General features: G+C 53.1%; 44 protein-coding genes (2 of these 44 only partly in view). 8 read left to right on the top strand and 36 right to left on the bottom strand.

Translation table 11 applies throughout. The annotated features are described in order from the left end of the window. Positions 1–1,152: the 5' portion of a glycoside hydrolase family 2 protein gene (locus tag ACFQI7_RS15580; protein WP_230414694.1), read on the bottom strand. 1,632 nt of this gene lie to the left of the window's left edge; 1,152 of the gene's 2,784 nt are visible here — the first part of the coding sequence; it begins with the start codon at positions 1,150–1,152; the stop codon falls past the left edge of the window. Between the two features lie 144 nt (positions 1,153–1,296). Here ACFQI7_RS15580 and ACFQI7_RS15585 point away from each other — a divergent pair, with 144 nt between their 5' ends. Then, entirely contained in the window at positions 1,297–2,229 is a 933-nt protein-coding gene (locus ACFQI7_RS15585) for an ArsR/SmtB family transcription factor (protein WP_218097826.1), read from the top strand. A gap of 287 nt (positions 2,230–2,516) precedes the next feature. On the opposite strand, the gene ACFQI7_RS15590 is transcribed toward ACFQI7_RS15585, so the two are convergent. Next, complete coding sequence (locus ACFQI7_RS15590; RefSeq protein WP_218097827.1) at positions 2,517–5,114, bottom strand: LuxR C-terminal-related transcriptional regulator; 2,598 nt, start codon at positions 5,112–5,114, stop codon at positions 2,517–2,519. 134 nt (positions 5,115–5,248) lie between these two features. Here ACFQI7_RS15590 and ACFQI7_RS15595 point away from each other — a divergent pair, with 134 nt between their 5' ends. Beyond that, positions 5,249–11,710: a tandem-95 repeat protein gene (locus tag ACFQI7_RS15595; RefSeq protein WP_218097828.1), complete on the top strand. Its 6,462-nt coding sequence runs from the start codon at positions 5,249–5,251 to the stop codon at positions 11,708–11,710. A gap of 378 nt (positions 11,711–12,088) precedes the next feature. Then, on the top strand, positions 12,089–13,729 hold the full coding sequence (locus ACFQI7_RS15600; RefSeq protein ID WP_218097829.1) for an RNA polymerase sigma factor: 1,641 nt from the start codon (positions 12,089–12,091) through the stop codon (positions 13,727–13,729). 297 nt (positions 13,730–14,026) lie between these two features. Here ACFQI7_RS15600 and ACFQI7_RS15605 read toward each other — a convergent pair whose 3' ends face one another. The 11 genes from ACFQI7_RS15605 to ACFQI7_RS15655 all read right to left on the bottom strand — a co-directional run bounded on the left by ACFQI7_RS15605 (position 14,027) and on the right by ACFQI7_RS15655 (position 27,028). Continuing rightward, positions 14,027–14,437, bottom strand: a complete 411-nt coding sequence (locus ACFQI7_RS15605; RefSeq protein ID WP_218097830.1) for a DUF4395 domain-containing protein — start codon at positions 14,435–14,437, stop codon at positions 14,027–14,029. Positions 14,438–14,467: 30 nt separating this feature from the next. Then, positions 14,468–16,852, bottom strand: a complete 2,385-nt coding sequence (locus tag ACFQI7_RS15610; RefSeq protein WP_218097831.1) for a DNA topoisomerase 3 — start codon at positions 16,850–16,852, stop codon at positions 14,468–14,470. A 317-nt stretch (positions 16,853–17,169) separates the two neighbouring features. Then, complete coding sequence (locus ACFQI7_RS37920) at positions 17,170–17,772, bottom strand: hypothetical protein (RefSeq protein WP_230414696.1); 603 nt, start codon at positions 17,770–17,772, stop codon at positions 17,170–17,172. 311 nt (positions 17,773–18,083) lie between these two features. Next, a complete protein-coding gene (locus ACFQI7_RS15620) occupies positions 18,084–18,953 on the bottom strand; it encodes a carbohydrate ABC transporter permease (RefSeq protein ID WP_230414698.1) in 870 nt (289 codons plus the stop codon). A gap of 45 nt (positions 18,954–18,998) precedes the next feature. Further along, positions 18,999–19,898 (bottom strand): ABC transporter permease, encoded by a 900-nt coding sequence (locus ACFQI7_RS15625; RefSeq protein WP_218097833.1) that lies wholly within the window; start codon positions 19,896–19,898, stop codon positions 18,999–19,001. Positions 19,899–19,978: 80 nt separating this feature from the next. Continuing rightward, positions 19,979–21,553 carry an extracellular solute-binding protein gene (locus tag ACFQI7_RS15630; protein WP_218097834.1) on the bottom strand — a complete coding sequence of 525 codons (1,575 nt, stop codon included), beginning with the start codon at positions 21,551–21,553 and terminating at the stop codon, positions 19,979–19,981. Positions 21,554–21,705: 152 nt separating this feature from the next. Then, a complete protein-coding gene (locus tag ACFQI7_RS15635; RefSeq protein WP_218097835.1) occupies positions 21,706–23,991 on the bottom strand; it encodes a helix-turn-helix domain-containing protein in 2,286 nt (761 codons plus the stop codon). A 176-nt stretch (positions 23,992–24,167) separates the two neighbouring features. Beyond that, on the bottom strand, positions 24,168–24,302 hold the full coding sequence (locus ACFQI7_RS15640) for a hypothetical protein (protein ID WP_268966812.1): 135 nt from the start codon (positions 24,300–24,302) through the stop codon (positions 24,168–24,170). A gap of 15 nt (positions 24,303–24,317) precedes the next feature. Then, positions 24,318–25,685, bottom strand: coding sequence for a neutral/alkaline non-lysosomal ceramidase N-terminal domain-containing protein (locus ACFQI7_RS15645; protein WP_218097836.1), 1,368 nt, complete (start codon positions 25,683–25,685; stop codon positions 24,318–24,320). A gap of 5 nt (positions 25,686–25,690) precedes the next feature. Beyond that, on the bottom strand, positions 25,691–26,716 hold the full coding sequence (locus ACFQI7_RS15650) for a Gfo/Idh/MocA family protein (protein ID WP_218097837.1): 1,026 nt from the start codon (positions 26,714–26,716) through the stop codon (positions 25,691–25,693). A 189-nt stretch (positions 26,717–26,905) separates the two neighbouring features. Beyond that, positions 26,906–27,028 carry a hypothetical protein gene (locus ACFQI7_RS15655; RefSeq protein WP_268966813.1) on the bottom strand — a complete coding sequence of 41 codons (123 nt, stop codon included), beginning with the start codon at positions 27,026–27,028 and terminating at the stop codon, positions 26,906–26,908. Between the two features lie 179 nt (positions 27,029–27,207). On the opposite strand from ACFQI7_RS15655, the gene ACFQI7_RS15660 reads away from it, so the two are divergent. Next, positions 27,208–27,372 (top strand): hypothetical protein, encoded by a 165-nt coding sequence (locus ACFQI7_RS15660; protein ID WP_218097838.1) that lies wholly within the window; start codon positions 27,208–27,210, stop codon positions 27,370–27,372. 112 nt (positions 27,373–27,484) lie between these two features. Here the strand turns inward: ACFQI7_RS15660 and ACFQI7_RS15665 are convergent, their stop codons facing one another. After that, the gene (locus tag ACFQI7_RS15665) at positions 27,485–28,267 is read right to left on the bottom strand and encodes a GNAT family N-acetyltransferase (RefSeq protein WP_218097839.1); all 783 of its coding nucleotides are present in this window, start codon (positions 28,265–28,267) and stop codon (positions 27,485–27,487) included. A gap of 200 nt (positions 28,268–28,467) precedes the next feature. On the opposite strand from ACFQI7_RS15665, the gene ACFQI7_RS15670 reads away from it, so the two are divergent. Both ACFQI7_RS15670 and ACFQI7_RS15675 read left to right on the top strand, forming a co-directional pair. Then, entirely contained in the window at positions 28,468–28,881 is a 414-nt protein-coding gene (locus tag ACFQI7_RS15670) for a MerR family transcriptional regulator (RefSeq protein WP_218097840.1), read from the top strand. 4 nt (positions 28,882–28,885) lie between these two features. Next, positions 28,886–30,289: an MFS transporter gene (locus ACFQI7_RS15675; RefSeq protein WP_218097841.1), complete on the top strand. Its 1,404-nt coding sequence runs from the start codon at positions 28,886–28,888 to the stop codon at positions 30,287–30,289. Between the two features lie 73 nt (positions 30,290–30,362). Here the strand turns inward: ACFQI7_RS15675 and ACFQI7_RS15680 are convergent, their stop codons facing one another. From ACFQI7_RS15680 to ACFQI7_RS15705, 6 genes are all read right to left on the bottom strand, one after another. After that, the gene (locus tag ACFQI7_RS15680; protein WP_218097842.1) at positions 30,363–31,640 is read right to left on the bottom strand and encodes an FAD-binding protein; all 1,278 of its coding nucleotides are present in this window, start codon (positions 31,638–31,640) and stop codon (positions 30,363–30,365) included. A 313-nt stretch (positions 31,641–31,953) separates the two neighbouring features. Continuing rightward, positions 31,954–35,811, bottom strand: a complete 3,858-nt coding sequence (locus ACFQI7_RS15685) for a heparinase II/III domain-containing protein (protein WP_218097843.1) — start codon at positions 35,809–35,811, stop codon at positions 31,954–31,956. A 248-nt stretch (positions 35,812–36,059) separates the two neighbouring features. Then, on the bottom strand, positions 36,060–37,391 hold the full coding sequence (locus ACFQI7_RS15690) for an FAD-binding oxidoreductase (protein WP_218097844.1): 1,332 nt from the start codon (positions 37,389–37,391) through the stop codon (positions 36,060–36,062). A gap of 240 nt (positions 37,392–37,631) precedes the next feature. After that, positions 37,632–38,306, bottom strand: a complete 675-nt coding sequence (locus tag ACFQI7_RS15695; protein ID WP_218097845.1) for a 3-keto-disaccharide hydrolase — start codon at positions 38,304–38,306, stop codon at positions 37,632–37,634. A 91-nt stretch (positions 38,307–38,397) separates the two neighbouring features. Then, positions 38,398–38,628, bottom strand: coding sequence for a hypothetical protein (locus ACFQI7_RS15700; RefSeq protein WP_218097846.1), 231 nt, complete (start codon positions 38,626–38,628; stop codon positions 38,398–38,400). 230 nt (positions 38,629–38,858) lie between these two features. Continuing rightward, positions 38,859–39,206, bottom strand: coding sequence for a YmaF family protein (locus ACFQI7_RS15705; protein ID WP_218097847.1), 348 nt, complete (start codon positions 39,204–39,206; stop codon positions 38,859–38,861). 255 nt (positions 39,207–39,461) lie between these two features. Here ACFQI7_RS15705 and ACFQI7_RS15710 point away from each other — a divergent pair, with 255 nt between their 5' ends. Beyond that, positions 39,462–39,827, top strand: a complete 366-nt coding sequence (locus tag ACFQI7_RS15710; protein WP_218097848.1) for a hypothetical protein — start codon at positions 39,462–39,464, stop codon at positions 39,825–39,827. A gap of 34 nt (positions 39,828–39,861) precedes the next feature. Here the strand turns inward: ACFQI7_RS15710 and ACFQI7_RS15715 are convergent, their stop codons facing one another. The 11 genes from ACFQI7_RS15715 to ACFQI7_RS15765 all read right to left on the bottom strand — a co-directional run bounded on the left by ACFQI7_RS15715 (position 39,862) and on the right by ACFQI7_RS15765 (position 51,520). Beyond that, complete coding sequence (locus tag ACFQI7_RS15715; protein ID WP_218097849.1) at positions 39,862–40,677, bottom strand: HAD family hydrolase; 816 nt, start codon at positions 40,675–40,677, stop codon at positions 39,862–39,864. A 30-nt stretch (positions 40,678–40,707) separates the two neighbouring features. Next, positions 40,708–41,169 (bottom strand): GNAT family N-acetyltransferase, encoded by a 462-nt coding sequence (locus tag ACFQI7_RS15720; RefSeq protein WP_230414733.1) that lies wholly within the window; start codon positions 41,167–41,169, stop codon positions 40,708–40,710. Positions 41,170–41,174: 5 nt separating this feature from the next. Continuing rightward, positions 41,175–41,393, bottom strand: coding sequence for a hypothetical protein (locus tag ACFQI7_RS15725; protein WP_218097850.1), 219 nt, complete (start codon positions 41,391–41,393; stop codon positions 41,175–41,177). Between the two features lie 180 nt (positions 41,394–41,573). Continuing rightward, a complete protein-coding gene (locus ACFQI7_RS15730; protein ID WP_230414701.1) occupies positions 41,574–42,347 on the bottom strand; it encodes a MerR family transcriptional regulator in 774 nt (257 codons plus the stop codon). A gap of 349 nt (positions 42,348–42,696) precedes the next feature. Next, positions 42,697–43,896 (bottom strand): DHH family phosphoesterase, encoded by a 1,200-nt coding sequence (locus ACFQI7_RS15735; protein ID WP_218097852.1) that lies wholly within the window; start codon positions 43,894–43,896, stop codon positions 42,697–42,699. 171 nt (positions 43,897–44,067) lie between these two features. Continuing rightward, positions 44,068–45,030, bottom strand: a complete 963-nt coding sequence (locus ACFQI7_RS15740; RefSeq protein WP_218097853.1) for an ABC transporter permease — start codon at positions 45,028–45,030, stop codon at positions 44,068–44,070. 3 nt (positions 45,031–45,033) lie between these two features. After that, positions 45,034–46,110, bottom strand: a complete 1,077-nt coding sequence (locus ACFQI7_RS15745) for an ABC transporter permease (protein WP_218097854.1) — start codon at positions 46,108–46,110, stop codon at positions 45,034–45,036. Beyond that, positions 46,103–47,656, bottom strand: coding sequence for an ABC transporter ATP-binding protein (locus ACFQI7_RS15750; protein WP_218097855.1), 1,554 nt, complete (start codon positions 47,654–47,656; stop codon positions 46,103–46,105). Before ACFQI7_RS15750 ends, ACFQI7_RS15745 begins: the two co-directional genes overlap by 8 nt. Continuing rightward, positions 47,653–48,720: a BMP family lipoprotein gene (locus ACFQI7_RS15755; RefSeq protein WP_218097856.1), complete on the bottom strand. Its 1,068-nt coding sequence runs from the start codon at positions 48,718–48,720 to the stop codon at positions 47,653–47,655. Before ACFQI7_RS15755 ends, ACFQI7_RS15750 begins: the two co-directional genes overlap by 4 nt. A 161-nt stretch (positions 48,721–48,881) precedes the next feature. Continuing rightward, positions 48,882–50,270 (bottom strand): class II fumarate hydratase, encoded by a 1,389-nt coding sequence (fumC, locus tag ACFQI7_RS15760; RefSeq protein ID WP_218097857.1) that lies wholly within the window; start codon positions 50,268–50,270, stop codon positions 48,882–48,884. A 179-nt stretch (positions 50,271–50,449) separates the two neighbouring features. Continuing rightward, complete coding sequence (locus ACFQI7_RS15765; RefSeq protein ID WP_218097858.1) at positions 50,450–51,520, bottom strand: YncE family protein; 1,071 nt, start codon at positions 51,518–51,520, stop codon at positions 50,450–50,452. Positions 51,521–51,752: 232 nt separating this feature from the next. Between ACFQI7_RS15765 and ACFQI7_RS15770 the strand changes: the two genes are divergently transcribed. Continuing rightward, positions 51,753–53,912, top strand: coding sequence for a HelD family protein (locus ACFQI7_RS15770; protein WP_218097859.1), 2,160 nt, complete (start codon positions 51,753–51,755; stop codon positions 53,910–53,912). A gap of 111 nt (positions 53,913–54,023) precedes the next feature. On the opposite strand, the gene ACFQI7_RS15775 is transcribed toward ACFQI7_RS15770, so the two are convergent. From ACFQI7_RS15775 to ACFQI7_RS15795, 5 genes are all read right to left on the bottom strand, one after another. After that, on the bottom strand, positions 54,024–54,572 hold the full coding sequence (locus ACFQI7_RS15775) for a DUF3231 family protein (protein WP_218097860.1): 549 nt from the start codon (positions 54,570–54,572) through the stop codon (positions 54,024–54,026). A gap of 81 nt (positions 54,573–54,653) precedes the next feature. Then, positions 54,654–55,130 carry a hypothetical protein gene (locus ACFQI7_RS15780; RefSeq protein WP_218097861.1) on the bottom strand — a complete coding sequence of 159 codons (477 nt, stop codon included), beginning with the start codon at positions 55,128–55,130 and terminating at the stop codon, positions 54,654–54,656. A 71-nt stretch (positions 55,131–55,201) separates the two neighbouring features. After that, the gene (locus ACFQI7_RS15785) at positions 55,202–56,593 is read right to left on the bottom strand and encodes a HAMP domain-containing sensor histidine kinase (protein ID WP_230414735.1); all 1,392 of its coding nucleotides are present in this window, start codon (positions 56,591–56,593) and stop codon (positions 55,202–55,204) included. Positions 56,594–56,630: 37 nt separating this feature from the next. Then, positions 56,631–57,329: a response regulator transcription factor gene (locus tag ACFQI7_RS15790; RefSeq protein ID WP_218097862.1), complete on the bottom strand. Its 699-nt coding sequence runs from the start codon at positions 57,327–57,329 to the stop codon at positions 56,631–56,633. Continuing rightward, on the bottom strand, positions 57,326–57,671 hold the 3' portion of the coding sequence (locus tag ACFQI7_RS15795; RefSeq protein ID WP_218097863.1) for a class I SAM-dependent methyltransferase. The gene runs 248 nt beyond the window's last position; 346 of the gene's 594 nt are visible here — the last part of the coding sequence; its start codon lies off the right edge, out of view; it ends in the stop codon at positions 57,326–57,328. Before ACFQI7_RS15795 ends, ACFQI7_RS15790 begins: the two co-directional genes overlap by 4 nt.

A 57,671-nucleotide genomic window follows, 5' to 3' on the forward strand; every position in this document is an offset into this window, starting at 1 on the left:
AGGATTGCCCCAGAAGCACGGCATATCTTCCATTACCAGAATGCCGAGTTTATCGGCCCAATACAGCTTGCGGGGCTCTTCCGGCTTGATATGGATGCGGACAAAATTCAGTCCGAGCCGTTTCATCAAGTAAATCTCATCCCGCATCTCCTGATCAGTCGGATACGTGAAGTAACCGGCAGGATGGTATGATTGATCGAGCGTGCCGTTCAAGTAAACAGGCTTGCCGTTCAGCGTAATCCAGCGGTACTTCCGCTCATCGAACAGCGCCGTGCCGATCTCGCGGATGCCGAAGTACGTCGAAACCGCATCCTCGCCTGTATCGCTGACAAGCCGCACTTCCCCTTCGTACAAGAAAGGCGTCTCCGGACTCCAAAGGCGGGGATCCGCAACGGCAAAGGAAACGTTCACCTCGTTCAAACCTTCGCTAAGCTCCAGTTCCTCGCTGCAATGCACCGCACCGCCGTCAAAATCAAAGGTCAGGACCGCTTTGCCGGCTTGCTTCGCCTCAATCTTGGCCGATACGTCCACGCGTCCGTCAATGCGGGTGGCAAAAGCGGCTGCCTTTACATAGTTGTTCCGGCGGGCTTCCAGCCATACCGGCTGCCAAATGCCGCGCAGCTCGCCATAGCCCTGCTTGCCGCGAGCCTGGTAGCTATAGTCGTTGTCCTCGGCTCGAACGACGATGACGTTATCCGAATCCGTGCGCCATAGCCCGGTCGCCTCGAATTCGAACGAGCCGTATCCTCCGGCGTGCGAACCGGCGTGCGTACCGTTGATCCAGACATCGCAGCTGTAGTCGACCGCGCCGAAGCAAAGAAACAGCCTCGATTCGGTTTGAGCGGGAGACCACCGGACAACGCGCCGGTACCATCCTACGCCCTTCTCGTTGCGGCCGACGCCCGAGAGCGGGCTGACCCATGAAAACGGCACAACGATACGCGTATCGAACTCGCCTTCCTGTTGATCTTGCCACAGCTCATCTTGACCGGTCTCGCCGGGGACAAGCCGAAACGACCACGTACCGTTAAGCGAGAGCCAATCCGCTCTTTCCCATTCGGGTCGCGGATATTCAGGGCGCGGTATGCCCGTCTGGGGCAGCGCTTGGATGGGGGTTAACATGGATTGAACACGACCTTTCCGTATTTTCAATCCCATTCTACTCCATACATTGAATACTTTCAATGTATATTTTTATTTTTCTATATTTGTTTTTGTTTATGTGCATAGTTTTTTTACAATGACCACTTTTTGGTGTACACTTGAACTACATATACTCGACAAGGAAGGAATATCATGAGCGAGTTCAAACAAGAAATGATCCGATTCCCCGCTTCCCGTATTACCGAAATCGGCAAAGCGCTGTCCGGCGATCTGCGCGTACGCATCCTGGAAGCGCTCGGGGACAGGCCGATGAGCGTCTCTCAGCTTGCGGAAGCGCTCGGGGTTACCCAGCCTACGATGACGGTCAATGTACAAATGCTGGAGCTCGCCGGACTGGTCGTCTCCGCACCGGGAGCCAACCGGGAAAAAATATGCTCGGTCACCTGCAAGTCGATTTTGCTTGAGCTTCCCGTCAAGCCCGGAGACGGTCTTCACCGAATGGAAGAAATCCATATGCCGATCGGCATGTACTCGCGCTGCTCCATCCAACCGACGTGCGGAATGGCCGGCAAAGACGGCACCATTATCGGTTCGATCGACGATCCGCGCGTCTTCTACATGCCTGAGCGCATCGAAGCCTCCCTCCTTTGGTTTTCGGGGACAGGCAGCATTGAGTATTATTTTGCCAACTCGCTTCCGCCCGGCGTCCCCCTGGACGAACTGCGGCTTCGAGCCGAGATATGCTCCGAAGCGCCGAGTTTCAATATGTCGTGGCCTTCGGATATTTCGCTCTATGTTAACGATTTGTTGGTCGGGACGTGGAGAAGCCCCGGCGATTTCGGTGACCGTAAAGGGAAACTGACGCCGGATCGCTGGTTCCACGGTACCGAGTACGGCGCTTTGACGGAGTGGAAAGTAACCGCAGACGGCGGTTATGTTAACGGTTTGCACGCAGCGGCGACGACGGTTGCCGATCTGAATCTGCAGTATCTTGAACCGATCCGTGTCCGATTTGAGGTCAGCAAAGAAGCGGAGCATCGAGGCGGACTCAATTTGTTCGGCTCCGGATTCGGTGACTATCCGCAAGATATCGTGCTGTCCTTCGTACGCAGTATAGACCGGTAACCGTTGCTGCAACGCAGACACGCATCACAAGTACAAGCACGGATTCGACACGACCTGCCGATACGTTCGATTTCATAACCGGACGAAACTCCCGTGCTGTACTCTCCGGTACTATGGACGGTTTATTAAGACCAAATACAAACTCAAAAAATGTTCGGCTTTTTGATAGTCTATACGCTGGCGGCGGAATGCGCCCATCCATGACAAACAAGCCTGCACCGTCACAGACGAGGCAGGCTTGTTTTATAATCCATTTGTGGAGACTGCCCGAAAGAGGCGTCTGCACCTTATTCGAACAGCTCCAGCTCCTGTGCTTTCAGTATCGCTTGCGTACGCGAAGAAACGCCGAGCTTGCCGTATATTCGGGAAAGGTACACTTTCACCGTGCCCTCCGTTAAATACAATTCCTTTGCAGCCTGCTTATTCGAATCGCCTTGCCGCAGCCGCTCAAGCAAATTCATCTCGCTTCGCGTTAACGGCTCCACTAACGAAGCTGCCGATGATACGGGAAGAACGTCTGGGAATTGTTCGATGAGCCGGCGAACATAGTCCGCCGTAACGCTTGCACTCCATACCTTGCCGCTGGAAGCGTAGCCGCCAAAGCGCTGCCGGACATAATGCTGCAGCAGCTCGGCCAACTTCTCCCCTTCATCCAGAAACAATCGAAGAAAGCCGTTCGCTTCCCCAATCGCTAATGCTTCGTCCAGATGCTGAAGCGCACCGGCCCGATTGCCCAGCTGCTGTTCCAGCAGCGCCTGCAGCACGGCGATTTCCGCAACGTCGGACACGCAACGCTCCCGCACGCTTAGCGGTCGGAGCAGCTCCAGCAGCCGCTGCGCCTCTGCCTCCCGCCCCGTTTGCAAAAGCAGCCGGGCAAGCACCGTATATTCAAAAGCCCGGTCAAATGTCGGCTTATCGCCTGGGTGCAGATGGAGCAGCCTCAGCCGTTCCTCTGCATGGCCCACAGCCCCTTCCATCGCATCGATGCGAGCCAGAAACGCTTGCAGCGGAACAGACCATGCATATTCGCCCCATGATCGCACGGTCTCGGCCGCCTCTTCGATCAATTCCCTGGCAAGCTTCGCGTCGCTTGCGACCAAACGAACTTTCGCATAAATGATGCGGCACGGAACAAACAGGCCTGGAATCCGCCGGCTTCGCCCCACTTTCTCGGTGCGGGACAAAAGCGTTTCGCATTCCGCGAGCCGACTCCATTCGTAATACCCTTCGGCAAGCGACTGCAGCACATACTGGGTAATGAGCGAGTCATGCCACCCCCGCGATTCGAGCATAGCGGTAAACCGAAAAGCGATGGCTTCCACCCCAGGGGGGAGTGCGCCCTTAAATGCAAAATCCGTTCGACGCACGAGAGGCTCTGTGCGGTTGTAATTGAAATTGTAAAAAACCGGGCTTTCCGGGAGCATCTCCGGAATGCGGTCGGCATACTCGTACCAATCCTCGTATCTCCCGCTCGTAAACGCCAAATTGGCGCGAACGAAAAACAGACCGCTGCGAATTTGTCCCTTTTCGCCTTCCGTTGCGCTTTCCGCAAGCCGCTCCAGAAAGTTGAGCTTCGCTTCGGCTTGATCGAATTGTCCCGTAACGGCAAGCAGGAACGCGTGGAGCAGCTGCAGCTGTGGCGAAAGACGTTCCGGTTCGGGAAGCGCGCCGAACCAGCGCAGCAATGTCGTAAATTCTCCGCGCTGCAGCACCGAAACGATATTCAACTCCAGCAAATGTTCGGCCAACCGATAATTTTCCGCGGCAATCGCATGATCGGTCGCTTCATCCAGCAGTTCCCTCTCCGCAAACCTGCGGGCCGCCGCTTCGTGCAGCTGCAGCCACCGAGCTTTACCGCCGCGCTTCAATTCATTTTGCAAAAATTCGGTGAACAGATGGTGATACCGGTACCACTGGCCGAAATCGTCGAGCGGAATAACGAACAGGTTGAGACGTTTCACTCGCACAAGCAGTTCCGCACTGTCCGAACGCCCCGTAAACGCGTCGCATAACTCCGCATCCATCCGTTGAAGAACAGACGTCTCCAGCAAAAAATCGCGCAGCTCGGAATCTAGCCCCCCGAACACTTCCTGAAACAAGTAATCCGACAGCATCGGATGATGTCCCGCAAAACGTTCCAGAAACGCATCAATGTTCCGATGATGCTGAAGCACGATCCCGAGCAGCTGCAGACCGGCTACCCAGCCTTCCGTGCTTTTCATCAGCTTCCCTACTTGATCTCCGGTTAATGGAATAAGCGCTACCTCCCGATAAAACCGAACCGCTTCCTCCTTGTTGAACCGAAGCTGCAATGCCGTTACTTCCGCTCGCTCTCCTCTTGCGTTCCATTTTGTAGCAGGGAAAGGAAGCTCCGTGCGGCTCGTGATCGCTATACATACGTGATCAGGCAAGTAATCGATAAAATAAGAGAGCGTGTCGTGAATGACAGGATCATGAATAACATGATAATCGTCCAACAGGACAATCGTCGGCTCGGCTGCAGCAGCAAGCTCGTTGATCAGTGCGTCGATCACGGTATGCAAGGATACGTTCGGGAACGATTGAACGAGTGATACAACGTTGCTCGTCTCCATTGGCGGCACACCCATGCCAAGAGCTTGAATCACATAACGCCAAAAACGGGAAGGATCATTATCCTTCGCGTCAAGCGACACCCAAGCCAGATGCGCCGACTCCCTACGCGCCCATTGATTCAGCAGCGTCGTCTTGCCGGAGCCTGCCGGCGCGCAGACAGATACAAGCCGTGTACGGTCTGTGACCGTGGGCAAAACATGAAGTATATGGCTTCGCTCCACCTCGTTGCCCGGCGGAGCAGGAGGTTTTGTTTTGGTCTGCAGCATAACGGCATCAAACGGTTGCAGCATCCTGATTCTCCTCATCGTCCGTTATTGTATGTATTTTATTATACATGAATTAACGAAAGTAAGTATCGGTTTGATTAACGGTTCGCTATAATTGTCAATCGAGCTATATTTTATAATTAGAAAGGAGGTAACCTATGAAGTCGAAACAAGCGATTACGATCATGTTCGCTGCCTTTACGGCTGCGTCGCTCTTCACCGGGCTGCCCGCGAATAAAGCAGAATCCGCAGCGCTGCAAAAAGTAACCAGCGTCACGAACAGCAACGTTCTCCGAATCGACGGCGACAAACTCGTTTATGACGATTCCAGAACGCAAGGCAATTCGCATATTTACATGTACGACATGACGCGTTCCGAAGCGCGCCAAATTTCGACAACGGGAACAAATAATCAGTATCCGGACATATCCGGGAACCGAATTGTTTGGGGAAGCGGCTATAACCTGTGGATCTACGATATGAACGAGCCGAGCCCGGTTGCGCGGCGCTTGACCGACGTCGTCAATGCAATCGAATATTATGCCGATATCGATGGGGACAAAATCGTATACCAAGATTTTACGGATATGCGCTGGGAGGTGCGGCTCTACGACTTGTCCACAGGCGCAATACAGATTATCGCCGATGGAGCTTTTCCCCGTATAAGCGGCAACCGGATCGTATGGATCGATAAGCGCAATGGCAACGACGATATTTACATGTACGACCTCGCGACGCATACGGAGAAGCCCATTGCTACAAACCCTTCCACCCAGCAGAACGTGGTTATTTCGGGAAATTTGATCGTTTGGGAAGATGACCGGAACGGCCAATGGGACATTTATATGTACGACTTGACGACCGGGACCGAGACGAGAGTCACTACCGGCGCTTGGTACCATCTACGGCCGTCCGTGTACGGGAACAAGATCGTCTGGCAGGACGGACGTAACGCGAGTGACGAGATTTATATGTACGACACATTGACAGGCAAAGAGATTAGGGTGACGAACTCCTCCACGGATGACTACAAACCCGCTTTGTACGGCAATACGATCGTCTGGTTGGAATACAAATATACAAATAGCGATATTAACGCCTATTCGTATAACCCTCCTGTTGCCGATAACGGCTCATTCACAACGGCCGAAGACACAGCCTACGGCGGTACGCTTGTTGCAAGCGACGCGAACGGGGACAACCTGAAATACAGCATAGTCGCAAACGGTACGAAAGGAACCGTCAGTATCACGAATTCTGCGACGGGCCAGTATATCTACACCCCCCAACCGAACGCCAACGGAACGGACCAGTTTACATTTAAATCCAGTGATGGCGTCGGCGATTCGAACGTTGCCACGGTGGATGTGACCGTTACTCCGGTCAATGACGCACCTATCGTTTCCTCCATACCGGATCAAACGATTCCTGAGGACAGCTCAACATCGGTTCTGCCCGTAACAATCGGCGACATTGATAGCCCAATTGAAAATTTGACGCTGACGGCGGTGTCGGGCAATACGGCGTTAATTCCAAACGCCAATATTCAATTAGGCGGCACCGGCGCGAACAGAACCGTCAAAGTAACGCCGGCGGCAAACGCTTCCGGTATTGCGATAGTAACGTTGACCGTAAGCGACGGAGTACTGACAGCCACTGATACGTTTGTCGTAACGGTCACTTCAGCTAACGACGCACCGACGATTTCCAGCATTCCCGATCAGTCCATCGACGAGGACGGTTCGACCTCTGTGCTGCCGGTAACGGTTGGCGATATCGATAACGCTGCCGGAAGCTTGACGCTGACCGCTTCGTCCAGCAACACGACGCTTGTGCCGAATGCCAACATCGTAATCGGTGGCAGCGGCGCCAATAGAACCGTCAAAGTGACGCCGGCGGCTAACGCCTTTGGCACGGCTACGATAATGTTGACGGTAAGCGACGGCTCATTAACTGCCGCAAATACGTTCGTTTTTACGGTTCGTAACGTAAACGACGCGCCAACGGTTTCCAACGTTACCGATCAAACCATCGACGAGGATAGCTCTACCGCTGTCTTGCCGGTAACGGTCGGCGATATCGATACCCCCGTCGAAAGCTTGACAATGACCGCTTCGTCCAGCAACTCGACGCTTGTACCGAATGCCAATATCGTATTCGGCGGCAGCGGCGCGAACAGAACCGTCAAAGTGACGCCGGCGGCTGGCGCTTCCGGGACGGCGACCATTACGCTGACTGTCAGCGATGGATCACTGACGGCAACGGATACGTTCGTTATTTCGGTTCGTGCGGTTAACGATGCGCCGACCATCTCTACCGTAGCCGATCAAAACATCGACGAGGACAGTTCAACCGCTGTGTTGCCGGTAACGGTCGGCGATATCGATAACGCTGCCGGAAGCTTGACGCTGACCGCTTCGTCCAGCAACACAACGCTTGTGCCGAATGCCAACATCGTAATCGGCGGCAGCGGCGCCATTAGAACCGTCGAAGTGACGCCGGCGGCTAACGCCTTTGGCACGGCTACGATAACGTTGACGGTAAGCGACGGATCGTTAACTGCCGCAAATACGTTCGTTATTACGGTTCGTAACGTAAACGATGCGCCAACGGTTTCCAACGTTACCGATCAAACCATCGACGAGGATAGCTCTACCGCTGTCTTGCCGGTAACGGTCGGCGATATCGATGACCCCGCTGACAGCTTGACGCTGACCGCTACGTCCGACAACACGGCGCTTGTGCCGAACGCCAACATTGTTTTGGCCGGCAGCGGCGCAAACCGAACTGTCAAAGTGACACCCGCGGCTAACACCATTGGCACGGCAACCATTACGCTAAACGTCAATGATGGATCATTAACGACAACGGATAGCTTTGTAGTTACCGTGAGCGCTATTAACGACGGGCCGACCATTTTGAACGTTCCCGATCAGACGATTGACGAAGACAGCTCCACCGCTGTCTTGCCGGTAACGATCGGCGATATCGATACTCTCGCCGATAGCTTGACACTGACCGCTACGTCCAGCAACACGACGCTTGTTCCGAACGCCAACATTGTTCTGACGGGCACCGGCGCGAACAGAACCGTCAAAGTCACGCCGGCGGCTAACGCCTTTGGCACGGCTGCGATAACGTTGACGGTAAGCGACGGATCGTTAACAAGTGCAGAGACGTTCGTTATTACGGTTCGTAACGTAAACGATGCGCCAACCATTTCGAACGTTCCCGATCAGACCATCGACGAAGACAGCTCGACCGCTGCATTGCTTGTTACGATCGGCGATATCGATGACCCCGCCGACAGCTTGACGCTGACCGCTACGTCCGACAACATGGCGCTTGTGCCGAATGCCACCATTGTTTTGGCTGGCAGCGGCACGAACAGAACCGTCAAAGTCACGCCGACGGCCAATGCGTCCGGGACGGCTACGATTACGTTGACCTTGAGCGACGGGGCGATGACGGCGACGGATAGCTTTGTGGTTACCGTGAGCGCCATTAACGATGCGCCGACCATCTCGAACGTTCCCGATCAGACGATTGACGAGGATAGCTCAACCGCTGTCTTACCGGTAACGATCGGCGATATCGATACCATTGCCGATAACTTGACGCTGACCGCTTCGTCCAGCAACACGGCGCTAGTGCCGAATGCCAATATTGTTTTGGCCGGCAGCGGCGCAAATAGAACGATCAAAGTAACTCCGACCGCCAATGCATTCGGCACGGCTACGATTTCGCTCGCTTTGAGTGACGGAACGCTAACCGCGACGGACAGCTTTGTGGTTACCGTGAGCGCCGTTAACGACGTCCCGTCGATTTCCGACGTCTCGGACTTGACCATTGACGAGGACAGCTCGACTTCCGTTCTGCCGGTAACGGTCGGCGATATCGACAGTCCTGTCGGAAGCTTGACGCTAACCGCTTCGTCCAGCAACACGGCGCTCGTGCCGAATGCCAACATTGATTTGACCGGCAGCGGTGCAAATAGAACCGTCAAAATCACACCGGTACCGGATGCCTCCGGTACGTCGACAATCACGCTCACCGTGAGTGACGGAACGCTAACCGCGACGGACAGCTTCATCGTCACCGTGAACGCCGTTAACGACGCGCCCATCGTTTCGTCCATAGCCGATGTTACGATCAACGAAGATAATACATCCGGACCGATCCCGTATACAGTCAGCGACCCGGACGACGCGCCCGAGCTGCTAACCGTATCCGTGCAATCCGATAATACCGACCTGCTGCCGGTCACGGCAGCCGTATACGGAGGAAGCGGCACGCAGCGTACGATCACCTTGACGCCGAACGCCGGAAAATCAGGAAACGCAAAGGTGACTGTTCTAGTGAGCGACGGTAAAACCGCAACGCCCGCCTCTTTCATGTTGAATGTGTCCGCGGCGCCACGGCCCATATCGGTAACGTCTTCCGTCTACGGCGATGATTTCCCGGCCGGTCGGTCGATTCCGGTTGACGTCGTGTTCAGCGAAGCCGTCAATGTGTCGGGGCAGCCTCGGCTGAAGCTGGAAACCGGCCCCGTCGATCGATATGCGATCTATCGGCACGGCAGCGGAACTTCCACGCTCACTTTCGAATACGAAACGGCTCCTGGCGATGGAACCTCGAAACTCGATTATGCCGGAGCCGATGCCCTGGAACGAAACGGCAGCACGATGGCCGGAGCCGCAAGAAACGATACGGCGAAGCTGACGCTTCCAATGCCCGGGACTACCGGTTCGCTATCGGGGAGCCGTTCCATTGCCGTCGACACGACGCCGCCGGAGCCGCCGACATTTCGGTTCAGCGCCGCGCCGACCAATCAAAGCGTAACGGTTAGCGTCTACTATCCGTCGGATGCGGATTTAAGACAATACCGCCTTGAGACCGACCCTAGCGGGGTGTACACGGCTGTATACGGACCTTTTGTGCATGTTACGTTGGCAAGCAATCTGACGATTTTCGCACGCGCTCAAGATAAAGCGGGCAACTGGAGTAGCGTAGCCGAATACCGGGTCGGCAATATCGACCATGACGCTCCGGACATGCCGTTACTGACGCCTTTCCCTACGGCGCTGACCGGCGGCACGGTGACGATGGCGGTTTATTATCCGCCGGATATGAACGTGCGGCAATACAAAGTCGGCTTGAACGGCATTTACGCCGACTATACCAGTCCGGTCGTAATGACGGTAAACGATGTATTCTTTGCGCGGGGCCAGGACGATGCCGGCAATTGGAGTCAGGAAGCCCGATACGTCGTCGGCAATATAGACCAAACCCCGCCGCACGGAACGGTTGCGGTCAATGGAGGCGCGACGGTAACATTCGATCCGCGAGTGACGGCCCGCATCGCGGCAACCGACGAAGGCGTCGCGGGACTCGATGCGATGCGATTCTCTTTTGACGGCACCCTATGGACCGATTGGGAAACTTATGCCGCGCAAAAACCATTGACGCTTCCGCCCGGAGACGGACGTAAAACCGTATATGTACAATCCCGCGACAAGGTCGGTAACGTTAGCGAGTCCAGTACCGCTGAAGTTCGACTTGACGGAAGGATGCTTACCGCATTGTCCGGTCTTCGCGTAACCGGCGCCGCGATTCAGCCGCAATTCCAAAGCGGCATCATGAGTTATACGGCGGAAACGGCTTATGAGGTTTCGTCCGTTACGGTGGCCGCGAACGCTTCGGATGGTGTTGCCCATCTTACGATTCAGGGGCAATCCGCAGCAAGCGGTGAAGCCAGAACGATCCCGCTTGCGGAAGGCGCGAATGAGATTCGCATCGTTGTGACCAGCGATTATGCTGCTTCAAAGACTTATATCGTCACCGTAAAACGCAGCGCGCCCTCGTCTGCGGATAATTCCGATCATCCGGAAAGTCCGGAAAACTCGGAAACGCCGGAGCTGCCAGGCGGTACTTCGAACCCGCCCTTAGTTAACCCACCCGACCCTGGCGGCAGCAATATGACCCCGCCAGACACGGAAAAGGAAACACCGGCGAAGCCTGCACCACAACCGAACCAATCGGAACAAGCAGGAGAACCTCCATATATTCAAGGCTACGAGGACGGTACGATTCGGCCGGATCAACCGCTGACCCGCGCTGAGGGGGCCGCCATGCTGATGCGTATCATGAAGGCAAGTGAGGATTCCCCAAGCGGCGACAGTTCCTTTGCGGATACGCAAGGTCATTGGGCGCAGCGTTACATCGAGCAGTTGAATCGACTGCAATTGATTCAAGGCGTTGATAACGGAAGGTTTGACCCGGATCGCGCCATGACAAGAGCCGAACTCGTGACGATCATCGTCCGGTACAAACATTTGAATCTTTCCGGAGAAAGCGATCCGTCTTTCGCCGACTTGAATCTTCACTGGGCTGCACCTTATGCGGCCGCAGCCAAACAAGCCGGTCTCATTGAAGGATACCCGGACGGAACATTCCGGCCAGACCAAAGCATAACCCGTGCCGAAATGATCGTATTGCTGAACCGGTTGCTTGGCAGAACGTCGATGCAGGTCGACCGTTCTCCATGGACCGACGTATCTACGGAACATTGGGCGTTCGGCGAGATCATGGCCGCCGCAAACCCATATCCTAATCCATAACTATGAACCCCGTTCGGAAAGCCGGACGGGGTTCTATTTATGCGTAATCTTGCCTGAACCCGGCGTTTGTACATGCTGGAGCTCTTTCCAAAGTGCAAACCGGTCACTGCTGCATGTCGGAAAACGCTTCAAGACGTTGGATCGAATTCCAAGCTACGGACGATGCGGGACCATTCCCCTTCTCGCCGATCCGGTTCCGATTAGCAACCGGATAAACCAGCGAGCAATTAAGCAGGATATCGGTATAAATTTGGCCAATAACAATAAATGCGTCCCATTTTACCAAAAATTTTTTGCCATAAATACTTTTAATAACGCTCCAACCTTCATCATCTTTTCGCCACTATATTATTGACCGGTCACGCAAGGAGGTTTCGAATGAGCGCTCATTCTACCATCGATTTTACGGAAACGATCAAACAATACGCGAAGTCTATCTTCGGTTTTGCTTTAAACCGGCTTGGAAACCGCCAGGAAGCGGAGGATCTCGCACAAGACATTTTGCTGCAGCTGTTGAAATCCTTGAACGCCGGTGTGGAAATTCGCCAGATGGACGCTTATGTGTGGACCGTCGCTCGCTACACCTGGGTTCATTGGATAAAGAAACATTCGGGACTGCCTCAGTATGTCGAAATCAACGGCATGACCGAAATGCTTTCGGAGGAAGGCCCGGGGCCGCTGCAGCAGCTACTTAACAGCGAAACTTACCGTACGGTACGCCGAGAGCTCACTTTTTTGTCCGGCTTGCAGCGGCGTATTATGGTCATGCATTATTACGACGGCATGAAGCAGCTGGACATCGCGCACAAGCTCAACATCCCGCTTGGCACCGTGAAATGGCATCTTCATGATGCGAGAAACGAAATTAAGAAAGGAATGGAACGCATGCTTTCAAGCGAAAATTTAAGCGTTAGCCCGATTCAACTGACCCATATGGGACACAGCGGCCGACCGGGAAAGCTCGGGGATACATGGCATTTCCTCAAACGCAGCTTGACTCAAAATATCGTGTACGCCATGTACTATAAGCCGATGACCGTTAACGAACTGGCTGTAGAGCTCGGCACGCCCGCTCATTTTATCGAAGACGAGGTTTCGTATCTCGCGGAGTACGGGTTCATTACCGAAGCGGGAGCCAAAAAATACAGGACGGACTTCATCATCCGTGATCATACCCGCGAGCAGCTGCAAAGCACGCACGAGCTGTATAAGGAATGCGCCGCTCAAATTGCCGACCTGCACTTTGACGCGATGATGGATGTTCAGAAACAGATCGAGCAATCCGGTATTTTTTACCCGGAGAACGACTATAACTTCCTGCTCTGGACGCTGCTTCCCAAAAATATCGAGGAGCAAGGAAATCGATTCGGCCGATTGGGGCCGCACGCCGATAAAGTCGTGCCGCTAAGGAAAGACGGAGGCAAATACATTGCATTTGCCGAGCTGCAAAAGGAGCCGTTCACCGATCTTGGTTTCAATCCTGAGCATTACCGCAGAAACGGGCCTATGGACCGCAGCGCCGGAGGAAACTTGTCTATATGGAGGTTCGATACGTTCTGGAGCGACCGGGATGGGGGCTGGCAAAACTTCACTTACAAAGAAGTAGAGTTATGTTACCGCTTCTGGAAAGGTGATCTGCCGGAAAATGAAGCTCATGCGGAGGATTACGCGCTGCTGCTTTCCAAGCAATATCTTCTTAAAACTGCCGACGGGTATCGGTTTAACGCCGTTATGGTCGACAATCCCGAAACGATGCGGCACATCCATACCGTCATTCCCGACTTGTCCCAAGCCTACGCCTCTGCGATTACAACACTGTACGAGCAAGTGCTTCGAATTGCCACACAAGGCCAGCCGAAGCATCTGGAACCGCAAATCGCCTACACGACGTGGCTCAACACCGCAGGCGGGTCGCTCATTCCTTATGTATTAAAGTATCTGCTGGACAAACGGAAACTGCACGAACCGCTGCCGGAACAAAGGAAAACGGTTACGATGCTGATGGGATTACTTAAATAGTCGGTCTGGTTCAAATGATACGTTACAATAGTATAATGCTCGTAAAAAAGTGACGCAGCGTCCGTCCATAGCGGGCGACTGCGTTTTCTCAACTTCAAGGCCGTACAGGTTCGCCCGCCGAACCTGACGTCAATGCGAATTTCAGCGCACGCGAATCCCGGGATTGAGCCGCGGAATTACCATGTGCAGTCCCACGAAACGATATGATTTCCGACTGCACTCCGCTCATAATGACAATAAAAAAATCCTGAGCAGCCGCAAGACCGTCAGGATTGATTTCCGTTCCGCACTTTGCGACTAGCGACGGCGCAACCGTTTGAACTGGTAATACAGGAAGCAGCCGACGCAAAAGCCGCAAATCGCCACGAACGCCGCAAGCGCGACCATCCCGGCGAACACATAGCCGAGCCAACCGTCCGGATTCGCCCAAAAGCACAAAATCGATATCGTCAGCAGGATGACCGCGATCGCGTTATTAAACCGCTGGAGCTCGCTGGATTCGGTCTGCGCTCCCGCAATGCGGCTCTGCAGCAGCGGGGCGGCTAGCTGGACAATCAGATTGCCGCGGATCCCCTGCCAAAGCCCAAGCACTTGAATCGCCCACAGCACAACAAGGATAACCGGCTGCTGCAAAATGATCGCCAGCAGGATCAAAAGCACCATGCCGGCCTGATTGGCGCGAACATATGGAATCGGAATTTCTTTCATTGCAAATCCCCCTCGTTTCCCATCGGTAATTTAGGAATTTGTTGGCTCCAGCACCAGTTGCCCGGTGCTGCGGTCATGCAGCAATAGCCGGCCTTCCACGGCACGGCCCTGGTCGTCTTGGAGCTGCATCTGCATCGTACGGCCGTGCTTGAGCAGGAAGCTCACGTCCGCATCGTTCAACGACGCGCCGAAGCTGTCCTTCCAGACGACAAAGCCGCACCCGGCTTTGTACTCGCTGCAGCCGTAGCCACGCCGGCCGCGAATAATATGCCCGCGGCAGCCCGCGCGCGGACACGGCCCGATCGGCGCGAGCGCTATCGCCGCGCCGGTCGTCTCACCCGCGCGCGCCGCTGGCGCCGGGTTTGCTGCCACGGCCGCCGGCTCCGCTTGGCGGCCTTTTGCCGCTGCGCTGCTGCCGGAGGCGCCGCGCTTCGTCTTGGCGGCGCCCGGCGCAGCCGCTTCACGGCCGGCTGCGCCCCCGCCGCTGTCCGGCGCGGATTTCGCGGCCGCGCCGGCGCGTTTGCGGCGAGGCGCGGGGGCCGTCTCGCCCTCGAACGCCTGCTTCGCTACGCGTGCCTGCCCCCGCACCTTTTCAACGATCAAGGCGGCGAACTTCTTGACGTTTTGCATGAACGTCTCGTCCGAGGCCGAACCGCGCGCAATTTCGTTGAGCCGCCGCTCCCAGTGCCCAGTCATCTCAGGCGAGGTGAGCAGCTCAACCCCGGCGCCGCGGATCAGTTCGACCGCGGTGCGGCCCTTCTGCGTAATCGCGATCCGCTTGCCCTGCATGATGACGTAGCCGACCTGCTTCAGCCGCTCGATGACGGAAGCGCGGGTCGCCGGCGTGCCAAGCCCCGAATCTTTCATCGCATCGCGAAGCTCCTCATCCTCGATCTGCTTGCCGGCGCTTTCCATGGCTTTCAGCAGCGTACCTTCGGTATACGCCTTCGGAGGCTGCGTTTCCTTCTCCTTCGCGGCGCTTTCCTTACAGAGTACCTGCTGCTGCGGGTCAAGCGAGAAAGGCGTGCTGATTTCCTCCTCCGCCGCCTCCTCGCCGTCGTCCGCATCCTTGTCCGTCTTCGCGCCGCGGCTTTTCGCCGGCTTCTCCTTCTTCTGGTCGGTATAGATGACCTTCCATCCGGGAGCGAGCAGCTGCTTCACCGTGCTTTTGAACCGCTCTCCCTCCGCCTCCGTCAACACCGTGTGCACTTTGTAGGAAGCCGCCGGGTAAAAATGCGATAAAAACCGACGCACAATCAAGTCATACAGCTTTTGTTCGTCGGGAGGCAACGTACCGGGCATTTTATGCGTCGGCAAAATCGCATGGTGATCTTCCACTTTCCCCGGGTTGCAAACCGCTTTGTTATTTTTATGCACAAGCTTCCGGTCCGCATCCTGCACGAGCGGGGCATAGCTTGTTCGGGCCAGTTGATCGAGCGTCCGGTGCATCTCGGGAATATTTTGTTCCGTTACGTAATTCGAGTTAGTCCGCGGATAGCTGATCGCCTTGTGCTTCTCATATAGCGCCTGGGCGAGATCCAGCGTCTTTTTGGCGGAAAACCCGAACTTCGCATTCGCCTCCCGCTGCAGCAGCGTCAGGTCGTACAACTTGAACGGATATTCTTTCGTATCCTTCACCTCATACGATTCGATCCGTCCTGTTTTACCCCGTACCTTATCCGCAAGCGCGGCAGCCTTCTCGCCGTCGGTCAACTTGTCTCCTTGCCACAAACCGCGGTAAGCGGTCTCCCCCTGCTCGAACCAAGCCTCCACCTCATAAAACTTATTTGAAGTAAAGGCTTCGATCTCTTTTTGCCGGTCATACAGCAGCGCCAGCACCGGCGTTTGCACACGGCCGACCGACAGCAGCTCGTTATGTTTGGTAGTAAACGCGCGCGAGCCGTTCATGCCGATAAGCCAGTCCGCTTCGCTGCGGGCTTTGGCCGCCCGGGTCAAATTATCGAACTCCGAGCCTTCCTTCAGCTCCGCAAATCCTTTGCGAATCGTTTCCGGCGTCAAGTCGGAAATCCACAGCCGTTTCACGGGATGCTTCAGCCTCAAATGCCGCTGAATCAGCGAAAAAATATGCTGCCCCTCCCGCCCGGCATCGCAAGCATTGACGAGTGCCGCGCTGCGTTTGGACAGCTCGGCGATCACTTTCAGTTGATCCTTCGTCTTCGGGTTCGGCACGAGCTTGAACTGCTCGGGTACGATCGGCAGATCGTTGAAATTCCATCGCTTATACCGATCATCGTAAGCATCCGGCTCGGCGAGTCCGATCAAATGCCCGATCGCCCAAGTAATGATGTACGATTCGCCTTCGATATAAGTGCGATGATTTTTGGCTTTCGGGTCGATCGCCGCGGCTATGTTGCGGCCCATGTCCGGTTTTTCCGCGATAATCAATGTCTTCATCGTATCAATCTCTCTCCTGTTTCAAAACGCGATATTCCGTCCGCAACGTATAAGCGTTACTGATATTATAACATATCGCCGTTTTCGTCCACACGAAATTTCCCGAAGGCGTGCAAACGGAGATCCCTTCAATGATATGACTTTATACCGGCGAACTCTGTTGATGGAGATAGAAAGCATCGTTTTTCGGACAATGAGCATGCTTTGTTTGCTAAGGAAGTTCCTCGTATTCAATAACTTTGGCATACGCCATCCCGCAGCAAAGCCGATGTATATACAGTGACCATAGGTCATCTCGTCTCATAGAAAGCTCGACCCTACGGCATCAGCAGCTTATCGACCGAAGCGGAAAAATCTTCCCATGACGATGAATAGCTTATATTCATCCCCCAGCCGGCTTTTCTGAGCTTTTCGGCGAGCTGCAACAGCTTTTCCTGCTCACGCGCATTCAGCGGCTGCGCAGGATACAAATCCCCATTACCGCGGTACCGGTCCAGGAAGTTTTGCAAATCGTACATTTTATTTGTGACGTCTTGGGGAAAAGCAATAATTTGCTTCGACAGCTTGAGCACTTGATCAATTCCTTCAAGTGCATCATCTAATTTTTCATAAGCATACGTGCCGTCTTCCCAGTTATGCGTGCCGGCTAAGCTGATATACCCCTCCAACTGAACGAGGTTGCCTTGAATGGAAACGAATGCAATTCGGGACGCCGTATCGGTCAATTTCCGATTTTGCGCAACAATCCATGACACTAATACAATGATTAGAACGCAAAAGATCGGCAATAGGAATTTCATAACTCGGCTCATTTCATCAATTCCAATCGGTTTAAATCTCAAACCTTTCCGCATCCAAAATGCTTCCACTTGCTTGATATGATGCTCGTCATGATGAATGAACACATCTACGAACGTCATGAATGTAAATGGCTCGTCGTCGATCGTAAATTGAACAATTCGTCATATTTCTCCTGCAACTGAATCAGCAGTTCTTGACGAGTTGCAATAACATCATCGATCAAACATACCACAAAAAACCACTAGATATAAACATACGTTCCATTATGACTGTGAGGAACACAGAAAACCTTCCCCATCTGGAAGTAATCTCGATGGGGAAGGTTTTTCGATAAACAATCTTGTCGAACGCCTTTGACGCGACAGGCCGGCTTTCCACGTTATATTGAAATCTAGGCTGCCTAAGCACCGTAGAAGGTTGACCGCTCTCCCTACTCCTTTAAAGATCCAACCATGGCGCCCTTGACGAAATACTTTTGAAGGAACGGGTACACGATCAAAATCGGCGCGGTAGCGAAAAGCGTAATGCCAGCCTTCAGCATTTCCGGAGTCAGTAGGCCGGCCAATTCAGTCGTGTTGGCCACATTACTGGCTTGTTCCTCGACGATCAGGTTGCGCAGAAGCACCTGCAACGGAAGCAGGTCTTTGCTGCGGATGAAGATCAGCGCGCTGAAATACGAATTCCACTGGCCAACCGCATGAAATAGCGCGACCGTGGCGACAACCGGCGCCGACAGCGGGAGCGCGATTCGTGAGAATACGCCGAGCTCGCTGCAACCGTCGATTTTCCCGGCGTCGAACATTTCGCTCGAGATCCCTTGGAAGAACGTCTTCATAATAATGACGTTGAAGGCATTTAAGGCTCCGGGAATCATGAGCGCCCATAGCGTGTTTTCCATGCCGAGCCCGCGTACGACCAGGTAGTTCGGGATGAGCGGGGCTGAGAAAACGAAGGTGACGATGATGCCTCGCAGCACCCACCTCCGACCTCTCATTTTCGGACGCGATAACGAATACGCCAGCGTCGAGGTGAAAGCGAGACAAATGAGCGTACCCAAAACCGTAATGTAGACGCTCACGCCCAAAGACTTCCATATGTTGCCCATCGCAAAAATCGTACGGTAAACTTCGACGTTAAAGCCTTTCGGCCAAAATGCAACGAGCTTCGCGTTTGCATAAACCGGAGCGCTGAGCGACACGGCGGCCAGATGCACGATCGGGGCAATCATCGTCAAACAGAGCACCACGAACATCGCGCCGTTCACCAGCGGAAACAAACGGAGTTTTTTTTGTACCGGCAAAGGCAATGCCTCCTTCCCGTAGTTCGGCTGCCGAGACGGCGCCGGTCAGTATATGCTCTCCCCTGTTGTTTTTCGGCTCAGCGTGTTCAGTCCGACCACAAGCAGCAGGCCTACCAGCGACTTGAAGATGCCGATCGCCGTCGTCAGGCTGAACTGAGCTCCCAGCAAACCGACGCGATATACATACGTGTCGATGACTTCCCCGACATCGCGGACGAGCGGATTCAGTAAGATCAGCACCTGCTCGACGTTGGAGTCGAGCACATGGCCAACCCGCAGCAGGAATAGGACGACGATTGCCGGCAGCAGCGACGGAAGTGTAATCGACCACATTTGACGGAACCGTCCGGCTCCGTCCACCATGGCTGCCTCGTACAGATTCGGGTTGATGCCCGACAGCGCAGCCAAATAGATGATCATGCCCCAGCCCATCTCCTTCCAGATCCCGATCGAAACGAGAATGCTGCGGAAATATTCCGGTTGCGTCAAATAATCTTTCGCCGGCAGCCCAAACCAACCGGATATCGTGTTCAGAAAGCCGTCAATCGTCAGCAGATTGATGAAAAGGCTTCCGACGATAACCCAGGACAAAAAGTGCGGAAGATAAAGCAGCGTCTGCACCGACCGCTTGAACCATATCCTGCGTATTTCGTTCAGGAGCAAAGCCAGCACTAGCGGTGCCGGGAAGCCGAACAGGATCGAATACAGGCTGATGAGCAGCGTATTGATCAAAATGTGATAAAACTCCGCATACGTAAACATGCTGGCGAAATGCCGGAATCCGACCCAGGGACTATCGGCAATCCCGGAAAATATGCTGTAATCCTGAAAAGCGATTACGTTTCCGAGCATCGGAACGTATTTGAATACGACAAAATGCAGGATGCCCGGAAGCGCAATTAGCCATAGCAGAAGCGAATCATCAGATGTAAGTCTCTTAAGCATATTCACACCCTCCGTGATTAGCCCTCAGACTCGAATGCGTCAACTGAACAACCGCTCGGTCGGCGCGTCCGATTCCGAAATTATTTTTTGTGGAAATTGTTATACCAGTCGGTTGCTTCCTTGATGGCGGCGTCGCCACCCCGGCGCTTCCATTCGGCCACAAATTTGTCGAATGCGGAATCGACATCCTCTTTGCCGAGAATCGTTTTCGCGAACATGTCGAGGAACAGCGTCCCTGCAGTACCGGTTCCGGGCGCCAGTTCAGGATGGGTTTTCAAGCTTTCCAGTGTCGGCATGTGAAGCGCATCGTTTTTGATCACATTTCCCGCCGCTGTCTTGATGCCCTCCTTGATTGCCCCCGAATTTGGAATGACATCCAGAAGCTTCGGCAGCATCCTTCCGTCTCCGCGCGGATTGATCGACAGCTGATAGAATACGGAAGCGTCGTTATCCTTGTTGGCAGGGTCGGTCAAATTCCATATCGGTTTGTTGTTTTCCATCTTGTAATTGTAATCCTTGATTCCGAGCGCGAAGAATTGCTCCGCTTCGTCCGACCAAGCCCAGTTGAGAAACTTGATGACGTCCTCGGCATTTTTATTTTTCGCCGGTACCACCCAAACAAAGTAGATCTGATCCGATTGTGGTGAAATCCCTTTGCCCTTCGGCCCTTCCGCCGCGCTGACCATCGACACCTTGGCGTTTTTTTCATTGACGTAATACTCGGGGAGCCCCCAGTTGGAATTGTAGTTCGTTACATCATGGACCCACATGCCTCCCTTCCCCTGCTTGATGCCGGCTTCCCAATCCGCCGCTTTGTTCGTGAACAGGTTTGGGTTGATGTAGCCCTTATCGTATAAGCTTTTCCAAAACTTAAGGGCATCTTTGATTTCAGGCTGTATCATGCCCGGCTCCAGTTTGCCGTTCTTGAAATACCACGTCCCCGGCTCCGCACCGAATTCGGTGAAGAACAAATTGGAATAAATCAGATTCTCGCGGACATAAAATCCGTACTCGTCGTTCGGGTCGCCGTTGCCGTTCATGTCCTCTTTTTTGACGGCCTCAAAGAACTTCAAGAAATCGTCAACCGTTTTCGGCGCCTTCATGCCCAGCTTGTCCAGCCAATCCTGCCGGATGTACACGACGCGGGAAGCCGGAAGCGCTGACAGTGCCGGAATGCCGTAAATTTTGCCGTCCTTGCTTACCCTCGGGCTTTTCCACGCTTCTTCGGGAATTTTTTTCTTCAGGTTTTGTCCGTATTTTTCAATAAGAGGGGTTAAATCCTGAAAAACGCCTTTGTCGACCGCACCTGGATGCATCGTCGAATTGATGCTGTCGGTCCGAACCAGGTCGGGAAGATCACCGGACGCGAAGCGCACCGTCATCTGTTGGGTAAAATCGTTTCCGTGGCCCAAAAATTCAAATTTCAAGTTGTAACCGGACAGCTTGGACAGTTCCTTAATGTAGCGGTCGTCGTCCTTTACCTGCATCGCGTACTTGGCGTTGGAGTGCGAGAGCAGGATGTTCAAGTTTTTCGGCGCCCCGCTGCTTCCGGCAGCAGTCCCGCTCTCCTGCGGGCCTCCACAGCCAGCTACGACGACCGTTGTGAACAGCGATACGGCGAACAGGGAAGCAAAAGTCTTTTTCGTTCGGATCATCTTACATGCTCCTTCCGAATTTCGTCTAGGGAAGCACCCTTGCTAAGTATTATGGGAACGGTTAGACTTCCGCGCAATTGTCATTTCTTTGGATCGATAAGGATGAATAATGATAATCAAAATGACAAGTAAAGATAAATCCGCTTTTCTCCTTATGCCTGCCGTTTCTCCCTGCGATATTCGCCCGGAGGCAGGTTGTATCGCCGCTTGAACACCCGGTTGAAATTTTGTACGCTCGCATAACCGCTTCTCTCGGCGATATGCTTGATCGGCAAGTCAGTGTGCTCGAGCCATTCCCGCGCTTTGTTCATGCGCAGCTCCAACACGTATTCACTGAAATTGAAGCCGGATTCGTCCTTAAACAACTTGCTCAAATAAGAGACGGACAAGCCGAAACGGTCGGCCGCCTTCTGCAGTGACATCTCCTCGCTGATATGCTCCTGGACGTACCGAATCACCTCACTTACCGTTTTCGCCTGCTTGGAAACCGATTCCCGCTCAAGATGCGCTTTCACGGCCGGGAATAGGTCGCCAGCGAGCCACCGCTCCAGTTCGGGCAGCGTACGAAGGTCGTGCAGCTTACCGTAAAAATCGATCCCTATCGCTTCCTGGATGTCGCAACCGGTCTGTTGAAGCATGTAATCGAGCTCGCCAAGCATATATGCGAACAGTCCCATTGCGGTTTGTGGCCGAATCGGTGTCCTGGACAGCTCGGCGGCAATTTCGGCGAGCAGCTTCCGCGAATCGACCAGATTGCCGTGCAGCACGTGGTGCACGATCCGCTTCTGCCGCTCCACCGTTTGCCGGTTCAGCCGGAGCAGCGCTTCGTCGGCCTGCTCAGCGCCGATCGTAATATCTCCGCCTAGAATGAACCGGTGACCGAGAAGCGCCGCCGCCTCGTCATAGCCTTTGCCGATCTCGGTGAAGCCGGGAAGCGGACTGCCGATCGCCACGCTGACGGGAAAACGGAAATAAGACCTCACGCTCGCCCGGGCCTCGTCGGCGTACCGGCGCAGCAGCGCTTTCGCTTCCTCCCCTGCATCGTCCATGCCGATGAGCAGAATGATGCGGCCGGTCTTCGGCGTAAAGCCTAAGCAGAACGGAACAGTGCGGAATGTTTCCTCCATCAGCTTCGGAAGCGCATAATGGATGAGCGCTCGATCCTTCTCGCGATACATATGATGGAAGGCGGGAATATCGTCCGCCTCGGCGACAAGCACGAACACGTAGCTGCCTTTCAGATTGATTTGGGCGTATTCGGCAGCGAGCAGCAGCTCGCGCTCGGACATTTCGCCGCGCAGCAATTGTTGGAAGATGCCCTGGCGCAAATAAGGAAATTGCTCGTTCAACCGGTCGTTCAGCTGCCGGTTCGCATCGGCCAGCTGCTCGAGATAGGTGCCCAGCCTTGCCAGCCCGTCCCCAAGGCTTTTCTCATTCCGGCTGAGCGGCATGTGCCGATCGGTGAGGCGCCGGATCGGGTAATACATTCGCCTCGAGAGGGCCGCGGCGATGATCGACCAGCCGAGCAGCAGCACGCCGGCGATAATCCACGTGCTTAGCCGGATCCGATCGGACTGCGCCGTCAATTCCGACATCGGCGTCATAGCGATGTACGTCCAATCGTTCTGCGCGGACTTCTGCACCTGCACCTTGAAGCTCTTCCCGCCGATTTCGAGCGTTCGCATAAAATCGCCTGATTCCCTAGAGACGGCCGGAACCACTTCATTCAGGCTTCTGCCCATCTCGCCTTGCTTCGAGCTGAGAACGATCTTCCCTTTCTCGTCGGCGACGAGCACGCGGGTTCCACGCCCGTGTTCCGTCGAACCGACGAATCGGAGAATATCATCCGGGCTGACGTGAAGTACGAGCACCCCGTCGCCATAACCGGAATTGATCGGCACCGGACGGAACAGCAGTAAATCCGGCTGGTCATCAAACGTGTTTGCCGGGACGACGAACGATTCGTTCATGAGGGGCATCATTTTTTCGAGGATGGATACAAGCCGCATCTGCTCGATCTTGTCGGAGCTGTACTCGTTTGAATAGATGAAATTATTGAACCGCTTGTAAATGATCGACACGTTATACCGAATCGACGACGTGCTGCGGATGCGCCGAATCGTTTCATTCATTTCGAGCGACGCGTTCAGCTTATCGATTCCCGGCCCTTCCCGGACCGATTTCTCCACCGCAAGATTGGTGGCGATATAAATCGAGGCGATCTCCAAGTTTTTCGTTAACTGGCCCAGTTGCACCTGCATTTGGTTCAGCATGTACCGGTGGTTCTGGTCCACCACGTTCTGCATACTGCGCGAAGCGATGTAAGAGGAAAGCAGTCCGATGGTGAGTACCGGAAAAATGCTTAAACATAAAGAATAAAACAGCAGCTTTCGTTGAAACGTCATATTGGCGAATTTTCGCGTCCGCTTGATCTGCACGTCTCTCCCTCCCATTCGATGCAATCCTTCAAATCGTGAACAAAGCTTGGTCGCAGTTGTACTATACTTGTATTATAAATGTTCAAAGTTGGTGCGTATATAAAAATGTGCAGTGCGATATTTATATATTAACGCGTACTCGGTGATCCGCCTCCGATCAAAAAAAAGATACCGCACTAAACGGCGGTATCTTTTATTCGAAACAACGAGAGTGCTCTCCAATCGCTCCACAGCTTCACCGTCTCCCCGGACGTCCGGCTCTCCAGCTCCGCCAGCAGCCGCAGGATCGCTGCCGCAGCTTCCTTGCGCATGCCTTCCCCATCTCCTTACGACTCGCGTATACTCTGACTTTTAACCGATCGACGACTCCGCTCTTTACGGGATGCAGAACCGTACTCATCTTGACCATCTTTTCCGATTAATCGTAGGATTCCGTTGCAAATCAGCTTTTCAAGCGATGTATCGAACGGAGCGGGCAGACCGAAGTATCGCGCCGATTCTTTTGCCTCGTAGCCGCCTTCCGAAACCTGTCTTGCGGTAGGGATGTAACCGATCATTCCATTGCTGTAGGCAATCGGTAATATTCGTCCGCCGGACCGGTTTTTTACAAAATCCCCGTATTCCGTCACAACTTCGCCGTCTATTGCGAGGAAGGACAATCCGTCTGCGATATGGAGGACCGACAATTCCAATGGAACGAAATCACATAACCGGGACGGTTCATCAAGCAGCAGCGTGCTCCACTGTCCCATAATACCTTGTTTGTGTTTGAGCATCTCCAGCTCATCCCGATCCGGCATCGGTTGTAACGGCAGACGTACGGTATCGCTCCGCCATGCCAGCTCGAATGGAGCAAGCGGCTTCATCGGCCTGCCAAGCACGCGAAGCACCTCGTCCGAAAGCGCGCCGCCCAGCCGTTCCACGTCCTGATCGGAGCCTCTGTAAAAATCATCATCACGGACCAATGCAGGCCTGATGTCGCCGCAGCAGCCCTGCAAATAGGAAGCGATCGCACCGCCGGCCAAAGCCTCCTCCACCGTCTCCATCGCCACTCCCGGAAATTCCGATGATATCAAGTTATCTGCCGTCACGGTAGGATGGCACGTATAATGAAAGAAGACGCCTTTGGCTGCCCCGGCGTCGGTTTGAAAACGGATCACGGTTACTTCCGTATCCATTGGTCCGTCAGGATTCGGGGCCATCTTGATGACCCCCTCCACCCGCTTGCGGCGGTGCACCCCGATGCGGCATGCCCCGGCTCCCTTATGCACTCGAACGGATTCCAAATTGGATTGTGCCTCCGATACACCATCTAACACATTCAATTCCAACTGCTTCAAATAATCCCAATCCGGCTTCCCGAGCGACAAAGTAAACATGCCGGTCGTCTGCGGTCCCGAGTGCGTATGGGACGCATGCAAAATAACGGATGCAGGATCGAATCCCCACTTTTCCAACAAAATCCGTTTAAGCTTCCGGACGATTTCAGCTCCCCACCATATGAGATCCGCTTGAACGATAAGCGCCCTACGCACGCCGCCATCAGCAGGCTGTTCAAAAAACCATATTCGCGCATAGAGCCTTCTGCTTATCCCTTCAAAGCATCCTGTCCGGTGTGCAAAACCGGCGAGCGCAACCGGATACGCCGGGGTAATATCCACCTTCGCCGTTCCTAGACGAATGACTCTTCCCATGGTGTTTATTCCTCCAATTGGATTTCAATACCCTCGCGCGACGAATCGTATATCGCTTCGATCAGTTGTACGGCCCTTTTGCCATCTGTACCGGTCACCTCAGGCTCTCTTCCTTCCGAAAGGGCCGCAAGCAATTCCACTAGCTGCAGCTTATGATATTGCATCGATATACTGCGGGGATCGGAAGCTCCGCCCCCGCCGGTCGAGGTATCGGTCATTTCCGGCGGCTCCATATCGGGAACGGTCCAATGTGTGATCGCCGTTCCTTCCAATTTGATCGTACCTTTGTCTCCGTACAAATGAAGCGAAGGCGCAAAGCCCGGACGAATGCCGGTAGAGGACATGATCGTTCCAAAAGCGCCGTTGCGAAATCGGAGCATCGCAAGTCCCATATCTTCGGCTTCCATATCGTGGCATAGCGTCGCTGTTTTGCCGTAAACGGATTGAACCGGTCCGCCCAACCACAGCATCAAATCGATGGAATGAATGCCCTGATTCATCAACGCGCCGCCGTCCTCGGCAATTTTCCCGCGCCAAGCCGACGAATCGTAATATGCTTGGGAGCGGAAGTAAGGACAGGAAACTTCAACAAGCATCAGCTTGCCGATCTTCCCCTCCGAAACAACCCTTTTTACAAGCCTGTGCTGCGCTTCAAACCGTCTTTGGGATACGACGGAGAGGGTAACTCCCTTTTCTTTCGCAAGAAGGATCATGCGATCGGCTTGCTCCGTCGTCATTGCAATCGGCTTTTCCACAAAAAGATGCTTTCCTGCATTCAGAACATCCAGCGCGATGGAATAGTGGGATCCGCTGTCCGTGGTCAAACACACGATATCCGTTTCGGGATGCCGCAGCAGCTCCGAATAATCGGTTGTCCAAGCGCAGCATTCCCGTTCCCCGGTCTCGCGCGCCCGATCCTCTCTGCGGCTGGCGACGCCGGTAAGCTTGGCGTTATCCAACCCGCGAATCGCGTTCAAATGAAATTCGCTGACGGCCCCGCAGCCGATGACGGCAATCCCCCAACGTTTCATCGGCTCGTCACCTGCCTCAACAGTGAATCCGGCGTCATCTGCGTTCCGTCCATAGCGGTTCCGCTTTCGGGGATAAGGTATGTTTCAAGACGATTCAGAATCAACAAGTGGCCCTCCATTTAATGATCTATGTAACATACAACCGAGTTCTCATTCACGGAAGAATTCAGATTGCAAACGTTAAAGGCCTCAAGCGGTGTGAGAAATAGGGATTTTGAACCATGCGCCTGCATCCAAGTCATAAATGAAGCCGTTAGGTGGAAGCAGTTTGCTTCGCGCCGGTTTGCCGCCTTCGATCGCTAATTTTGCCATTGCCATCATCCTCGCCTTCTGTTTTGTTTGAGAAAATCACGAAACTTGTATCATACCTGTATGATAAATGAATACGATAACATTCGTCAAACATTTTCGTATGCCAATAACCTTTTAAAGCATAATTCTGCATATTTTTTCCCGTGTGATACATAATAACTTCGAAAAGGAGGTGTACAATGAAACACATTGTTAGACAACAAGTGGCGGAAGAAGCAGGAATCACGGAAGATCAAGCAGAAAAAGCTGTAGAAGCTCTGGTTGGCTATTTTAAAATGCGGTTACCCGAAGAAATCAACAGTGAAATTTACAACTCACTAATCGGTGAAGATAATACGGACTAACTCCCTTAAATGGGAGTTTTTTGATTGATAAGCTTTCAAACTTGATCATGGTCTGAAGCCTTATATAGTGTGAATATACATAGCAGCCTCCCGCGAATTCTAATGCACTACATCAAAACGATGATTGACCTGCGTATAACAAATGCTCCAACACCACGACTTGCTTCAAACCGATAGATTCGGCCACATGGATCGATGCCGCGTTATCGTGAACGACCTGATATCTCGGCACCAAGTTCCGCTCTAACAAGAAGTTGATCGCGCGGCTCACGACCTTTTTCGCATACCCGTTTCCGCGATGTTCCGCGCATGTGAATACGGTGCCAACTTCCCAAACGGGAGCGCAATTGCAAAAGATGATGCAGGTGCTGACAGGAACATTGCCATGGTACAGCGTAAACGATCGCGCTCCGTTGTAAAACATGCGGCTTAACTCTTGTTCGTTATAGCCGTTCTGACGCCAGAGCGGAAGCAGCCTTTCATTAAACGTTGCTTCTTCCATCACTTGTTCATCGTCCGCGATAGACAGCGGTTCCCCGCACGAATAAGTGATAAACGCACTGACGGAGCTGACTTGAAACTTGCTTTCGACTAAAGCTTTGTACAACGGATGCTGAACTTTGAAAACAAGCGGTTTGCTTTTGGGCAGTTGATCAAGAAGCTCGTTCAAGATCGGCGCATGCGAGCCGGAAACAAAAATAACCGATTCCGTGTCCGGATATTTGGCAAGATCGAACGCAGATCGTTTCGTATGCAGCGCCAGCAACATTCCCCATTCTCGTCCCCGTTCAATGACGCTGCAGGAAATCACCGGACCGTAGGTTTCCATCATTTTCAACAAACTGATATTTTCCAATAACTTGTTTCGCAGCAACCCTTCGACTTTATCGTTCATACGATCCTCCACAATTGGAACGCTTCTGATTTCAAGTAATATTTACCACTTTCATCCCACAAACGAACCAGAATATCAGTTTCATGTCAATACCGATATTACTTGGTTACCCTTACGCTTGAAATGCACTCATAAAAAAAGCTTGACATTGACACAACGTCATCCTTTACAATCACGATAATTGAAATCGGGAGGAGGAGATGAACATCACCATCAATGAAGTTGCCCGGCTTACCGGCGTCAGCGTCCGTTCGCTTCGCTATTACGAAAAAAAGAAACTGCTGATCCCCCTGCGAATGGGCAACGGATATCGACGGTACAACCAAGCGGATGTTGATCGCATTCAATTGATCCGCGTTTATTTGGGGCTTGGTCTCGGTACGGACGATATTGCCCGTTTCATGAATTGCGGGGACACCGGTCCCGACCTGACGGATCCGTCCGTATGCATTCATGACGCAACCGTACTTTACGAGAACAGGCTTAAAGAAGTTCGTCAGCAGATGGAGGTGCTGAAAGAGCAGGAAGAAAAGTTAGTGCAAACTTTGAATTGTTGGAATGAAATGCTGGATCGGCTAAATCAGGGCTTGCCCGTAGAGAGAAAGGAAGCATAGATAAATGATACCTGTGGAGAGAGATTCAAATACTGCTGCCCCATCCGCGGACATGAAGAAAGTCGTTCCATGGATTTATTACATCCTTTTTTTCGCCGTACTGAACGAGTCCGTGTTTAACGTATCCACTCCGAATATTGCAGAGCAATTCGGACTGGACGCTCCAGGCGTGAGCTGGGTCATCACGGTGTTCATCATCGTATTCGGCATGGGAGCGGTCATTTTCGGCAAGCTGTCGGACATCTTCAGCGTCAAAAAACTGATCACGATCGGCATCGTTCTTTACAGCGCCGGATCGATCATCGGCTTTGCATTTCAATCGTATTATCCCGCCATTATCATATCTCGGGCGATTCAAGGAGCAGGCGCATCCGCCATTCCGGCGCTTATTATGGTTATCGTCGCCCGATACTTTACAGCGAAAGAACGAGGCAACTTATTCGGCGTGATCACATCGACCATTTCCTTTGCCGTCGGGATCGGACCGGTGCTTGGCGGTTATATTGCCGGGACATTTCACTGGGCTTTTTTGTTTCTCGTTCCACTCCCCGTGCTGGTCGCTATTCCTTTTTTCCGGAAGCTGCTTCCGACTGAACAACGCGGTACGGGTACGCTCGATGTGATTGGGGCTGTGCTGATGGGCTTGACCGTGTCGACACTCGTGTTATTTACGACCGAGTCCAGTTGGGTGTACTTGCTCGTGGCCGTCGTTTCGCTCATCCTCTTCATCCTGCGTATCCGTATGGCGAGGGAGCCTTTCGTCGATCCGTCCCTCTTCACCAATCCGTTATACCGCAGCGGGCTTGTGATCGGTTTTCTTATTTTTAGTACGGTCATGGCGATGATGTTTGTCATTCCGCTGATGCTAAGCAAGATGTACGGATTATCGACGGAAAACATCGGCCTCGTCATGTTTCCGGGCGCTTTCAGCGCGGTTATTTTCGGCAAAGTCGCCGGCAAAATGACGGTCAAGAAAGGAAGCCACTTCGTCGTGTATCTCGGACTTGCGCTCATCGCGCTCAGTCTGCTGCTGCAATCGTCCTCTGTAGGACACTGGGTCTGGTACATCGGTGCAGCCCTCATTGTTATGTATGTCGGCTTTTCGTTCCTGCAAACCGCTTTAACGGAAAGCGTCGCGCAAATATTGCCTTCGGAACGAATCGGAGTCGGCATGGGCTTTTATAATATGACGTCCTTTATTTCCGGAGCTGTAGGAACCGCGTTGGTCGCCAAAGTCATGGAAAAGGCGCTGCTCGACTTCCCTCTGCATCCTTTCGTGATGGATTCGCATGCGTACTTGTACGGTAATCTCATCCTGTTCTTGAGCTGTATCGTCGTAGCAAGCGCACTTCTGTACTACGTCGCTTTTGGAAAAAAAGCGCCGCAGCCGGTGAAAGAGCCGGCTTGAGCGACCGAGCTTCGCGGGTCGTATCCAACACAAACGGCCTGAGCGTCGGAACTGCGCCAGGCCGTTTTCGTGTTCATTCACATTTTCCATTCCCCATAATGTATGTACCCAAAAAGGCGTTGCGGAACTTTCCTTGAGGGTCGCATTGAAGGAGCAATTGCTGAAAATCAGGCAGCTTCTCATAGAGCGACTGCAATCGTTTGGGGGACATGGTGAACAGTTTGCCCCAGTGCGGACGAGTGCGGAATGGCGCAAGATGCTCCTCCAGGATCGGAAGTACTTGGCGAACCCCTTCCCAATCCGCTTTCCACGTAAAGTGAATCGCAACCGAGTCCTGCTTGTAGCATGGGCTCATCCACAGATGGTCCGACGCGATCGTACGAACCTCGGATACATGAAGGAGCGGCGATATGCGATCCTGCAGACGATGAATCGCGCAAAGAGCGTCATATGCATCTTGGCGAGCCACAAAATATTCGCTCTGCAGCTCTTCTCCGGCGCTTGGGGTGAAATCCATGCGAAAGTGCGGCAGCCGTTCGTACCATGGTCCGGGAATGCCCAACTGTTCGCTGCAATTTTCCGAAGTGAGCCCTTGTACCGGGTGCCGGTGCGCGGTTGCCCGCGTTGCGCCGAAAAATTCGGATTCCAACGGAACAGTGGTTGGGTCCGATGGTCTCCGCTTTAGCCAAGCTTGATTGAACGCCGGCTGCTTCCAATCGGTGAACAGACTAACGCTATAGCTGCTCGAGAAAATGTCGTCAAAATGATCTTTCAGGTGCGCCAAAGGCAAGTTTTCGTACACGTATTGGCTCATCTGAAAATGTGGGATCACGTCCAGCGTCATTTTCGTGACGACGCCCAGTCCGCCGAGCCCAACGGCCGCTCCGGCAAGGAGCCCATCCTGCTCGTCACGGGAGAACACGACCAATTCCCCGTCGGCCTTCACAACCTCCATGGCACGAACCGCTGTAGCAAGATTGCCGTTCAAATCGCCGGAACCGTGCGTTGCCGTTGCGCATGCCCCTGCAACGGTTATATGGGGTAGCGACGCCAGATTGTGCAGCGCGTAGCCGTTGCTGTGGAGATAACCGCACAGCTCCCCATACCGGATTCCGGCTTCGACCGTTACTTGATTGCGCGAACGGTCCAATGCCGTCACCCGGTTGAGCTTCTGAAGCGAAAGCAGGCTGCCGGTACAGTCGGCGATTCCGTTAAAAGAGTGCCGCGTGCCAAGCACCTTGATCTGGCTGCTGCGAGCGACAAGCTCCTGTATTTGCCCTACAGATTCGGGAACGTGAAATTCCGAAGCGCTGTACTTGTAATTACCTGCCCAGTTACGATCGTGTTCCATGTATCCATCCCCTCCCGGACTAGTTTGAATATTTCCCATATTAGTGCATCGTCAAAACTTTTATATTATGGTAATTTCAACATGGTAGTGTAATGTCACTATTCGCCAAACGCAGGGCTATTCCTTCAATAGTACGTTCCGATCGCTCGTTAAATTTAACCCAGGAATACGATCCACATCTGCTCCGAATGCCGAGCATGGAAAAGGAACTGCGCGACGGAACGGCTCCCCGGATTCCGGTGAATGTCCAACGGATTGGACTTGGAGTTCGTTTGCGACTGCAGTTCCTTTATTCGTGAATGGTTTGCGCTAGCTACTTTACCGTTATTCGGATCGTTCCGGTTCGCGTAACCCCGCCTACCTCGATTGTCGTTGAAATCGTGGCCGTCCCGGGATTATGCGCCTTCAAGCGGTCTTGGCCGTTCACGCTTGCGATGTCAGGACGATTGCTTTCCCATTTGAGGTTATGTCCTCCCAAATCGACCGAACTGCCGTCGGCTAGCAGCGCCTTCACCTGCAAAGTGACGGTTTCGTTTTTCGATAGCTCCGTCATTGGCGCCACAATGTGCACCTCGGATAGGTACTGTGCGGTCCGGTCGAGCGGAATCGTAAACGAATTCCCCGCAGCGACATCGTACGCAAATCCTTTGGACAAATCGACCGCGTCGGCGTAGGCGCGGATGAGCGTAATGTCGCCAAGGTCGAATTCATACAAATCGCCGCCCAGCGGAACAACTCCGCGAATCGTATAGACCGCATTGCGCTTGCTGTCATTGTGCACGTAAATCGAAGTTCCGACCAAGCTAGCCGGTTCCACACCCTGGAGGTTGAGCTGCACCTTGAGCTTGTTTGCGCGAGAGAGCTCTTTCGTGAAATCGACGATGGTGCCTTGCAGACGGCTTACACCGGAGCTCGTATGCGGAATGCCCACTTTGCCGATGGATGCGCCGTCGTTCACATAAGTGAATACCGGCTGACCGTCTTTTTCCGAATATACGCCGAATGCGCCTTGGAAGCGAATATTCCCGTCAATAATAAATGCCGCGTCCGGATCGAGCGAGCTGATCACATAGTCGGTTCGGCCGTTCACAAGCTGTACTTTTACCGCATGCACGTCATATACGCTGGCAGTTACGGTACCGTCCTGCGTGACGGAAACCTTATCCATGGCGGCAACATACCGTGCATCCTTGTACGGCTCGAGGACGGACGTGAACGTACTGCTCAGATTGGAGCCGCTGCGGTGAGCGATGACGTACTTGACGCTTGCCGGATTGCCCGGCTTGTTTTGCGGCGGAACGCCGTCTGCCAACGCCACATCATTCGCTAGCCCCAGCATCGTAAGCCGCATGTGGATGTTCTCATCCTTCGGCAGCACATGCCAGGTGTCGGTAACATCGTAATCGACGCTGAACCGTTCGGACGGCGCGTTGTCGCGCTGGACGTTTTTCAGCCAATGGAAACCTGATCCGGTATACCCGGAGCCGGTTACGCTGTCATTGGCAGGACGCTTGCCGTATTCGACGTCAGGCCCGGCATACGATCCGCCCGGCTGTGCACTTAGATGTAATCCTTCGGTCGTAACCGGCCCTTCTGCCGCATGGAAGCTGAAATGATGCTCACGGCCTCCCTTCACGCGGAAGAAATCGACCGCATACGAGTTCGCTTCATCCACTTTGATCATAGCGGTCGTCCGTTTGTAAAGGCTCGTTTGGGCATACGCCTCCGGCGCTTCGACGTCGATCCACTTCACCATCGGGCTGTCGTCGTAATGTGTCGGCGTGCCGTCCCACTGGGCTAGCTGCTTTTGTTTGTCGACCACCACCGTATTATGGCTAATCGTATTTTGCACCCATTCGAAACGGTTCACGTCGGTGGCGTTCGCCTGCTCTGGATAGCCGAGATCCGGTGCCAAATCAAGCCCGAAGCCGTAGTAGCCGATATTGAGCGCATCCCGGTGCCCGTGTCCGCCGCTGCGGCCATAGTACATCCATAATCCGCGCCTCGTATCGGATTGTGCGGTCACCCGCCCATCCCGCAATCCGGCGAAGCCGTAGCCGGTCAAGTTGACGCTGGCCAGATCGTGCGGACCGTACTGCCGGATGACAGCTTCGATATCACGTGCGACTTTTGTCGGATCGGCCGTATAAATATCGGAATGAATGCCGTCCGTCTTGTTCCCGTTCAGCATATAAGCAAGCTGCGCATAAACGGGATCGCCGAATCGCTCGAATGCTTTGATCGACTGCGCTTTGTCGACCAGAATGCCCGGCTGGCCGGTCGTGCCACTGTCCCCGATCGACGGGGTATATTTGCCAAGCATGATCAGCGGGTACATGGCCTGGAACATTTTACGGAATTTTACGTTCTCATACAGATCGGCCGCCGCATATCGGTCGTAGCCGTCCAGCACGTCGGCCACGGTCAAATAATTGCTAATCCACAGCCGGTTGTAGCCCGGCCCCGCTTCGTTGCCGTGGCCGTCGCGGTCAACGTCGTTCACCATGCTGAACAAGACGTTGCCGCCCGTCACCTGGCGCGGTATTTTATTCACGTAGGTGCCTGGCTGGAACACAAAATCAAGCCACTGCTTCGTCTCCGGCAGCGTGTCGTGCACGACGGCGGCCATCGCTACCGCGCTTTGATGGAAGCCGTTATTGCCTCTAATCTGATCCCATAGCATGCCCGGCTGCACTTGCCGCAAAATGCCGTCCTCGATGCTGCGGCGAATTTCCGTTGCGCTTTGTTTGAACGGCAGATCGTACTGTTCCCCCTTCGCCTTCAGGAACGCCGCAACCTGCGGATCGTCAAAAGCGGTGAAAAAGGCGTCGTAAGCGCCGATGAACGTTTTGACGAGCGACGTTTCCCAGATCGAGCCGACCACTTTGCCGTCGCCGGTGCCTCCGTGCGAGTTCACATAAACGGCGCTGCTGAATTCCGCCGTATCCATCGAAGGGTACACGTCCGCAATGCGGGAGAGCAGCACCGCACCCGCCTTCGCATACGTTTCGTCCCCGGTGTAGATGTAGGCGCTTTGCAAGCTGCTCAGCGCGTCATTGATGATCGCGGTTCCGCCATACCACGCGAACCAGTGAGCGTAGTAAGCTACAAAGGTATACCGTTTATTCGTCGCCGGATCCACCCAGCCGTAGCCGTCGTCGACACCCCAGTCCGAGCCTTTTTCCGGATACAGCGTGTTGACGAGCAAGCTTTTGTCGGCCCGTTTCGGATCGAAGCTGCCGTGCCGGTCCAGGCCGCTCCGGTAATAGGCGGCGAAGTCGTTGGTAGGAAATTTGTAGCCGCTGGCCGGGTCGACGATTTTCCATGGCTCTCGGAGCGGGTCCGCTTTCCAGGGATAGTTGCCGAACGGCTTCAAATCGCCGGATACCGGGCTAAAGTTTCCCGTCAGCTGGTTTGTGTTGTAGCTGCGCGGAATAGCCTGCGTCGGCACGAGATTCCAGATCGCTTCGAAGCCGAGCGATGCGTATGTATCGGCTTTGCCCTTAACGCCGTCTCGGAGAGCGGCGGCCCAATCGAACTGCTGCACGTTTTGGCGGGCGGCGGCAAGCTTCGCTTCGGTATAATACGTGCGGCGCGTCTTGCTGCTAGTGACCGATCCGAGATCGGTCAGAACGAGCCTGGCCGGATACATCGCCGTCCCCGTGCCTCCTCCGATAACGTTCCCTTTGTCCGTCAACGACAATGTAATCGTATGCTTGCCTTCGGTAAGCTGCAACTGCGCAACGTAAAGATCCGGACGCGGATACTGGCCGGTCACGCTGTAAAAGCCATATCGCGCCTGCACCTTTCCGTCGATGCCGATGTCGGCCGTGCCGCCGTCCGTGGCGGTCATGCCGCCAAGCTTGATCGCGTAGGTGCCCGCTTGCGGCACATCGAATTCAAATGTGCGCGAAGCGGCCGCAAGCGTCGATTCGATTTTGACGCCTGTGGGCTTTGTCGTTACCTCGGGTGTCGTTTTCGGGTCGCCGATCAAGGTTACGGCCCGTTCCGCCGGGGATGCGTTCCCGAAACGGTAAACCATCGTATCAGGCATTATAAATTCTCCTTCGGTTCCCGCCGCCGATCCTGTGATCGGTACGGTCATGATAAGCATGAGTGCCATCAGCAGTAAGCAGAGCATCGTCGATAAAAGCTGTCTTTTCGTTGCCATCACCCGTCTCCTCCTTGGTTCCATAATTGATGTTTCAACCCAATCATGTAACAAGTATGTTACAGGTTTGATTATTATACTTGCCCAAACTTGCTTTTGGCAACAATATCTTTTTCTTTGTTCCCTCTCGTCCGCATAAGCGCTTTTTCGTCCGGTAACGCAGCAAGCTGCCGGGATTCCGGCAGCTTGCGCGCAGTAGTGTTATGTATTAGTGATTGAGAGAACCATCTCACTCGCTTCGAAGCCATCTATGTTTCCCGGATACTTTGCTCAAAGCGAAACAGGTTCTCCGGGTCGTACAGCCGCTTCACTCGCTTCAGTCTTTCCACGTTCTCTCCGAAATACGCGTCTTGCCAATCCGGTATCATCGCATCGCAATAATCTCTGTAGGCACCGCGTGTGTACGGGAGCATCGCTTGACGGATCCGTTCCACCCAACGGATATTTTTCGAAGCATCCGCCAGCCGATACCAATAGGATTGATATTGCATGACAAACAAAGCTTGCCGATGCACGAAAGCGGTAGCATCGTTCGGCAAGCGGCCGATCGCTCCTCCATAAGCATCCATTGAAACCATATTGTCCGAGCCGTCCGGAGCTTGCGCTAATTGATTCTTCAACGTATCGATCGCCGAATCGGGCAACGGTTCGTACACATAAGCCGACGAATTTTTAAACACCTGCTGCCGTACCGGCTGTCCGGCAAAATGACGGGCCGTCTCCAACCAGGTGGCCGCCCGGACGGTCAAGGATTGGGGCGGAACTTGCGTTTGCAACGGAGCCAAGCGGGCACGGAGTTCTTGCTCGGTTCCGATAAACACACCCACGGATAAGATGCCGCCTTGCTTGGGAGCGGACATATTAAGCAGCGCGGTCAGCCGGGGGTCCGCTTGCGGTGCCCACTGCTGCCAAGAACGAACGACACGCGGCAAGTCGGCGAAGTCCCATTTCATCGTATAATAAGCTACGTCACGGATCGGATGTACGCGAAAAGTGAACGAAGTGATGACCCCGAAGCTGCCGTCTCCCGCTCCCCGGCAAGCCCAGAACAATTCGCGGTGCTGCCATTCATTGGCACGGATCACGACACCGCGGGCGTTCACCATCTCTAGCTCGATGACATTGTCACATGTCATGCCGAATTGCCTTGAGAGCAGTCCGAACCCTCCGCCAAGCGTCAAACCGGAAATGCCGACGGACGGGCAAGTACCCCCTGGAATGGCGACTCCGTATTTCCATAACGCCTCGTAGAGCGGCAGCAGCCGAAATCCTGCCCCGAGCTTTGCCGTACCTGCCCGCAAATTCACCGTAAGCTGCTGAAGCTCGCTAATATCGATGACGAGCCCCCCGTCAATGGTAGAATACGCTTCATAGCTGTGCCCGCCACAGCGCACCCGAAAAGGAATGCGGTACCGCTTGGCCCATCGAATCGCATTCGCTACGTCTTCGGTAACCTGGCAGTATACGATCAGCAGCGGCCGTTTGTGAAAGCGGGCGTTAAAGCTGCGGCTCGCCTCCGCATATTCGGGCAAATGTTCCGTTACGACTCGTCCCGTCAAACCTTCGGTATTCGCTGTCATGGCAATCACCTTCCGGCGATAATGTCACTTACCTCATAAGAAGTATATGGCCGATATCGGTTACATACGCCACCGCGCCACCGCAATATTATTGGCCGCGGCTCAGGCGGCCGCGACGCTGAATTGATAACTATTCACCAATCAGTCACAGCTTGAACCGAATTCTCAGTTCCTGTATTCGTAACTCCCCCAGGGCCGATCCCGATTCACCCAAACATACGGAATCGTTTCATTTCCGGTTTATATTGAAACCACTTTTATATTGCGAAATTCAACATAGCCCCCGTGATCCTGCAGTCCGATATGTCCCGAACGAGGGTGATCCCGCCACGCATACTTGAACTTATTGTCGGACCCGTCGGGATTTTTTCCGACTGCCGCCCACTGATCGATATCGGCTTCAACGACGACCGTGCCGTTGAGTGCGAGTCGAATCCGATTGCGATCGCACGTAATGGTCGCTTGATTCCATTCGCCGGCTTGCCGGACGGCATTCGAGGACGGGGCGACCAGATCGTACAAAGCGCCTGAGCTGTGCTTACTCGTCTTTTCCTCATCGTAGGTATCCAATATTTGCATTTCAAGGCCCGTATTCACCGGATCGCGAAGGTCCGTCCATCTGAAAAAAATGCCGCTGTTGACTTTCGGTGCCGTGCGGTATTCCACCTGGAGAATAAAATTCTCAAACTGATCTAGCGTATACAAATACCCGTTGTTTTCGCCTTTGCATACCAAATGCCCATCCTGCACAAGCCATCCGTCGGGGTGGCGGGTCGCCGCCCAGCCTTGCAGCGTTTTCCCGTCAAATAACAAGCGGTAGCCCGCTTTTATTTCTTCATCCGTCAGCACATTCATCATGAATCCTCCATTCAATCCATTATTTGGCACCTCATACTGTATGTATTCGTCCCTCATCGCCAACTTTCCTCCCGGTTACGGAAAAAGGGTCACGTCGCATCGTTCGCATGAACGGCTCCACCCGCCGATCACTTCAGCAGCCGCGTGTTCACACGAGTTTCCTCACCTGTAGAGCGCATCGGATCGACTCTTTCCGCAGCATCTCCTTCACCGTTTCGGAATCCTGGACGAAGAAACGATTGGTTTGAAACAAACGATACAACGCATTTTGCGATGCTTCGCAGGCCATCTTTTCGCATTGCAGCAAGTAATAACAGATGGAATAGCAGTCTTGCTCGCATTCCTTCAATATCGTGATCCGTTCCGCCATATCCAGCAAAAACATGCCCTCCCTTCGTTAAACCGTTCCGTTTTCCCGCTCAACCCCTATTGTAAGACGGTGTGCCGGGTTTGTTTAGTACTATATTCATCTAGTACCTATCCTCCGAAAGCCGCTCGCAGCTTCGGACGAACACAAAAAACGCCGACACTTGGGCCGGCGCTATTTTTACGCACGAAGCATCCGAAAATCCGAATCCTCTTTCGGCGATCTGCGTTTGTCCCCCTCTATTAAACCAAGGGCTGCTGTATTAAAGTGGAAAAATTGAAACGATGCACATGGCCGTCATTCAACGTTGTCATTCCTTTTACGAAATGAACATGCTTGCCATTGCCGACAGGGATGGCCGGCCCGGTTCTAATTTTTTTCAGGTTGTGGAAGTGGTTCAGGAAATCGGTGTGCGTGAGATCGATTTCATGTACGTGGCTGTTGCCGACAGGGATTACTTGGCCCGTAACTCCGGCGAAACGGTGATTATGTCTGTCCGCTCCTTGTTCCGCTAACTTCGTACTGCCTTGAAACTCGTGCACATGCGTTTGTTTTTTTCTTGCTTTTATAGCGGGGCGTTGTTTTCTCATGCGGTATCTCCTCCTAATAAGTAGCTGATAGCATATTATTAGGAAGAAAAGACATGCGTGTCAGGCATACGCTGAGAATGATGGAATCCCCGCTTATATCCCTCTGCTCTGTCGGATATTCCTCAGATTTACGCTGCCGCATTCACAAATATTCCGGACTTCGGCCTGCAACGATATGCGGAATTTGGAGATTCGAGTTTTGGAAAAAAATGTGGTATAGTTATCAAAAATATTTTGCAGGGAGGCGATTTGACGATGGGAAGGCACGTTCAATTTACGCAAACGCACCTTATTTTGCAACTCACCGGATTCACCGGGTTTTTCGCCCTCAAGAGGAAAGTGACCATTGACTACCGATCGATTAAAAATGTGTTTGTGGATTATTTTGATGCCCCATTGTGGATGCTGCGCATGCCCGGTACTTCGATTGCGCCGCTTCACATCTATGAAGGGAGCTTCAAGTATGCGAACGATTGGTATTTTCTCTCCTTCGAAAAAAGGGACCATCTCATCAATATGGAATTGGACGGCCATGATAAATATAGGTATGTCATCTTTCAAATTGACAACCCGACAGAAGTCGCCGCGGAAATTCGCAAGCGAATTGCTGTGTCCGACTGAGCAGTTTGCATGGCGGAAACATGTAAGCGATGCTTCATTGCACTCCGGTTCGTCCAGAACAGCCGGTCGCCAAGATTCGCTCTAATACAACTGCAACACCATCCTGATCGTTGGTTGCGGTAACCTCATATGCGATCTGTTTCAAGTCCTCGACCGCATTACCCATGGCGACCGGATAGCCGCACGTTCCAAATAATCCGATATCGTTATAATCGTCCCCGAACACCATTACCTCTCGCATCGAAATGCCCCACATATCACAAAGCCGCGCTACCGCCGATTCTTTCGAAACGTCTTTGCGCATGATTTGAATGAGTTCGCCCGAATCGGTAACGACGATATTCGCCCTGTCGCCAAAACGATCCACCATCAAACGCACGCGCTGCTGATCAAAGTTCGAAAGTAACAGCTTGGAGGCGGACAAAGTGCGAATGTCTTCCAAACGAATCATTTGCGGTCTGGAGGTTACATTCATCAGTACACTGTAATCCAAATCCGCGTTGCTATACCACTGATCTTCCACTTCTACGGAAATCGACGGATCACCGTTCGAATCGGTCAAATAATCGACGAATTCGGCAAGGAGCGCGGCTTCGATCGGGTAATGCGCTCTGACACCGAGATTCTCCGAAACGACCATTGCCCCATTGTAATAGATCATAGCATCCAACTGCTGCAGCGATTCAGGCAGCATGTTTGCCAACGTTCTCGGGGGCCTCGCCGTAGCGACGATGACCGGTATGCCGCGCTCGCGGCAATGCAGCACCGCTTCGAGATTGCGCGGACTTACTTTTTTGGCCGAATTCAGCAACGTACCGTCCAAATCAAGTACAATCGCAGCAATATGCATCGTTTCACCCGCTTTCTCCATCATTTCACTTCAGAATCGAGACCCGCTCCGGCCATCCAGTCTCAACATATGACTTACGTTATCATCGTCGCCTATCGATATAAATCCGAGTGAGTCATAAAAGCGGTCGGCGATCGGATGGTCCGTCTTGAGCACAAGAACGGAATAATGACGGTTCGCTTCCAAGATCACCTGTTCCATCAACGAGCGGGCAACGCCGTGCCGTCGGTATGACTTCGATACATACAGTCTGCGAACGCGACCCACCCCGGCCGTCATCGAGTACGGGTCCTGATTGAGGCCGCATATGCCAATGATACGCTCCCGGTCCCGAGCGGCAAACAACGCTTCTCCCGGTTGATCGAAGCGGTTCGTTCCGCTTTCGTATTCGTCAGTCATTCGCGTAATATGGCGAAATCCCTCGTCCCTGCTTTCCTGCGCCAAAGGAGCGATCTCCTTCAGGTCAAGGCGATGCAGCCGCTGAATCGACACGTCCTTCAATCCGTCCCCCCTCCTCTTTTCGCTCGCTCTACCGGCGTTACGCAAAACATACCGGTCAAACCGGGCTGCTGCCGAAACCCATACTGCTCATTTGCAAGCGATCCGGCCGCCGCGTCAAAATTGATAAAACCTTCCCAACCGACCGAAGAGCATATCGAGCGGTATTCTTCCAATGCCGGGCAGCGATCCAGTATGACATACAGTTGCTCTCTCATCTTTTTATCCTCCAATGCCATGCTGCAGGCTGCTCATCCTTACCTGCCATATTATCATATGTTCTTGCCTTTGTTTACCAATTTTCGAGAAATCGCGGCGCACAACATGGACATCACAAGGAAAATGAAAAAGACAAAGCCCGAAGCCGGACCTTGTCTGAAACAACTAGCTTGATGTCATTACTTCGGTTCGTTGCGATCAGCATAAATCGCCATCGCATCGCGCATAAACGCGGCCAAACCTTCGCCGAACTTGTCGATGTTTCGTGTGAAGCGTTCATCATCGACGTACATTTGGCCCAGCCCTTTAAAGGCATCCAGCGTATAGCGGCCGCCCATGGATTGCAGAAAGTCATACCACTCTTGAATACCCGCCTGGGTCTCCGCCGATTCCGGCGGTTGATGGCGAAGCGACGCAAGATTCCGGTAGATTTCATTCATACGCTCGCCGAGCGCCTGTTGTTCTTCCTTGGACATACTTCCGACTTTGGCGTTCGCCTCGTCGACCGCTTTATTTCCCCAACGTTCTCTCGCTTCTTGCTCGTACGGGTTATGGCTGAAATCAAATCCAACGAACTTCTCTTTGTTTGTCATTTCAATTTCTCCTTTCGCATGGAGCATCGTTTTGTCAATCGTTGCAATCATTCGATCAAGCTGATTCCGCTTTTCGAGCAGCATTTTGCGATGCAGCGCCAGCGCTTCCTGCCGGTCGAAGGACGGACTTCCGATAATTTCTTTAATTTGTTTCAAAGGAAAGCCAAGCTCTCTGAAAAATAAAATTTGCTGCAGCATTGCCAAATTGTCATCCGAGTATAGCCGATAGCCCGCCTCGGTCGTCTCTTCCGGGACTAACAGCCCGATCTCATCATAATGATGCAGTGTGCGCACACTGATTCCGACTACATCGGCAACTTCTTTTACTTTCAATCGCGCTTGCCTCCTTTCAAAGTTCACTATAAAGTATAACGTAACGTGAGAGTCAATCCTCAAATTAAAAAAAGAGCTGCACCATGGCAGCTCTTCATATGCGCTTGTTCATAGGCATGCGTTATCGCTTCCAGATGCTTCTCTTTAATATTTTCTCGAAACAAAAACTCCACCTCATCCAGACCGACTTCTCCCGCGATCTTGACCAGTACGTCGATTTCCCCGATATTCCGTTCGTGCCTGTTGTAATGAAATTAGTTACAATGACTCAAAAAAATTGGATCGCTTTCGCGGTTTTTATTTGTTCGGCGAGTTCGTACTACGCTGTCCAACATCCATTCGGAAGTACCGTGAGCTTGTGTTTACAAAACGGACGCTATACAAGTGCTAACGATCTCGTTCTTCTGGCTGACATTTGTTCCATCAAATAACCGATGTATACTTCGTCCCGGGCGAGCCACACGGCATAATGTCTTTTGGCATGCCGCTCCGCTTCTTCAAACGTCGAAAAACTTTCATCCAGCTCGCTGCCGTCAACATCGATTGCCCAGCCGTTATCCGTATTGAAAATAAACAAGCTTTGCTCTTTACGGTTTTCATATAGCGATCCGAACTCGGAATTTTTGAGGTTGAACTTATTTTTGAAAGCGTCCGCTCGCATCGGTTCTATCGGAAACGATCCGGCCACATATAACCTGTACGCTTCTTCCGTCATTGAGCACCCCGCCGCCTTTGCATGCCCTCCGCCACCGTAACGGCCCGCGATTTCCGAAACGTCGATATGATCGTGAATCGTTCGGAAGCTGATCTTTTTGCCTCCCATGTTCATAATGGCGATATAGTCGAGGTGCGGATTTTCCCGTCCGAGTTCATTGCCGAGCTCCGAGTGATACGATTCCGCATGAACGATGCCTACATAGTGATCATGAATTTTTGCTTGAACAATTTCGCGTTTTTTTCTCCGTACATACCGCTCAATCTTTTCCTCTTCCAAATCCAATATTTTTTCTTCAAACTCGTCGAAGGAAAAAGCCGCGTCCCCCGCGAGACGTTCCACCATTTTTTCTTCGAATTCTTCGATGGAAACCATATAAAATAAATCGTTCAGCCGCTTGGCTTGAAGCTCGCCGTGGCGTTCCCATTCCCATGTATCGTACAACCGGACGAGCTCGACGAATTGTTGCAAACTTTTTGTCGGCTGGAGCAGCCCGTTCTGAATGAGATACTCGTAAAAGAGCGACGTGGCAGACGCGAGCTTCCCGTTGTCATATTCCACCTGAACGATGCCCCAACTGTATTCGTTAAAATGAAGCGCTGTTTTATGATGATCGATGAGCTTTACCTTCCCGCCCGATTTTACGAACTCGTCGATCCCCCGCTCATTTGCTTCGTTAACGGATAAGTCGGTAATGAACAGGTAGTTTTTCTTCTTTCCTTTCTCCAGAAAGCGTTCGACTTGCAGGTTTAATCCGCCCACCGAGTTATAACGGATCTCCACTTTTTCCCCGAATGCGCATTTCGCGACAATGCCGCAGCCTACGCCGTCCAGATCGTTATGCGTATACAGAAGATACAATCGAACAGCCTCCCGTCTTGGTTTCACTTTCATGATTACAACAATAAAATTCCCACGGCTGAGCGGCTTTATGCGATAGTAAAGCGCTTCGATACCGTGGCGGCATGACAGGAAGTCTTATGCTGAGCCAATGCAGAAAAGACTTGACGCTAGTTCGCCAAGTCCTCTTGTTTAACGCTTCCCCGGGTCATACGGCTCGCCTAGAGCAGCCGGCGTGGATGCGCGGCCTACGGCTCCAGCTAGCACGAGGATGGTTAAAATGTACGGCAGCATGTACAAAAACTCCATGGGAATGCGCTTCGCGAAGTCAAACAGCTGCACGAAATTTTTGAGCGACTGAGCGAAGCCGAAAAATACCGCCGCTCCGAACGCGCCAACCGGGTTCCATTTGCCGAAAATCATCGCCGCGAGCGATATAAACCCTTGACCGGAAATCGTATTGTGCGAAAAATTGCTGGTCGTGGTAAGTGTAATGGTCGCGCCTCCCAAGCCGGCCAGCGCGCCGCTGATCAGCACCGCCGTATATCGCATGCGCTTGACGCCGACGCCGAGCGTATCCGCCGCTCCCGGATGCTCGCCGACGGAACGGAGACGCAGGCCGAATGGGGTTTTGTATAAAATATACCAAGTGATGGCAACAAGCAGCAGCGCCAAATAAGTCGTCGGATATGCGGTAAAGATCGCGTACCCGAACAACGGAATCGAGGAGAGGCCCGGAATTGCAAATTTATGAAATACCGCGTTCAGCGTCTCCGTCTGACCCGAGCCCTCGAACATGATTTTGACCAGGTAAACCGTAAGTCCGGCGGCCAGAAAGTTGATCACGACGCCGCTCACGACTTGATCCGCCTTGAACGTAATTGAGGCTACCGCGTGAATGATCGAAATCAGCAGACCGAACGCAAGCGCGGCAAGCAAGCCGATCCATGGCGCTCCGCCGGTCATCCCTAATTGTTCGGCGTATAATGTGCCCACGGCCGAGGCAAAGGCGCCCGATACCATCAGCCCTTCCAAACCGATATTAACGACGCCGGACCGCTCGGAAAAAATGCCGCCCATCGCCGTAAAAACAAGCGCTGTCGAAAACACCAGCGTCGTATGAATCAATTCGCCAATAACTCGCAGCGCATCCATGCACTATGCCACCTCCCCGGATTTGCGTTTGCCCGACATCGACCGCAAAATCCAACGGATAATGCCATGCGAAGCAACGAAGAAAATAACCGTCCCGATAATGACCCGGATAATCTCGGGCGGGACGTCGGCGCCAAAGCTCATGCCCGCCGAACCGTACGTGAGCGAGCCGAATAATATCGCGGCGAGCACAACGCCGAGCGGATGATTCCCGCCAAGCAGCGCCACGGCGATGCCGTCAAAGCCGTAGCCGGGCGAAGCTGCAGCCAGCACTTGATAATGAAATACGCCGAGAATTTCAAATACGCCGGCAAGTCCTGCGAAGACGCCGCCGATAAACATCGCTTTCACGACATTGACGCCGACGTTCATGCCCGCATATTCGGCAGCCGTCGGACTGTGGCCGACCGCGCGCAGTTCAAAGCCCTGTCTTGTTCTCCACAGCAAAATGTAGAAAACGATTGCGGCCAACGGCGCAACGACAATGCCCCAATGCAGGCGCGCATTGCCTAACATAGCGCTGATCGCCGTCAGGCTGACGGAGGCGGTGTCCCGAATCAAGTAGGATCGCTGTTGCCCCGGCTGCAGCAGGAAATGGCTGACGATGTAGTTGGCTAAGAACAACGCTATCCAGTTCAGCATAATGGTTGTGATGACCTCGTTGACGCCGCGTTTCGCCTTCAAATAGCCGGCGATCGCCCCCCATAACCCGCCGAGCAGCGCGCCTACGATGACGGCAAGCGGCGCGTGAAGCCAGAATGGCAAATTCGCCTTTACGCCGACAATAGCCGCCCCGGTCATCCCCATAATGACTTGGCCTTCCCCCCCGATATTGAACAAGCCGGTACGGAAAGCGAAAGCGACGGACAAACCGGTGAATATAAGCGGCGTAATTTCCCGGATCGCTTCACCGATGTTGTAAGGGTCTCCGACCACTTTTTCAAACAACGACGCATACGCCGTTAATGGGTTGTACCCGCCGGCAAGCATGATGAGCGCGCCGACCAGCAGTCCGAGCACGATGGCGACGAGCGGTACGAGCGCCGAATCGGTGGACATGACGCGAATCGCTTTATTCATCCGCTTCACCTCCGGGGAATGGCTTGTCTGGGGCATGACCGGCCGTGGATCCGGACATCATGAGTCCGAGCTCGCGGTCGGTCGTTTGCTCCGGATCGACATCGCCGACGATGCGCCCTTCATAGATGACGGCGATCCGGTCGGACAGCTTCAAAATTTCGTCCAGTTCAAGCGACACAAGCAGCACCGCTTTCCCTTTATTGCGCTGATCCAGCAGCCGCTTATGAATGAATTCGATCGCCCCGACGTCAAGCCCCCGTGTCGGCTGCGCGGCAATTAAGAGATCGGGATCCTGATCCACCTCGCGTGCGATAATCGCTTTCTGCTGATTGCCGCCCGATAAGGCGCGGGCCGGTGTATGCGTTCCCGGCGTACGGACGTCGAACTCCGCGATCAGCCGCTGCGCCTGCTTGTCGATCGCGGCGTAGTCGAGAAACCCTCCGCGGTTAAACGCCGGGCTATAGTACGATTTGAGAACCATATTCTCGCTCATCGAGAAGTCGAGCACCAGCCCCCGCTTGTGCCGGTCTTCCGGAATGTGCGCAAGTCCGCTTTCGGCAATGTGCCGCGGGGAACGCCCTGCGATTTCGCGGCCGTTCAGTCGAACGTTGCCGCTATCAATGCCGCGCAGCCCCGTCAATGCTTCAATCAATTCGCTCTGACCGTTGCCGTCGACGCCGGCCAGGCCGAGAATCTCGCCGCCGCGCACCTCCAGCGTTACGCCGTTCAGTACCGGAAGGCCGTTTACGCCGCGTGCCGTCACTTCATTGACGGACAGCACCGGCTCGCCTGGCTTCTTCTCTGATTTTTCAAGCCGGAACGATACTTCGCGGCCGACCATTTTCGCGGCTAGCTCGTCCGGGTTCGTGTCTTTCACCTGCAGCGTATCGATCACTTTGCCCCGGCGAATCACCGTGACCCGGTCGGCGATCGCCATAATTTCCTTCAGCTTGTGCGTAATCAGAATCATCGATTTGCCTTCGGCTACCAGCTTCCGCATAATGTCCATCAGCTCGCTGATTTCCTGCGGCGTTAATACGGCGGTCGGCTCGTCGAAAATTAATATATCCGCTCCCCGGTAGAGCGTCTTCAAGATTTCGACGCGCTGCTGCATGCCGACCGAAATATCCTCTACACGCGCACGCGGATCGACCCTAAGCCCGTAGCGCTCAGACAACTCGGCCACCTGCTTCTCCGCTGATCGGAAGTCGACACGAAGACCCCGCTTCGGCTCCATGCCAAGGATAATATTTTCAGTGACCGTGAAAGGTTGAACGAGCTTGAAATGCTGGTGCACCATCCCGAGGCCTAACTCAATAGCCATGCCCGGATTCGGAATCGATACGGGATTGCCGTTCACATAAATTTCGCCTTCGTCCGGCTGGTACAAACCGAACAAGATGTTCATCAGCGTCGACTTTCCCGCACCGTTCTCGCCGAGGAGGGCGAGAATCTCGCCCTCCCGCAGCGAAAGACTGATCCCGTCGTTGGCCACAATACCGGGAAACCGCTTCGTAATGCCGCGCATTTCCACTTTCACGCTCATGATTCCGGAACCTTGATTTCGCCTTTGACGATTTTTTGCTTATACTCATCCACTTTTTTCAATACGTCTTCCGGCACATTCTTTGCTGCGTCCGCCGGCAATCCGACCCCGTCGTCCTTCAGGCCGAGCACGACCGTATGGCCGCCCTCGAATTTGCCGTTAATCAAATCGTTCGATACGCGGTGCACGGCGAGGTCGACTCGTTTCATCATCGAAGTCAACGTCACATCGTTGCCGAACATTTTAGACTGGTCCTGGTCCACGCCGATGACCCATACTTTTTTGCCGCCCTTGAGCCGGTCTTTCGCTTCGTTGAATACGCCGTTCCCGGTGGCGCCTGCCGCATGAAAAATAATATCCGCTCCATCATTATAGATGGTGGCGGCGGCCGCCTTGCCCGAATCGGGTTTATCGAACGCCCCGGTATAGTTGATCGATACTTTGGCGTTCGGATTGGCAGCAGCCACGCCGGCCTTGAATCCGGCTTCGAACCGTTTGATGACCGGTATATCCATCCCGCCGATAAAGCCGATCTTATTCGTCTTCGTCATTAATCCGGCCACAACGCCGACAAGATACGAGCCCTCATTCTCGGCAAAAGTGACGGAGGCAACATTCGGAGCATCGACCACATTGTCGATAATGGCCAGCTTCGCCTCGGGATTTTGCGTGGCGACGGTCTTCATCGCATCGCCGATAATAAAGCCGATCCCCCACACGAGCTGAAAGTTGCTTTTCACCATTTGATTCAAATTCGGAATGTATTCGGAATCGCTTTTGCTCTGCAAATATTTCACCTTGGCGCCCGTATCCTTCTCCAGCTTCTGCAAGCCTTCCCAGGCACTCTGGTTAAAAGAGTTGTCGTTCACCCCGCCGATGTCCGTGACCATGCCGATATTGAACTTGGCGCCCGGTTGAGTCCCGCCCGCGCCTGCGCCCCCACCGGCGCCTTGATTCGTTCCATCCGCCGTATTTCCCGGTGCTGCCGGTTTCTTGCCGCAACCTGAAAGCGCAATAACGACGGCAAAAATGCATATCATGCATACTGAAATCCATTTTTTCATCCTGTTCCAACCTCCATGTGATGAAAATTCCATATCGCCTGCGTTAGTATTCTCCAATCGTTGCTTCATTATTTCGCATCTGGAAAAAGCACAGCGAAAAGGACCTGACGCCATGCATCAAGTCCTCCTTGTGTTAAAGCTAGTATTTTTTATCGACAAGCTTACGCTTTCGGATGAATCATGTCTTCCGGCCGCACGATTTGATCAAACTGTTCCGCCGTCAAATAGCCGCTCCGCACCGCCGCTTCCTTCAGTGTGAGCCGCTCCTTGTGCGCCGTCTTCGCAATGAAAGCCGCTTTCTCGTATCCGATATGCGGATTCAATGCCGTGACGAGCATCAGCGACTCGTCCAAGTAACGGCGGATCGCCTGGCGGTCCGGCTCGATGCCTACGGCGCAATGCTCATTGAACGAATCCATTGCATCCGCCAGCAAACGCACAGACTGCAGGAAATTATGGATGATCACCGGCTTGAACACATTAAGCTCAAAATTGCCTTGGCTCGCGGCAAAGCCGATTACCGCATCGTTGCCCATGACCTGGCAGGCCACCATCGTCATCGCTTCGCTCTGCGTCGGATTCACTTTCCCCGGCATGATCGAGCTGCCCGGCTCATTCTCGGGTATCGTAATTTCCCCGATGCCGCAACGTGGGCCGCTTGCAAGCCACCTGACGTCGTTGGCGATCTTCATCAAATCGGCCGCCAGCGCTTTGATCGCTCCGTGCGTATAGACAATTTGATCGTGGCTGGTCAAACCATGAAACTTGTTCGATGCCGACACGAACGTTTTGCCCGTTTCCGCCGACAGTTCTTTCGCCGCCGTATCGCCGAACTCCGGATGCGCGTTCAGACCGGTGCCTACCGCCGTCCCTCCGATCGCAAGCTCCTTCATCGTTTCCGCGCTTTGCCGGATCATCCGCTCCGTCTTGTCCAGCATCGCCCACCAGCCGCTGATTTCCTGCCCGAGCGTAAGCGGCGTAGCGTCCTGCAAATGCGTACGGCCGATTTTCACGATGTCCGCAAAAGCTTCCATTTTCGCGCGCAGCGTTTCCTTGAGCGATTGGAGCGCAGGCAGCAGCCGGTCCTCAACCGCGAGCACACCGGCTACATGCATGGCCGTCGGAAATGTATCGTTCGAGCTTTGCGAGCGGTTCACGTCATCGTTCGGGTGAATGCGAATCTCGCTGCCCTTCCCGTCCAAAATCTGATTGGCGCGCCTTGCGATCACCTCGTTGGCGTTCATATTGGATTGGGTGCCGCTGCCGGTTTGCCACACAACCAGCGGAAAATGATCGTCCCACTGCCCCGCTTTGACTTCGTCCGCCGCTTGTTTGATCGCCTCGGCTTTTTCCGGCTCCAGTTTGCCGAGCTTGCGGTTCGCTTCGGCCGCCGCTTTTTTGAGCAGCGCGAAAGCTTGGACCACCTCCATCGGCATCCGTTCCGTTCCGATCCGGAAGTTTTCGCTGCTTCGCTGCGTTTGCGCGCCCCAAAGCTTGTCCGCCGGGACACGGATTTCCCCCATTGTATCGCGTTCGATTCGGTAATCCATAAGTTCGGCCTCCTGGTAACCATATGGGTATTTTCAGCATCCGCTTTACGGTTCCATCATATCGCAAGTCTTCTGATTTTCCAAAAAACAACCGTTCCGCCAAGGCTTGCAAGCCCGCTGCTTAATACGGTAGCGGCGGGCAGATCCAATCGTTGTGCACCGTTTTTTTCGCTTGGAAACTAATCCTGAAGGACGGTAATGCTTTTTTCCCCGCCGATATAGATGCGATTTGTTTGCGGGTTCAGCACGAGCCCCCTTGGCCCCTCACCTAAACGAAGCAATGCGATCCTTTTCAGTGTACTGCCATTATAGACGGTCAGCGGAGCGGTCCCGCTCTCCGGAGATTCCGCAATGAACAAATGGTTTGTTTTTGGATTAATAAGCGCACTCGTAAACGTCGGAACGGTTAACGTTTGGATCACGCGATTGGTGCTGCCGTTAATGGCAAACAGCCGTCCCTTGGCCGAAACTTGGGCACTCGTTATATAAATCCGATTCGTGATCGGGTTAAGTATGATATCGCTTTGCAACCTGCCGAGCCGAATGTTTCGAACTTTATTTGTTCGAAGGTTTAAGACGGAGTAGAAACGGCTTAAGTTGTTGGCGATATAAAGCCGGCTCGTTCTTTGGCTTAACACCGGCGTTATCACCGGGTTGTTTCCCACTTTTTCGGTTGCCAAAAACGCATGACTGTTCCCGTCAATGACGGAAACGGTGTCTTTGACGGTATTGGTCACGTAAATACGGTTGGATAGCTCGTTGATCACGATTTGCGAAGGTCGACCGGTAAATTTAATTTTCGTTACCATTTTATTGGTGTTCCCGTTCAGGACAGCGAGCTGCCCGTTCGGGGAGGACAACGATATGGTCGACACATAGATGAAATTCGTACGAGAATTGACCGCGATTTCATCGCACCGTTCGCCCACTTTGATCACCGTGATGACCCGGTTAGTACGACCGTTGATAACGGAGACGGTGCCGTCTTGGAAATTCGTAATGTAGATTCGGTTTGTTCGCGGATTGACAACCATGTTGTAAGGCAAACGTCCCGTCTTCACCGTGGTTATTATTTTATTCGTATTCCCGTCCATTACGACCATGCGGCTTTTATCGTTAAGAAAATAAACGCGGTTGGTCACCGAATTAACGGCAGCGGCGACGACAGGACCGCTGACAGGAATCGTATTCGTAATGCGAGGTAATGACTGACTTATTCTCCGTTTCTTGCGCAACAATGTAAGGATCATGCCGGCTCCCCATCCCAATAGGTTGATGTTCCATGTATATTCGCGAATTTCCCGATAGGGAACCGGATCGGAATGCGGCCGTAATATTTCCGGGCGCCGGGCGTACCGAAATAATCGTTATAGCGCTTTTCTTACTGTTCTCCCTCCTTTTTGTTGCAACGATCCGAGAAGTTGTGATATAGTATATCCTTGCCATTTTTAGGGATTTACCAATGATTGGAGGTATCGGACAGTGGAATCCGGTCTGCAGAACGCTTATCAAGAGGAATTGGAACAGCTGAATCATACGATCCGAGATATGAATGCACATTTGGAAGCGCTCCGCGCCATCCCTTCTTACACCGGTCCGGACTTGACCGAGCAAGTATTGGAATCGATTCGCGATAGCAAACGGCGCAACTTGACGCATGCGATGCCTGAGCCGTACTTCGGCAGGCTGGATTTCCATGAATCCGGCAAAACGGGACCGACCCCGCTATATATAGGAAAATTCGGTGTGGAAAAAGCGGACTCGCCAGAGCTGCTCGTCGTCGATTGGCGCGCGCCGGTAGCCAGTCTGTTTTATTCTTTCACCGGCGGCTCGGAAGCGGCCATATACGATTCTCCCGAAGGCGCGATCGAGGGTCTCGTCTATTTGAAGCGAAATCTCGTCATCCGCAAGCAAATCTTGCAGCGCGTCGTCGATACGTTCGACCGGGAAAGCGATGCGATAGCCGTGACCGATGAATTTTTGCTCTATCGGCTCGGTGAGAACAAGGACAATAAGCTGCGCGATATCGTATCGACGATACAGGCGGAACAAGACGCCATAATTCGTGCCGGAAAAAACAACGCGCTTATTATTCAAGGCGTAGCAGGAAGCGGTAAAACGACCGTCGCGCTCCATCGGCTTGCCTACTTGCTGTACCAATACCGCGATCAGGTGAAAGCGGAAAAAATGATCATATTCGCTCCAAGCCGTATGTTCCTCGATTACATCTCCGGGGTGCTGCCCGAGCTTGGCGTCGGTCATATTCAGCAAACGACGTTCGCGGACTGGGCTCTGGAACTGCTGGATCAGGAAGTAAAGCTGGCCGACCCGTCGGAACGGCTGCGTTACTGGTTCGCAGTGGGGCCTGATCGACCGGAGATGGACGACTCGGCGCCCGGACGATTCAAAGGCTCGCTCCGTTATATGCAGTGGTTGGACCAAGTACTGGACGCGTATGAACAAATCGCGGTACCCGACGCGGATTTCTCGCCCTGGGAAGGCAAGAAGCTGCCGCGTTCAATGATCCGCGAATGGTTCAACGTAGAATATAAGCACGAGTCACTGATGAAACGGCGGGAGCGCGTGCTCGCCCGCATCAAACGATGGATCGAGATCGAGCTGGAAAAAGTATGGGAAGTTCACCTGCGCAAAGATTACAAGAAAAAATCGGGCGAGAAGCTGCGCGCTTATACGAAGTCCTGGACAGCTTATACTCCTTTTACGTTTTATAAAGAGCTGTTCAACCCGGATGCCCGGCCTGCCTATGTAAGCGAAGCAGCCTCCGCTTTCATACCCGAGGATCTCCGCAAAACGACGTGGGCGGCGGCGAAGAAGAAGCTGGTGCAGACTGAGGATTTCGCTCCGCTGCTCTACATCCGCCAGCGGTTTCACGGCATTCACGGCGATCTCCGGTTTGATCATACGGTCATTGACGAGGCGCAAGATTTTTCACCCTTCCAGGTGGCGCTGCTTGCGATGCATACGAAAAACGGCTCCTTCTCCATCCTCGGCGATTTGTCGCAAGGCATTCATGCGTACCAAGGAATACAGGACTGGCATGAAATGCTCGACCAATTCCCCGAAGACAACCGCGGCTATTATACGCTCAACCGAAGCTACCGGTCGACGATGGAAATCATATACTTCGCGAACGAAGTGCTGAAGAACGGCGTGCAGGAACCTCCAACGCTCGCGGTCCCGGTGTTTCGCAGCGGCGACCCGGTAACAGTGGCACAAACCGGCGACGCCTCGCTTGCGGCGCAGTTGACCGAAGCCATCGCCGCTCACCGCAGCCGCGAAGGCGCGGGTACGCTGGCGGTTCTCGCCCGCACGGAGGACCGCTGCCGCCAGCTGCACGCGGAGCTGGCCGCCGCCGGGTGCGAGGCAAATCTGATCGTGCCCGGCCAACAGCAGTACGAAGGCGGCGTCTCGATCGTGCCGGTATATATGGCCAAGGGACTTGAATTCGACACCGTACTCCTTATCGATGTCGACCCGGAGCATTATCGCGCCACACCGCAAGATGCGAAACTGCTGTACGTCGGCTGCACCCGTGCGCTGCACGAATTGAAGCTTTATTTCCGCGGCGAGCCCTCCCCGCTCATCGCCGGAATCGAAGGCGATTTCATCACTCGAGACTAGTAAAAAACGCTCCATCCGCAGGCACCGCTGCTCGAAGCAGCCGCTGCATGCGGTGAGCGTTTTTTTTTGCGAGTACACACAAAATACCTGATCCGGCTATTCATATCGTCTTTAATGCGTCTGCATATGACGTTCCGGCTGAAATATGGGGGGCTGCTTCAACCAGCCTTTTTTGCTCGCCAAATTCTTCAATTTGATGGCAAACGTCATTTTCATCGTCAAATATTTGGCGAACCGGGCGGCGACATCCGCCCTGACGGACTCCGTCATTCCCCGGCAAGCATAATTGATGCCAAGAATGATATTGAACTGCAACAGATTCGCGCACTCTTCGTCGGATAATCTCGAGCCTTCCGGAATATCCCTATAATCTCCGATCGGTTTTTCCGGTGTCGACTGCGGCAGTGATACCCCTTCTTCTCTGAGGAATTCCGTCAGTTCCTTATAAATAGGATTATGGACGTTATTGATCACGTCCTCCAACGCTTCTCTAAGTTCAGGGTCATGCACAATGTTAAAAGATACCTGCTCTCCCCGCAAGGTTTGCTCGGTCGCCGTCAAATAAAACCAGAGATTCATAACTTCCCCAGTGTTTAAAGGCGGCTTCTCCCCGTCGAGAAAAGGTTTGATTGCTTCAGTGATCGTTTCCAGTATATTCATGATCTCACCCTGTCTATGGTTATGTACAGACATAATTGGTATTAGAATATCCTACCGGATCTTTTTCATGCACAGACGATTTCATTCTGAATAAAAGCCGAATAATGTGAGCTGCTGCAAGGAATTCATCATCGTTTGAATCAATGCGGGATTGTTCCGATAGGGAAGAGGAAGGCATCTCAGGCAAACGTCCAGCCGGTTCAACAGTTCGACGGCTCGCAATCTGTCATTCCGGGACAGGGAAGAAAATAGGCCGCCGCCAGTAGACGGTTGATACAGGGCAGGATGGATGGATTGACGGATTCGCAAGAGACGGGCTGCGCCGATATCGAGCAAAACGGCGGTCGTTCTGGAGAAAGGAACATTCGCTTGGGTGGCCACATGAGGATCTTGGGATAGATCGACTTCCATGATGACGAATTCGTGAATGCACCAGTTCATCGCTCCCGGCACATACTCCGCCTGGCATAAGCCGAGCGTGGGCGGAATCACGGCATCGACAAGCGCCTGAAAGGTAGCGCACGTATAACGATCGCTTATGGCAGCCATGTAGACCAAAAGCCCACCGCCTCTATGTTCATCTTCCTTACATTCCTTTTGTATTATATTGACCTCGCTCGGGCGACATGTCATCGTCCTCCGCCCGATCTGTCTTCCGGATTCAAAGGAATGCGGATGCAAAACTCATAGTGCCGATCCGTTCGTCTGAGCGCAATGTCCCCGCCATGCAGCTGTACGATGCTTTGGGCAATGGACAAGCCAAGACCCGAACCGCGCGGCATGCTTTGACCGCCTCTGGATTCGTCCGCTTTATAAAATCGCTCGAACAAGCGCTCCTCTTGTTCTTTTGTAATCGGGCTGCCGGTGTTGGCTATGGACAGCGTCGCCCACCTCGAATCCGTGTGAAGCGCGATGTCGATCGTACCGGGCTTTAAGCTGAATTTCAGCGCATTCGTCAGCAAATTATCGATAGCCCGGACCATTTTTCCGGCATCGATAGGGACCGTTATTTTTTGCTCAGGAACCGTACTTTGTACATGCACCTGATGCTGCTGAGCCAGCGGAATGAACTCCATAATGATTTGATCGATCATCGCCGTCAAGTCGATACGGCGTTTGTCCAGCGAAACTTGGTTGCTCGTCAGCCGCGTGTATTCGAACAAATCGTCGATCAATTGTTTCAACTGATTCGATTTGTTAAGTGCGCTGTGAATATACGGTTTCAAGGAATCATTCGTTTCCTTGTGCTCGTTCAACACGCTCAAATAGCCGATGATGCTTGTCAGCGGCGTACGCAAATCATGGGAGATGTTCGTAATCAGCTCGCTCTTCGTTTGTTCGGCTAAACGCTCTTTGGCGATTTTTTCTTCGAGCTGGCCGGCCATGTAGTTGATGTTTCCCGTTAACGTTCCGAGCTCGTCCCGGCTTCGGACCTGCAGACGAACCGACAGATTGCCGTGAGCGATCCGTTCAAGACCGGCATTCATCTCCTGAATTTGCCGCATTTTGTTATAGGTGAACAAATAAAACAACAGCAAAAACAATACTAAAAATACGATTCCGGTATACAAGCGCGGGCTTTGATAGTAATATCCTTGCTCGGCCACCAGTTTGCCCGATACAATTAAAAACAGTCTTTGTCCGTTATATTGCACCGGCGCCATCACCGTTAACTGCTTTCCCGGCTCCGGACGTTCCTCAGCCTCTTTTTGCTGATAAGCGATTTCATATAAATCGATCCGTTGTTCAGTGGCGGACTTGGAATGATATACGACGTTACCCTGTAAATCGGACAACAGGATATGCAGCCCGCTGCTGCTGTAGCGATCCAGAAGCGGGTTGATCGCATCCGTTCCACCTAGCTCTGACAGTTTCTGCTCGACGATACGAAGCGTTTGGTTAATATTTTGTTTACTCGTTTCATAGCTGATATAATTTTCTTTTCTCCATTCCCGCGTCACAAAATCAAAAGCCGCAAACAAAATAATGCTGAGAACCAGCGTTACGGCAAATGTCAACACCAACCGGATACGAAGGCTCCTGCTCCAATTCGGCTGCCTAATCAAGCTTATAACCTACTCCCCACACCGTTTTGATATATTTGGAATCGCGCGGGTTATCCTTTAGCTTCTCGCGAAGATTTCGGATATGCACCATCACCGTTTTATCGGACTGCATGACCGGGTCTTTCCAGATCGTTTCGTATATTTTATCGACGCTGAACACTTGTCCCCGATGGGTGCCGAGCAGTTCCAAAATGCCGAATTCCAGCGGTGTCAATTGGATTTCTTTCCCGTTCAGCGTTACTTGATGACGCGGAATATTCACGGTTAACTCGCCGATCGTAATGACCTGCGGCTGGCTGCCTGCCGTTTCGGTCATCTTGCTTCTTCGCAGCTGGGATTTGACGCGCGCCACCAGCTCGAGCGGGTTAAACGGTTTGGACAAATAATCGTCCGCACCGCTCGTAAGTCCCAATATTTTATCCATATCCTCGTTTTTGGCCGACAGCATAATGATCGGAATGTTGTTGCTTTCCCGAATTTTGATGCATGTTTGAATGCCGTCGAGCCGAGGCATCATCACGTCCAGGATGATCAAATCGACCGGATGCTTTTGCAAAATCTGCAAACCTTGCTCTCCATCCTCCGCTTCCAGCATGACGCAGCCTTCATTCTTCAAAAAAATTTGTACGATGTCGCGAATTTCCGGTTCGTCTTCGATGATCAGTATGGAAGGAGCATTTCCGTTTTTCATTCGTTAATCCACCTTTTTCTACAAACATATACGAACGCCGGCGGCATATTCCATGCCACAAATGAAACGGAAACATGGGCAAACGCGCTCTGCAGCATTTTTTTCATTTGCAGGGAATATTGGAACGTGACGAAAATGCCGTCGTCGCTCAGCGAATCGTGAACTTGCCTAATGATTTGTTCGCGATCGGATTGTGCAAAATTCGCAAACGGCAATCCGGAAATGATGCAGTCCGCCTTAGCCATTCCGATTTTTGGCAAACAGGCTTGCAGATCCAACGCATTTTTGCAAAAATAAAAGCCTTTGTACATTTCGAGCAGTTGGCTGCGCATTTCGTCTTCT

It is taken from the genome of Paenibacillus allorhizosphaerae (genome assembly GCF_042659105.1).
GTDB lineage: Bacteria > Bacillota > Bacilli > Paenibacillales > NBRC-103111 > Paenibacillus_G > Paenibacillus_G allorhizosphaerae.

Excerpts from the sequence above, each read along its gene's own strand:
- ACFQI7_RS15675 (WP_218097841.1), top strand. The coding sequence starts at position 28,886 with ATGATACCTGTGGAGAGAGATTCAAATACTGCTGCCCCATCCGCGGAC.
- ACFQI7_RS15590 (WP_218097827.1), bottom strand. The coding sequence starts at position 5,114 with ATGCTGCAACCGTTTGATGCCGTTATGCTGCAGACCAAAACAAAACCT.
- ACFQI7_RS15630 (WP_218097834.1), bottom strand. The coding sequence starts at position 21,553 with ATGATCCGAACGAAAAAGACTTTTGCTTCCCTGTTCGCCGTATCGCTG.
- ACFQI7_RS15595 (WP_218097828.1), top strand. The coding sequence starts at position 5,249 with ATGAAGTCGAAACAAGCGATTACGATCATGTTCGCTGCCTTTACGGCT.
- ACFQI7_RS15740 (WP_218097853.1), bottom strand. The coding sequence starts at position 45,030 with ATGGATGCGCTGCGAGTTATTGGCGAATTGATTCATACGACGCTGGTG.
- ACFQI7_RS15600 (WP_218097829.1), top strand. The coding sequence starts at position 12,089 with ATGAGCGCTCATTCTACCATCGATTTTACGGAAACGATCAAACAATAC.
- ACFQI7_RS15645 (WP_218097836.1), bottom strand. The coding sequence starts at position 25,685 with ATGGGAAGAGTCATTCGTCTAGGAACGGCGAAGGTGGATATTACCCCG.
- ACFQI7_RS15765 (WP_218097858.1), bottom strand. The coding sequence starts at position 51,520 with ATGATCCTTACATTGTTGCGCAAGAAACGGAGAATAAGTCAGTCATTA.
- ACFQI7_RS15750 (WP_218097855.1), bottom strand. The coding sequence starts at position 47,656 with ATGAGCGTGAAAGTGGAAATGCGCGGCATTACGAAGCGGTTTCCCGGT.
- ACFQI7_RS15790 (WP_218097862.1), bottom strand. The coding sequence starts at position 57,329 with ATGAAAAACGGAAATGCTCCTTCCATACTGATCATCGAAGACGAACCG.
- ACFQI7_RS15605 (WP_218097830.1), bottom strand. The coding sequence starts at position 14,437 with ATGAAAGAAATTCCGATTCCATATGTTCGCGCCAATCAGGCCGGCATG.
- ACFQI7_RS15725 (WP_218097850.1), bottom strand. The coding sequence starts at position 41,393 with ATGAGAGAGCAACTGTATGTCATACTGGATCGCTGCCCGGCATTGGAA.
- ACFQI7_RS15715 (WP_218097849.1), bottom strand. The coding sequence starts at position 40,677 with ATGCATATTGCTGCGATTGTACTTGATTTGGACGGTACGTTGCTGAAT.
- ACFQI7_RS15705 (WP_218097847.1), bottom strand. The coding sequence starts at position 39,206 with ATGAGAAAACAACGCCCCGCTATAAAAGCAAGAAAAAAACAAACGCAT.
- ACFQI7_RS15680 (WP_218097842.1), bottom strand. The coding sequence starts at position 31,640 with ATGGAACACGATCGTAACTGGGCAGGTAATTACAAGTACAGCGCTTCG.
- ACFQI7_RS15745 (WP_218097854.1), bottom strand. The coding sequence starts at position 46,110 with ATGAATAAAGCGATTCGCGTCATGTCCACCGATTCGGCGCTCGTACCG.
- ACFQI7_RS15710 (WP_218097848.1), top strand. The coding sequence starts at position 39,462 with ATGGGAAGGCACGTTCAATTTACGCAAACGCACCTTATTTTGCAACTC.
- ACFQI7_RS15665 (WP_218097839.1), bottom strand. The coding sequence starts at position 28,267 with ATGAACGATAAAGTCGAAGGGTTGCTGCGAAACAAGTTATTGGAAAAT.
- ACFQI7_RS15650 (WP_218097837.1), bottom strand. The coding sequence starts at position 26,716 with ATGAAACGTTGGGGGATTGCCGTCATCGGCTGCGGGGCCGTCAGCGAA.
- fumC (WP_218097857.1), bottom strand. The coding sequence starts at position 50,270 with ATGGATTACCGAATCGAACGCGATACAATGGGGGAAATCCGTGTCCCG.
- ACFQI7_RS15625 (WP_218097833.1), bottom strand. The coding sequence starts at position 19,898 with ATGCTTAAGAGACTTACATCTGATGATTCGCTTCTGCTATGGCTAATT.
- ACFQI7_RS15610 (WP_218097831.1), bottom strand. The coding sequence starts at position 16,852 with ATGAAGACATTGATTATCGCGGAAAAACCGGACATGGGCCGCAACATA.
- ACFQI7_RS15660 (WP_218097838.1), top strand. The coding sequence starts at position 27,208 with ATGAAACACATTGTTAGACAACAAGTGGCGGAAGAAGCAGGAATCACG.
- ACFQI7_RS15655 (WP_268966813.1), bottom strand. The coding sequence starts at position 27,028 with ATGGCAAAATTAGCGATCGAAGGCGGCAAACCGGCGCGAAGCAAACTG.
- ACFQI7_RS15775 (WP_218097860.1), bottom strand. The coding sequence starts at position 54,572 with ATGAATATACTGGAAACGATCACTGAAGCAATCAAACCTTTTCTCGAC.
- ACFQI7_RS15670 (WP_218097840.1), top strand. The coding sequence starts at position 28,468 with ATGAACATCACCATCAATGAAGTTGCCCGGCTTACCGGCGTCAGCGTC.
- ACFQI7_RS15695 (WP_218097845.1), bottom strand. The coding sequence starts at position 38,306 with ATGAGGGACGAATACATACAGTATGAGGTGCCAAATAATGGATTGAAT.
- ACFQI7_RS15755 (WP_218097856.1), bottom strand. The coding sequence starts at position 48,720 with ATGAAAAAATGGATTTCAGTATGCATGATATGCATTTTTGCCGTCGTT.
- ACFQI7_RS15690 (WP_218097844.1), bottom strand. The coding sequence starts at position 37,391 with ATGACAGCGAATACCGAAGGTTTGACGGGACGAGTCGTAACGGAACAT.
- ACFQI7_RS15685 (WP_218097843.1), bottom strand. The coding sequence starts at position 35,811 with ATGGCAACGAAAAGACAGCTTTTATCGACGATGCTCTGCTTACTGCTG.
- ACFQI7_RS37920 (WP_230414696.1), bottom strand. The coding sequence starts at position 17,772 with ATGACGTTCGTAGATGTGTTCATTCATCATGACGAGCATCATATCAAG.
- ACFQI7_RS15585 (WP_218097826.1), top strand. The coding sequence starts at position 1,297 with ATGAGCGAGTTCAAACAAGAAATGATCCGATTCCCCGCTTCCCGTATT.
- ACFQI7_RS15640 (WP_268966812.1), bottom strand. The coding sequence starts at position 24,302 with ATGCGCAAGGAAGCTGCGGCAGCGATCCTGCGGCTGCTGGCGGAGCTG.